This is a genomic window from Amycolatopsis sp. NPDC102522 (genome assembly GCF_055584485.1).
The window spans coordinates 1-56252 of record NZ_JBVJLY010000021.1 but is presented as its reverse complement, the minus strand read 5'-3'; the positions used below and the strand labels follow the sequence as shown (position 1 = coordinate 56252).

Genomic DNA, 56252 nt, shown 5'->3' with positions numbered 1-56252 from the left:
GGCTGGACCGCCCCGCCACCGTGGACGTCGCCGCGCTGCGGGTGCTGCAGGAACGCCACCTCGCGGTGGTCCCGTTCGAGAATCTGAGCATCCACCTCGGCGAGCCGATCGTCCTGGACACCGAAGCGCTGTTCGACAAGATCGTGCGGCGGCGTCGCGGCGGCTTCTGTTACGAGCTCAACGGGCTCTTCGCCGCCTTGCTGCGGGAGCTCGGTTTCGACGCCGAGCTGAAGTCGGCGAAAGTGTTCGGGCCGGAGGGCGCCCTCGGGCCGCCCTTCGACCACGCGGCCGTCCGCGTCGAACTGGACGAGCCCTGGCTGGCCGACGTCGGCTTCGGCCGGTTCAGCCGCTTCCCGCTGCGGCTGTCCGCCACCGAGCCGCAGGCCGACCCGGACGGCGAGTTCCTGTTCCTCGACGCGCCCTACGGCGACATCGACGTCCTCCTGGACGGCAAGCCCCAGTACCGGATCGAGCCGCGGACGCGGGCGCTGGACGAGTTCGTCCCGACGGCGTTCTGGCAGGCGACGTCACCGGACTCGCACTTCACGCGGACGCCGACCTGTTCACTGCCGGGCGGCCATGGCCGGGTCACGCTGTCGGGTGACAAGCTGATCGTCACGACCCACGGCGTCCGCGAAGAGACCAGGCTTTCGAGTGATCAGGAGATCCTGGACGCCTACCGGAAGGAGTTCGGGATCGAACTCACCCGGGTGCCGGAACGGCCTTGACCGGATCGACGCCGGTCATCGACCATGAACCCCCGGAATGAACGAAGCCCCGCCTCCGGGGGTGACCCGGTTGCGGGGCTTCGTCCGTTCCCGAACTGACTGCCGCTCCCACCACGAAGCGGACACGTATGAGGTTAGCCTAACCTCATCTACTCGGGCAAGGGGTTCGCCCGCGAGACGCCGATCTCACCCTTCCGGGTGACGGGCACACTGGTCCCATGGATCTTCTGAGTGGCAAGGCCGTGGTGATCACCGGCTCCGGCCAGGGTCTGGGCAGAGCTTTCGCGCACCACGCGGCCGCGGAGGGCGCGGCTGTCGTGGTGAACGACGTCGAAGCGGGGCTCGCGGACGAAGTCGCGGGAGAGATCCGCGCGCTGGGCGGGCGCGCCGTGTCCCACGGCGGCTCGGTCGCCGACGCCGGGCAGGCCGCCGGGCTGATCGACCAGTGCGTCAGCGAGTTCGGCACGCTCGACGGCCTGGTCAACAACGCCGGCGTCAACTACCGCGCCGATCCGTGGGCGGACGACCCGGCCCGGATGCGCGAGGTGGTCGAGGTCAACGTGCTGGGCCCGCTGTTCTGCGGGACCGCGGCGGCCGAGGTGATGTGCGAGCGGGGCGGCGGCGTGATCGTGAACGTGGGCTCCGGCTCGATGATCGGCCAGCGCCGCGCGGCCGCGTACTCGGCCTCGAAAGGCGCCATCGCCTCCATGACCGCCTCCTGGGCCGCCGATCTGACCGAACACGGCATCCGGGTCAACGCCGTCGCGCCGGTGGCCTGGACGCGGATGGCCCGCGCCGACCCGACCGTCGTCCAGACCCCGGAGCACACCCCGGAACGGGTGGCCCCGCTGGTGACGTACCTGCTCAGCGATCTTTCCGCGGGTGTCACCGGGCAGATCCTGCGGTTCCGGGGCGACATCCTGTGCGTCCTGGCGCAGACCGCGATCAAGGACCCCGTCCTCGAACGGGACACGTGGACCGTCGAAGACATCGCGAACGCCCTCGGCGGAGACCTGCGGGAGGCACTGGAGCCGCCTCCCTCGGCCAGGTGGAAGTAGCCGGTTCACGCCCCTGACCGGTGATGATCCGCTAGCGTGCGCGCGTGACCACATGGGGTGTCAAGACTTTGGTGGCGTGCGTGATCGCCGGACTCAGCGCGGGCTGCATGGCGAAGATCCCCACCTACGAAGAGGGGCTCGGGCCGAAGGAACCGCCCAAGGAGTGGCCGACGGCGAGCGGCCGTCCGCTGCGCCCGGTGCCGATGCCGTCCGGCGAAACCCTGCTGGCGCTGCCGAAGGAGACCGCGGCCCAGGTGCTGTGCCAGGCGCTCCCGGAGGACCGCTGGAAGCAGCTGATGAGCGGCGACGTCGCGCGCGAGGTCGAGCACGGTGAGTCCTGCCACGCCGTCGGCCTGGACAGCTGGGTGCGGATCTCCTTGAACCGCACCGGCTTGGCCGGATCGCCCGGGCTGGCCACGCCCAAGGAGGCGACCGTCGCCGGACATCCGGCGAAGGTCGTCGCGGGCGGCTCACCGTCCCTTGTGGAGGTCACGCTCGCGGACTCCGGTGAGCGAGTGCTCCGGATCGAGACCAGCTGGACACGCGTCCCTCCGCAGCACGACCAGAGCGAAGGCATGCTGCTCGGACTGGCCGAGGCGGTACTGAACGGCGCTTTCGCTCCTGGCCCGAAACTGCCCGCCGCCGACAAGCGGGACGTCATCGAACGGAAGACCGTCGAGCCGGGCGCGGGCATCCTCGACGCTCCGCTGCCCGAACTCTCGTGGAAGCTGTGCACGCAACTCGAACGCGCGATGGGGCTTCCCGCCGGCACCGCGGACCCTTACCTCGACGGGAAGTGCACGGCGACCGCGGCGGATGATTCCTCTGTCCGGGTCGAGCACACCGCTGTCCTGTCGGAACTTCGCGGTGAGCCGGTGGCCGGTCGCCCTGCCGCGGAGAGTCCCGGGCAGTTGAGCGTTCTGTTGACGGACAACGGTTCCGGGCAGGGGTTGAAGTTCTCGTGGAGTGGCGGTTCGAAGGCGGGACTGCGGGGTTTGGCGGAGAAGGTGGTGGCTCCGCTTTTGGGGTCGTGAGTGGGGATTCGGGTTATCGGGCCGAAAGCAAATTGTCCTGGCGGGAGGCAAGGCCTTCACCACCACCGGGCATGTCGCGAAAGCCACTTTCGCGACATCAGACGTCCCGAAAGTGGCTTTCGCGACATGCCACATTTGCCTTTCGGCCCGATATAACCCGAATAGCCACTCACGACGCCTGGCCGCGGATGAACTTCGGTCCGGTTCCTCCGGCGGTCCGTTGCCTTCACACACGAGAGAGTGGCCTCCTCACCCGCTTTCGAAGTGATCGTCCAAAGAGGTCACGATCGTCTTCCTGTCGGTCCTCTCCGCGACAATGGCCGGATGACCAGCCACGTGTTCGTCGACGAGAGCAAGGAAGGCGGCTACCTGGTGACGGCGGCCGCGCTGCTCTCAGGCGACCTCACGTCCGCCCGCCGAGCCATGCGCGGTCTGATCCTCCCCGGACAGCGCCGCCCACCATCGGCGTCGTCAGCGCCAAGCCTGCCTCGACGTGTTGGTCGAGGACCTCGCGAGCGCCAGGACACGAATGCTCGTGCTGGAAAGCGACGAGTCGATCGTGGAACTGGACCGGAAGACGCTCTACCGAGCCGTCCGACAGCATGGCTGCCACGATGTGCTCGAATACCGGCACCTACGCGCATTCGAGGAACCCTTGCTGGCCATCCCGGACGCCCTCGCCTGGTGTTGGCAGCGTGGAGGCCATTGGAAGGTCCGCGCGAGAGAAATGGTGCAGGAGATCCGGGACGTCTGAGGTCCGGATACGCGAAACCCGGCCCACCCACCGTCCGGAAGGCTGCCGGATCCACCCATCGGGTTGGCGTTTCGCCGGACAGCGGGCCTCCGACGGGCTAGCTTCACCCCGTGGCCACCCCGAACGACTATCGCGCCATCGCGCGCAAGACCGACCGTCCGATGTGGATCTGGGCGGGCTGCGCGCTGACCAGCGTCCTGCTTCTGTTCGGCGTGGGCATCTTCGTCGCGATCACCCTGCTGAACGGCAACGAAGAGCCCGAAGGCAAGCTCCCCGACGTCTGGCCGGCCAAAGCCGCGAACGCGCTCCGCCCGGTCCCGATGCCGACGGGTGAGATGGTGGCCGCGCTGACGGACGAAACCGGCGCGCAGGTGCTGTGCCAGGTGATCCCGGAGCAACGCTGGGAGGAGATCCTCGGCGGCCGCACGCTCCGGGAGGCGGGCAGGAGCTGTCACGCGGTCACCGCGCAGCTCGACGTCAGCGCGCAGATGATCCCCGCGCTGCCCGAGGACACGAGCCGGGGTGTGCCCGTCAGGACCACCATCGCGGGCAAGCTCGCGCTCATCGTCACCGACAAGGAAGGCACCAGCCTGAGCGTCGAACTCGTCGATGTCGCGCCGCACAACGGCGCCTCGCCGGTACTGCTCGTCTCCTTCCGCAGCAGGACCTCCAAGGCCCCCGACGCCGAGAGCAAGGCGAAGGCACTCGCCGAGGCGCTGATCGCGGGCGCGATGCCGCCCGGTCCGCAGTTGCCGAAAATCGGCGAAGACGGCGAGATCGCGCCGCAGCAGGTCGAAGCCGGGCCGCTCAAGGACAAACCGCTTCCGGTGATGTCCTGGCTGTTGTGCGGAGAACTCGGTCGCGCGCTCCGCGTCCCGGCGGACAAAGCGAAACCGACGTTCTTCGCCTCGTGCGAGCTGAACGGCGTGACCGCGGACTACAGCGAGTATTCCGCGGTCGTCGTCCCGACCACGACCGTCGCCGGGCGACCCGCCCAGGTCGACGGGCGGGGCGTCGTCGTGCAGCTCACCGACGATCCGGACAGGAAGACGCTGAAGTTCACGGGCACCGGCGATCTCCAGGCGCTCGCCGGGAAGATGGTGCCGCCGCTGCTCGGCCGCTAGGCCCGGTAGTTCGACAGGAGGTCGCGGAGCAGAGTCTCGTACGCCTTCCTGTCGAACCGGGCCACGGCGAAGTCGAACTCCTGAGCGGAGTCGAGGGGCTCGTAGTCGTACTGCCAGCCGTAATCCCGCCACTCGACCACTTCTTCGCCGAAGACGACCTCGACGCTGTAACCACCGCAGCCGAGATCGCCGCACAGCGGGCAGAACAGCAACGCGACCCGGCCGTCGTCGAAATCGCCCGGCAGGTCGCCCAGCAGCCGTGACAGCGTCGCGACGGCGGCCTCACGCCACCTGTCGTCGTCCAGGGACAACGGCGTCTGGTGCTGGGTGGGATCCAGGTCGCGCAGCGCGACGCCGTCGATCGTCCAGTCCAGGAACCGGGCCTCGCCGTCGTTCCACCGGGTCACCGACGGCTCGACGCCGAGTTTGTTCACACTCGCTCCCTCTTCAGCACGCGCAGCCCGTTGCCGAACCGCCGCACCGGCAAGCTCACCCCACCGCGCCGGATCAGCACGACGGCGCACACTATCGCGGCGAGCGCCGAAATCGCACCGCCGATGTAGAACGGCGAGCGGCCACCGAAGGCGTCGGCCATCCAGCCGGTCATCGGGCCGCCGATGGGGTTGCCGCCGATCAGCACCAGCACGTACAGGCCCATCACGCGGCCGCGCATCTCCGGGCTGACCGCGGTCTGCACCAGCGCGTTCGCCGTGTTGAGGAAGGTGATCGTGGCGTAGCCGAGCGGGATCAGCGCGAGGCCGAAGGTCAGGTACGTCGGCATGAAGGCGGTGATGACCTCGAACGCGCCGAGCAGGAACGCCGAGATCAGCAGCAGCCGCACGCGAGGACCGCCGCGAGTGTTGCGGCGGGCCGACATCAGCGCGCCGGTGAAGGTGCCGACGGCGACCAGCGTCGACAGCAGCCCGTAGCCGTCGGCGTTGGTGTGGAAGACGTTCGCGGCGACGATCGGCAGCGACGTGAAGTACGTGATGCCGAACGTGCTCACGAAGAACACCAGCACCATCACGGTCATCAAATCGCTGCGCCGCCGGACGTACCGCAGCCCCTCGACGAGCTGCCCCTTCTCGCGCGGGATGGCCGGGCCGCGGAAGAGCTTGTCCGGGTTCATCATCACCAGCGCGGTGATGACGGCGCCCGTGCTCACCGCGTTCGCCATGAACAGCCAGCCCGTGCCGACCCAGGTGATCGCGAAGCCCGCGATGGCCGGGCCGACGATGCGGGCCATGTTGAAGATCGAGGAGTTGAGCGCGACGGCGTTGGTGACCTTGTCCCTGCCGACCATCTCGGCGACGAACGACTGCCGCGCCGGCACTTCCAGTGACGCCGTACAGCCGAGTGTGAAGCAGAGGAGGTAGACGTGCCAGAGTTCCGCGACCCCGCTCAGGTCGAGCGCGCCGAGGACGATCGCCTGCGCCAGCACGACGATCTGGATGCCGATCAGCAGCCGCCGCTTGTCGACCCTGTCCGCCAGCACCCCGGCCCACAACGAGAGGAACAGTGTCGGCGTGAACTGCAGGGCGACCGCGATGCCGAGCGCGATCGGATCGTTGCCGCTGAGGGTGAACACCAGCCAGTCCTGCGCGATGCGCTGCATCCAGGTGCCGATGTTCGAGATGACCTGGCCGGTGAAGAAGAGCCGGTAGTTGCGGACCTTCAGCGAGGAGAACATGCTCCCGCGCGGCTTGTCACGCGTGGGTGGTGGAGGTGGAGCGGGTTCCCGGGTAACGGAGGTCTTGGAAGGACACTGTGTTTCGTTACCCGTGGTCGTCACCGCTGTTAGTTCCCCGCCATCCTGTCGATGATCTCGGCGGCGCGAGAGAGCGTTTCGCGTTCCTCCGCGCTCAACTCCGCCAATTGCTTGTCCAGCCAGATCTCCCGCGCGGTGATCTGCTCGATCACGTAGGCCCGGCCACGGCCGGACAACTCGACGATGGCCTGGCGGCCGTCCGTCGGATGCGGCCTGCGCTCGACGTAACCCATCTCCTCGAGCGCGGCGATCACCCTCGTCATCGAGGGCGGTTGGACGCCTTCCTTCGCGGCGAGCTGGCCAGGGGTCAGCGCACCGCATTTGTGCAGCGTGGACAGCGCCGAAACCTGGGTCAGCGAGATGCCGTCACTGGCACGCTGGGCCCGTAGCCGTCGGTTGAGCCGCACCACCGCGAGACGCAGGCGGCTCGCCAATGAGCGCTCGTGCGTGTCTCCGGACATATAGTTAGCATACCTCACGATCGGTACAGCGTCCCGTGAGATCACCCACGGCTGACATAACCGCAGGTCAGTTGAACGCGGCTTGGATCGGGCCAACAGCGAAATAGGCCACGAACATGACAGCGATGGCCCACATCAGCGGGTGAATGCCCTTCGCCCGGCCGGAGACCGCGCGGAGCACGACGTAGCTGACGAAACCGGCTCCGATGCCGTTCGCGATCGAGTAGGTGAAAGGCATGACCACGATGGTCAGGAACGCGGGCAGGGCGACCGTGAAGTCGGCGAAGTCGATCTCCTTGACCTGGCTCATCATCAGCGCGCCGACGACGACCAGCGCCGGAGCGGCGGCCTCGACCGGGACCACCTGGTAGAGCGGGGTCAGGAACATGGCCGCGATGAAGAGCACGCCGGTGACGACGTTCGCGAGCCCGGTCCTGGCGCCTTCGGCGATGCCGGACGCGGACTCCACGAAGACGGTGTTCGAACTCGACGACGCGAAGCCGCCCGCCACCGCGGCGGTGCCGTCGACGAACAGCGCCTTGCCGACGTTGGGGAGCTTGCCGTCCTCAGGGAGGAGCCCGCCCTCCTTGGCCAGTCCCGTCATCGAGCCCATGGTGTCGAAGAAGTCGGCCAGCACCAGGGTGAACACCAGCAGCACGACGGTGATGATCGGCAACCGCGTCCAGGCGCCGAAGGAGACTTCACCGACCAGCGACAGATCCGGCAGGCCGAGGACCTGATCCGGCAGCGCCGGGTAACCGAGGTTCCAGCCCTGCGGGTTGACGCCCTTCGACGGGCCGACCTTGGTGATCGCCTCGACGACGATCGCCAGCACGGTCGAGGCGAGGACACCGATCAGGATCGCGCCCTTGACCCGCTTCGCCACCAGGATGCCGGTCACCAGCAGGCCGACGACGAACACCAGCGTCGGCCAAGACGCGATCGAGCCGTTGATGCCGAGCCCGACCGGCACGGTCGTCTTCGCGTCGTCCGGGACGCGGCGGACGAAACCGGCGTCGACCAGGCCGATCAGGCAGATGAACAGGCCGATGCCGACGGCGATCGCCGACTTGAGCGGGGCGGGCACGGCGTTGAACACCGCCGTCCGGATGCCGGCGAAGACCAGCAGGACGATGACCAAGCCCTCGATCACCACCAGGCCCATCGCCTCGGGCCAGGTCATCTGGGAGGCGAAGGTGACCGCGATCAGGCTGTTGATGCCGAGACCGGTGGCGATCGCGAACGGGTAGTTCGCGACCAGCCCCATGATGATGGTCAGCACCCCGGCGACCAGCGCCGTCACCGCGGCGACCTGCGGCACGGGGAGGATGTTGCCGAGGACGTCCTTGTGCGCGCCCGCGTCGTCAGCGGCGAAACTGCCGATGATCAGCGGGTTGAGGACGACGATGTAGGCCATCGTGAAGAACGTGACGATGCCGCCGCGGACCTCACGCCCCGGTGTCGAGCCGCGCTCGCTGATCTTGAAATACCGGTCCAGTGTGGACCGGGTGCGCTGCTCCGCCATCGCGTACCACCCTTCGCCCCTTGCCGGGTACCCTTCCCCACGTGGGCGAATCGATCAATTCCGGGGAAGTAAACGGTTCATTGCGGCCAACGCCGGAGCTGCCGAAGCGGCTGACCGACCTGACGCCGGTCGTGATCGTAGGTACCGCGCTCTGCGCGGTCGCGACCGTGGTCCTGTTCTTTGTGACCGACGGCATCTGGGTGCAGACGGCGTTGTCCGGCCTCGTGCTCGGCTTCATCGGCCTCGCGATCATCGCCTGGCAGCGCGCCGCCGCCCGGCGCGGCTCGAAAAGCGCCCAACGGCTCTGATTACTCCGCGTTTCGTCAGTTCAGGAGGGCGGAGGGTGAGGGGTCTTCGAGCAGGGCCGTGAGGACGTGGCGATCGGCCCACCGGTCCGTGGCCCAGGCGAAGGCGCGCCCGAGGCCTTCGGGGGTGTCGGCGGCGTGCAGCCTGCCGTCGGACCACCAAGCGACCTCGTGCTCCGCGTCCTCGAAAGTCACCGTCAGCGCCTCGTGCAGCAGCACCCCGCCGTCGGGCAGTTCGACACCCAGCTGATCGGCGGCCAGCCGGAGCGCGGAAAGCTCCGTCCACGGCACGTACTCGCCGTCTTCGGTGACCTTGGCGTCGAGACCACTCGCCACCGGCAAGTCCAGCAGCTCCGCCAGCTCGACGGCGCCACCCGCCGAAACGACCATCCGCTCCGGCGCCAGCACGGCGGCGAGCCAAGGCACGTCGAGGAAGACGGCGTCGCGAGCGTCGACGGCCGAACCATCGGCGACCCGGACGCGATCCGGCGCCCTGACGTCCACTGTGTACTCCGCGAGCGCCGCGTGCGCGCGGGAAGCGAGCCCCGGACTCACCTTGCGCTCGGGATCCCCGAGCCGCTCCAGGAGGTCTTCGACGTCCTCGGCGTCCGTTCCCAGCTTTGTCCGGACTCCGGCGGCGAGCAGGATCTCCTTGCTCAGCCCCGAATCCGGGACGACGTCGTAGAGCCCGGTCAGCGTCGCCGCTTCCGGCATGCGCCAGTCGAGCGGCGCGTGCCCGTCCAGCAGCGCGTACCGCGCGAGCCACCAGCCGGTGTGCCCACCGGGTTCGGTGAGGGCACGCCAGGTTTCGGGGCGGGCCGCGAGCAGCCGCAGCGCTTCCGGCCAGGCGTCGTCGCCGACGAGGTCGAGGTCGCGCACCGCGAGCACCCGTGACGGCGGGCGCTCCCGCGAGTCCCACCAGTCGTGTTCCTCGGGCAGGCCGTGCTCGGGCTCCAGCGGTTCGTCGTCGGTGATGATCGCGAAGGAATCGAGCACACCGACAGCGACGAGCGTGGCGACCGGCCAGTCTTCGGCGAATTCCTCGTCCAGCACGGACAAGGCGCCGTCTTCTTCGAACACCTCGGGGTCGAAGATGTCGCCCAGCGGCGACGTGGGCAGGACGAGTTCGTCCGCACGCCGCCAGCCGTCCTCGCCCGGCAGAGCCAGCGCGCCGGCCCAATCGGGGGCTTCGTCGCCGACCTCGGCGATCAGGCGGAGCACCGCGCCCGCGAGCGCCATACCGTCCAAACCGGACCGGACGTCTTCGACACTGCGCTCGACAGCGGCGCTCAGCGCGTCGGCTTCGAGCAGGTCACCGGCCTCGGCGTGCTTGGCGCCCAAGCGTTCCAGCAACGGATGCGCCGCGACCGGATGCACGAGCCGAAGCCCGATGATGTCCACATCGGACAGAAGTTCGAGCAGTTCGGCCGAGCCGCCGACGAGCAACGCGTCGCGCACACCGGGCAAGGTGCGGCCGTCCGACATCGGGACGGGCAAGGCGCCGAGGTCGTCCTTGGTGAGGTCGTGCGCTTCGAGCGCCGGGAGCAGCACGTCGTAGAGCGAGCGCCACCATGACGGTTCGCGCTGGGCCCCGGTCAGCAGTTCGATGGCTTCGGCGGGCGAAAGCGCCTGCGCGCCGACAGCGCGAAGGTCCACACCGGACAGTGAAATCAGGCCGGGTACGAGATCGGCCAGCAGCGGTGCGAGGCCCGGCACGTCGACCGAAAGTACCCGCGCCCGGCGCCCCGGCAGGTCGTCGCCTTCCTGCGCCGGGAGCCAGGGCAGATCGGCGAGATTCTCCAGAATGGACTCCCGCAGCGTTCCGTCCACAGTGGAACGCGGGAAGGACGCACCGGGGATCAGCGCCAGACGTTCCTTGCCAGGCAAGGAACAAACGAGAGCGACATACTCCCGCGCGGCGTTCTTCAGTGCCGCTGTCAGCTCCGGCCCCGGCAGCGCGCGGCGGCGGGACGGCTCGATCGGCAGCGTCGCGATCAGCCTCGCGGGCAGGGAAAGCTCGTCGTCGGTGGGCGTCGGCGCGTGCAGGACGTCGTCCCCGAGCGGCCTCGGCGAACCGGCCGCGTCCAGCGGGACGGCCCAGACGACGTCGCCGCGATGGACCTGCCAGTGCTCGGCGGAACCGTCCGGCGACGAGAGTTCGACGACGCCGTCGCCGACGTCGATACGGCGCCAAGCACCGCCCTCGACCTCGATGCTCTCCAGCCAGGGCAGGGTGAGCAGGAGATCGCCGATGTCGTTCTTCAGATCCGCCAGCAGGGCGGGGACGTCGACGCCCTCGCGCACCGGGAGCCGGACCTCGGTGGTGAAGCCTTCGGGTACGGGAGGTTCGCCGTCCGCGACCGGCCACGGGAGCCGGAGCACGGGAACGTCGCCGGAGCGGACGGCCTCGGCTCGCGTGCGCTCCGCGGAGAACGCGACCCCGCCGGTCGCCGAAACGATCCGCGGTTCGGCCGAGACCGTGAGCACGGCGGCGAATCCGACGCCGAACCGGCCGACCGTCTCGTCGCCCTTACCGGAAGCACGAAGGGAGGCAAGGGATTCGACACCGCGGGCGTCCAGCGGCGCGCCCGTGTTGGCGAACCTCAGCTCACCGTCTACAACGGACACTCGGAGCCTACCGCGCTCACCGGCGGCCAACGCGGCGTCGGCGGCGTTCTGCGCCAGTTCGACGAACAGCCTGTCCCGGTACCCGCCGACCCGCAGGTCGTTCTCGGTGTTGGTGTCCTCGGTGAACCGCGTCGGCGAATCCGCCCACGCGCGCAGAACGGCGGCACGCAACCGCTCCGTTCCGAACGGGTCAGTGCTCACTGGCGCTTTCGGCTTCGGGCCGCGCTTCGACGGCGGTTTCCGGCTCGGCGGACGCGACGACGGCTTCGGGCTCGACCTCCGGCTGGACCTCGGCGGTCTCCGGCACCTCGGCCACCGGGGCCTCGGACTCGTCGACGACCGTGGCTTCGGCAGGCTCGGCGGTCTCGGCCTCGACAGCCTCGACGGCTTCGGCCTTGGGCTCAGCCTCGGGCTCGGCAGCCGCGGCAGGCTCGACGGCCGCCTCCGGCGCGGACTCGAAGTCCATCAGCGAGTCGTCGTAGACCAGTTCCGCGACCGGCACCGACGAGGTCACCTCGACCTCGATCTCGGAGTGCGCGCCACAGCCGTACTCGACGTCGACGACGTGGCCGTCCGCCGGGGAGATGTCGTTGGTGCACGCACCGAAGACCGCGCTGAGCGACCCCGCGAGCGACACGAAGAACCCGCAGCTCCCGCAGACGTCCGGCGCGCTGCGCGCCATGTCCGAACGCGGGCCGAACTCGCCGTCGTGCCAGCGGGCGGCGGCGTCGAGCCTGCCGTGCCGCGACAGCACGTGGACCCGGCCGAGACCGGTCTCCTTGGCGACCTCTTCGACCGAGGGGTCGTCGGACTCCAGGTACGCCGGGGCGAGCCGCGGGTCGTCCTTCTCCACCGGGAAGATGTCGCCGACACCGAGGTCACCCGCCTGGACACGGCGGTCCCACGGCACCCACGCCGGAGCGACCCGCGCGTCCGGACCCGGGATGAGCACGACCTCGCTGACCGTGATCGGCTCGTCATCGCCGGCGAGCGCGACGGTCACCGACCAGCGCCAGCCGCGATACCCCGTCACAGTCGCCTCGAACAGGTGGCTCGCGGAAACCGCGTCCTCCCGGTCCACGCCGACGTGCGCGCCGACCTGTTCGGTACCGGCGTCGTCCAGCACCGCCGCGCGGGCCAGATCGACCGCCTCGGCGAGTTTGCGCTGGATAGAGCCGTCGTCCAGGGTCAACAACAGGGTCATGCCCCCATTCTGCCGCACGCGATATCGCGGTCCGTGTCAGGCTGTCCGCGTGCGCACGCTGATGACCACCTCGCTCCTGCTGGCCGCCCTTCTCGGTGGCTGCGCCGCCGCGCCGGTGAGCGACGCCGCCCCTCCCGCGCCCGCGAAACTCAAGGTGCGGGTGCTCTCGACGCTGCCGCACGACCCGGGCGCTTTCACCCAGGGCCTCGAGTTCTCCGGCGAGACGCTGTACGAGGGGACAGGCCTGGTCGGGAAGTCGTCGATGCGGGCCGGACCCGCGGGCGCGGCGCCGTCGGTCCGGCAGGAACTGCCGGGACTGTTCGGCGAGGGCATCACCGTGCTCGGGCCGACGGCCTGGCAGATCACCTGGCAGGACGGCGTCGCGATCGAACGCGACGCCAAGACCCTCGCCGAGCGCAGGCGCGTGAACTACACGGGCGAAGGCTGGGGCCTGTGCCACCGGGAGAGCACCGGGCAGCTGGTGATGAGCGACGGCTCGTCGAAGCTCACCTTCCGCGACCCCGTGTCCTTCGCGCCGACAGGCAGCGTCGACGTCGGACGTGACCAGCTGAACGAACTGGAATGCGCCGGGGACTCGGTGTACGCGAACGTCTGGCAGACCGACCGAATCCTGCGGATCGACGCCTCGACCGGGCGGGTCACCGGCGAGATCGACGCGTCGGGGCTCCTCACCTCCGAGGAACGGGGTTCCGCGGACGTCCTCAACGGCATCGCGGCGGTGCCCGGGACCGACGAATTCCTGATCACCGGCAAGCTCTGGCCCAAGATGTTCCGGGTGAAGTTCGTCCCCGTGACCTAGAAAGTCCGCGAAAGCAGTGGTGAACGCGCGAAGCGGGTCCCGCGTAAGGCAGGATTGAGGGGTGGGAATCTTCGGCTCGAACTCTGGACCCGACGGCACGCGTTCCGGCCGGTCGGGCAAGGAGCGCGGCCGCAAGAGCAAGCGGAAGTGGACGCCGGAGCCCGGCGCCGCCCAGGCGCGCGGCTGGTCCGCGCCGCCGCCGACCAGGGTCGACCAGCAGCCGGTGCCGCCGCGCGCGGCCCGCCCCCAGCCGCAACCCCAGTCTCAGTCCCAGCCGCAACCGCAGCCCCGGTACCAGCAGTATCCGGACGGGCCGACCGCCGACGAGGCGCGCACCAGCGCGATCCCGATGGGGCACCACCAGCCACCGCCACCGCCGCGACCACCGCAAACGCCTCCTCGCGGCGCGCGGCCGTATCCGGACCAGTCGCAGCGGCAGACCGAGCCTGTCCGGCGTCGTCCGGGCGGGTTCTACGACGATCACCCGCCGGGCAGCGGCGAGTACGAGCACTACGACACCGGCGGCTACGCGGGCGAGCCGCGCGAAACGCCGGAGTACGCGCAGGAGAACCCGACGACCGCGGTCCCGCCGCGAGCGGGCGCCCTGCCGAAGATGCCGAAGAAGATCACGGTCACCCGGGTCGCGGCGATGCGCAGCCGTCAGCTCACCGGGCAGGCCGTCGGCGCGTTCCAGCGCGCGACGAAGGCGGACGGTGCCGACAAATCGGGCCTGACTTCGCTCACGTACGCGGTGATGCTGAACTACGCCAGCGACGCCGCGATGGCGATCGCGCTGGCCAACACCCTGTTCTTCGCCGCCACGAGCGGGGAGAGCAAGGGCAAGGTCGCGCTCTACCTGCTCATCACGATCGCCCCGTTCGCGCTGGTCGCGCCGGTGATCGGCCCGGCGCTCGACAAGATCCAGCGCGGCCGGAGGCTCGCCATGTGCGTGTCCTCGGCGGGGCAGGCGCTGATGGCCGTCGTGATGGCGCTGCACTTCGACGACTGGCTCCTGTACCCGGCGGCGCTGGGCATGATGGTGCTCTCCAAGTCGTTCACCGTGCTCAAATCGGCGGTGACCCCCCGGGTGCTGCCGCCCGAGATCACCCTTTCGAAGACGAACGCCCGGCTCACCGTGTTCGGCCTGGTCGCCGCCGGTGCATTCGGCGCGCTGGCGAGCGGGTTCAACGCGCTGTGGGGTTCGCCGGGCGCGCTGTGGTTCACCATGGCGATCTGCGTCGCCGCCGCGGTGCAGTCGATGCGGATCCCGTCGTGGGTCGAGAAGACCGAGGGCGAGGTCCCGGCGTCGCTGTCCGCACATCCGGACAGGCGGATCAAGAAGCAACGTCAGCCGATGGGACGGCATATCGTCGTCTCGTTGTGGGGCAACGGTTCCATCCGGGTGCTGACCGGGTTCCTGATGATGTTCTCCGCGTTCGCGGTGAAGGCGCAGACCGAGGGCAGCGGGCAGAGCCCGTTCAACCAGTTGCTGCTGCTCGGCATCATCGGCGCCGCGGCCGGGGCGGGCGGGTTCCTCGGGAACGCGCTGGGTTCGCGGCTGCACTTCGGCAAACCGGATCAGGTGATCCTGGCCTGTGTCGGGGCCTGCCTGGGCATGGCTGTCATCGCCACCGTGGCGGCCGGGCTGGCGACGGCGGCGATCGTCGCGCTCGTCGGCGCGACAGCGAGCGCGCTGGCGAAGATCAGCCTCGACGCCGTCATCCAGGAAGACCTCCCGGAGGAGTCGCGCGCGTCGGCCTTCGGCCGGTCCGAGACCGTGCTGCAGATGTGCTGGTGCTTCGGCGGCGCCGTCGGCCTGCTGCTGCCGCCGACGTACTGGATCGGGTTCCTGGTGCTGTCGATCCTGCTGGCCGTCGGGTTCACGCAGACGTTCATGGTGCGGCGCGGCACCTCGCTGGTCCCGGGACTCGGCGGCGACCGGCCGCTGCGTCCCGAGCCGACCAGCGAATCGCCCATCCCCTCGGAGGCCGGTGGCTCCCGGTGGCGGCCGGGCTCGTAATCTGCACCGTATGCGGCGACTTCGTATTTTGGCCCTGCTCGCGGCGGGTGGTTTCGTGGTGGCCGGTTGCTCGGCCCCCGGCCCCGAAGAGGTGACCTTCTTCGCCGACGGGAAGACGGTGAACGTCTTCCCGCTCGCGTCCTGCGACGTCAAGAGCGCCCAGTGCACCACCAGGCCCGACTCCGCGGGCAAGCTGCGCGTCCGGCCGGGGAAGCCGGTGCAGATCTCGGTGCCGAGCGCGATCGCGGAAACGCCGTGGAAGGTCACGGTGCAGTACGTGAACGCGCAAGGCGAGCCGCAGGAACTGAAGCAGGACATCATCACGTCGCTGGACCGGTTCGCCTACACCGTGACGACACCCCGGCCCGACGACCAGATCCTCGTCGTCGAGGTCGCGCAGGCTTCGGTGATCAGCCAGACCGGACGTCCGGAGGACGCCGAGGCTGTCACGACTGCGATCTGGTCGCTGCAGGTCGAGTCGCCGGCCGTCTGAGCCCCTCGCGCGTGCTATGAAAGGCCCGTTACTTGCAAAATTTGCAAGTAACGGGCCTTTCATAGCGTTTACGGAAGGGCTGCCGATCAGGGATCGAGGTCCCGAGCGACGGCGCGCATGATCTCGGCGATCTGCTTGGTGTTCTTCCGGTCCGGATAGCGGTTGCGCCGCAGATCCGGCTGCGCCTTGAGTTCGAGCAGCTTGATCATGTCCTCGATGAGCCCGTGCAGCTCCTCGGCGGGACGGCGGCGCGCCTCGGCGACCGAGGGCGGCGGGTCCAGGAGCCGGACGGAGAGCGCTTGCGGGCCGCGGCGGCCGTCGGCGACACCGAACTCGAGGCGCTGGCCCGCCTTGAGTCCTTCGACGCCCTGCGGCAGCGCGGCTTTACGGATGTAGACGTCGGCGCCCCCATCCTGGGTGACGAAACCGAAACCCTTCTCCGCGTCGTACCACTTGACCTTGCCGGTCGGCACTTTCCTCACCAATCCTTCGCTGTCCTGCTCACGACGAACGCGCCCGGGGGCGTACCCAGGGCGCGCGTCCCATAAGCGTATCTCGACACATGCCCTGTGGAGAAGCGGATACCGGCGGATACCCTCTGCTTCATGGAGACCGCAGTTAAGGAGGCCGCTGTGGCCGTCCCGGAAAAGCCGCGTAAACCGATCCTCATGCGCGTGGGCATCGGCCTTTTCGCGCTGGGCATGATCGCCGTCACAGCGGTTTTCGTCCTGTTCGCCGCCGGGCTGGAGAACCTGCCGGTGTGGCTGTCCGCCGCGGCGGGCGTGGTCACGCCGCTGGGGCTGGCCCTCGGCCTGATCGCGCTGGTCAGGGAAGCTCGGCGAAAGAGCTGAACCACCCGGGGAACTCGGTCAGCGAATCGAACACCACGTCGGCCCCTTCCGCGAGCAGTTCGGCCTTGGTGCACGGGCCCGTCGTGACCCCGACGGGTACCGCGCCGGCCGCCAGCGCGCCGCGGACGTCGCCGAGGTGGTCCCCGACGTAGACACGGGCACCGTGCTCGGTGAGCGCGGCGGCCTTCTCCGTCGACCACAACTCTCCGACCAGGACGTCGACCTCGAGACCGAGGGCGTCCAGGTGGAGTTTCGCGTTGGGCGCGTATTTGCCGGTGACGACGACGGTGCGCCCGCCCGCCTCGCGGACGGCGTGCAGCGCTTCGGCGGCCCCGGGCAGCGCGACCGTCACCGGCACGACCGTCTCCGGGTACATCGCGCGGAACCGCGTGACCAGTTCCGGGATGCGCTCCTCCGGCGCCCCGAAACCGCGCAGGCTGGCGTCGAGGGGCGGGCCGAGGTTGGCCGCGAAGAACTCGCCGTCCAGCGGCAGACCGGATTCCACGCCGAGCGCGTTCATCACCGCGACCATGCCCGGCCGCGGATCGATCAGTGTCATGTCGAGGTCGAACCCCACGGTGATGCCCACACGGCCACGGTAGCCGCCACCACCGACTGATTTACATCGGCCAGGCACTCGTCAACTCCTTTGACATGGACGTGATCTGTGTCAAGCTGGAAGTGTGGGCGAGATCACGAACTTCTCCGATCGGACCAAGGCCTCTTTACGGGAGGCGCTGCTCGACGCCGCCACGGAACTGCTCGCCGAGCGCGGTTTCACGGCACTGCGGATGGCGGACGTCGCCGCGCGCACCGGGGTGAGCAGGCAGACCGTCTACAACGAGTTCGGCAACAAGGCCGCGCTCGCCGAGGCCGTGGTCCTGCGGACGACGTCGGAGTTCCTGGAAGGCATCCGGCTGCGCGTCGAGGACGCGCGGGACCTGCTCGACGGCATCCGCGAGGCTGTCGTCTACACGATCGAGCACGCCCGTGAGAACCGGCTCGTCGCCACCACACTCGGCACCGAAGCCGGCGAGGACCTTCTTCCCCTGCTCACCACCAAGGGCGAGCCGATCCTGACCGCGGCCACCGAGGTCGCGGCCGAGCAGTACCGCGAGTTCGAACCGTCGCTCTCACCGGAGTCCGCCGTGCTGCTGGCAGAGACCGTCGTGCGGCTTTCCCTGTCCCATCTCGTCATGCCGACGCATTCGGCGGGCGAGGCGGCGACCTCTGTCGTAGCCGTGCTGGCGCCCGCCATCCGGGCGCTGACCACCGATTCGAAGGAGACCTTGTGACCGACACGCTTCCCGAGCTGCGGACCGGTTTTTCCTCGTTGCGCGAGGGCGGGCTGAACTGGGACTCGTTCCCGCTGCGGCTGTTCGCCAAGGGCAACAAGAAGTTCTGGAACCCCGCCGACATCGACTTCTCCCGCGAACGCGAGGGCTGGGAGACCCTGAACCCGGAACAGCAGCGGTCGACGACGTACCTGGTGGCGCAGTTCATCGCGGGCGAAGAGGCGGTCACCGAAGACATCCAGCCGTTCATGCGGGCGATGTCCGCGACAGGCCGCTTCGGCGACGAGATGTACCTGACGCAGTTCTGTTTCGAAGAGGCCAAGCACACCGAGGTGTTCCGCCGCTGGATGGACGCCGTCGGGCTGACCGAGGACCTGCATCCGTACGTCGCGGAGAATCCGCACTACCGCAAGCTTTTCTACGAAGAGCTGCCGCGGTCCCTGCGCGCGCTGGAGGACGATCCCAGTCCGCTCAACCAGATCCGCGCGAGCGTCACCTACAACCACGTCATCGAAGGCAGCCTCGCGCTGACCGGGTACTACACGTGGCAACTGATCTGCACGCAGCACGACATCCTGCCGGGCATGCAGGAACTGATCCGCCGTATCGGCGACGACGAACGCCGACACATGGCCTGGGGCACCTTCACCTGCCGACGTCACGTCGCCGCGGACGACTCGCTGTGGGACGCGGTGCAGCAGCGGATGGGCGAACTGCTTCCGCATGCGCTCAACATGATCCAGTGGGTGCAGGACCAGTTCGAGGAGATCCCGTTCGACAACGATCCGCAGGAGATCATCCAGTACGCGGCGGACCGGGCACAGCGGCGTCTCGGCGCGATCAAGTCCGCGCGCGGGATGCCGGTGGAGCAGATCGACCTCGACTACTCGCCGGAGAAGCTCGAAGAGACCTTCGGCGAAGAAGACGCGAAGGCGATCGCCGAGGTGGCCGCCAACTCCGCGGCCTGACGTGCCTGCCGTGAAGGCCTCCTTCCCTACTTTCAAGGTAGGGAAGGAGACCTTCATGGGCTTACCTGGCGGGCCAGTAGACGGCGTGCCAGTTCCCGTCCGCGGCGACCGCGCCGCCCGTGATCGTCCCGTTCCGGCCGATCAGCTCCGCCCGGCTGTACCCGCCTCCCGGCAGCGTGCCGAGGTCCGTCCGCACGCCGTTCGCGTCCCAGAGCGCGGCATTGCCCGCGATACCCACGACGCGGCCCTGCTCGTCGATGTCCGCGGCGTTGCCGCCAGTGCCGGCTGTGGAGAGCTGGGTCATCGTGCCGTCGGCGGCCCAGCGCACGGGCGAGTAGAGGGATCCGTTCGGCGAGTCGACGTAACCCATCCCGACCGAGACCCCGGAATCGTTGATCTTGTAGACCTCCGTGGCGTTCGAGTTGATCCAGCCGAGTTCGATCATGCGGCCGTCGGTGGTCCACTTCACCGCCGCGTACCGATTGTTGATCGTGGTACGGCCGACGATCTCCCCGGCGGCGTTCAGGTCGCCGAACCAGCTGTACTCGGTCGCCGAGCCGAGCATGCTGACCGCGCCGGAAGCGTCCCAGCGCAGGACCCGGATGCTGCGGTCGGTCCCGTAGAGCAGCCCGCCGATGAACTTCCCGTCACCGCTGATCGCGGACGCGGAGTAGCTGCCCGCGATCGGCGGGGCGGCGAGCATCGTGACGTTTCCGGAGGAATCCCAGCGCAGTCCGCGCTCCTCGCCCGTGGCGTCCGTCCCCGATCCGACGATGACGCCGAGGGTGCTGATCCCGCGCGCTTCCCAGGTCCGGCCGCCCGGCAGCGCGGGGAGTTCCGTGACCGCGCCGTCCGGGGCCCAGCGCACGGCCCGGTTGCTCAGCCCGTGGTCGAGCGAGTTGCCGACGGCCACCCCGCTCCCGTTGATCGCCTTGGGCGACCCTAGGCCGCTGCCGCCCAGCGACGGCAGCACGGAGATCTTGCCGTTCCGGTCCCATCTCACCGCCGAGCACCAGTGCGTATGCGGTTCGGTGCTGCACGACTCCCCGACGAGCTGCCCCCGGTCACCGACCGCGGTCACGGACGTCATCTCGTCCCCCGGCAGGAGCCCGAGGTCGATCGGACCGGTCGCCGCTGTCGCCACCGCGGGCAGCGACAGCGGCAGAGCCGCCGCCACCGCGACCGTGGCGAGCAGGCGTTTTCCCCGTTCCACGAACATGTTTCCCCTACGCGGCTCCCCATCGCCCCGCGCCCTGCGGGAGCTTTCTGCCGCACCTGGGACACGCGCGGGAGATGTGACAGGTTGCCTCGAAGTGTCAACTTGGGCTCTTTACGGTCTGAGCCCGATCGCGCCGAGGGTGCCGCTCAGGACGCCCTGGTCGTGGCCGCCGTCAGTGCTGCCGAAGCTGTACGCGGAAGCGACGGTCAGGCGTGCTTCGCGCCGGCCGCCGATTCCAGGCCGAGGATGCTGATCGACTCCGCCCGCATCTCGACCTTGCGCACCTTGCCGGTCACCGTCATCGGGAACTCCTCGACGACATGGACGTAGCGCGGGATCTTGTAGCGCGCCAGCTTCCCCTCGCAGAACTCCCGCACCGCTTCGGCCGTCAGCGGCGCCGCGCCCTCGCGCATGCGGACCCACGCCATCAGTTCCTCGCCGTACTTGTCGTCCGGCACGCCGATGACCTGCGCGTCGAGGATGTCCGGATGGGTGTAGAGGAACTCCTCGATCTCGCGCGGGTACAGGTTCTCCCCGCCGCGGATGACCATGTCCTTGATCCGGCCGGTGATGTTGACGTACCCGTCGGCGTCCATGATCGCGAGGTCGCCGGTGTGCATCCAGCGCGCCGCGTCGATCGCGTCGGCCGTCTTGTCGGCCTGCTCCCAATAGCCGAGCATCACCGAGTAGCCGCGGGTGCAGAATTCGCCCGGCTCGCCGCGCGGCACGGTCAGCCCGGTCTCCGGATCGACGACCTTGACCTCCAGATGCGGCCCGACCCGCCCGACCGTCGACACCCGCCGCTCGACCGAATCGTCCGCGCGGGTCTGCGTGGACACCGGCGACGTCTCGGTCATGCCGTAGCAGATCGACACCTCCGTCATGCCCATCCGGTCGATGACCTGCTTCATCACCTCGACCGGGCAGGGCGAGCCCGCCATGATCCCGGTGCGCAGCGACGACAGGTCGTGGGAGGCGAAGTCCGGGTCGGCGAGTTCGGCGATGAACATCGTCGGAACCCCGTACAACGACGTGCATTTCTCGGCCGCGACGGCTTCGAGGGTGGCCTTCGGCTCGAACGCGGGCGCCGGGATGACCATGCACGCGCCGTGGGTCGTCGCCGCGAGATTGCCCATCACCATGCCGAAGCAGTGGTAGAAGGGCACGGGGATGCACACCTTGTCGGCTTCGGTGTAGTTGCAGAGTTCGCCGACGAAGAAGCCGTTGTTGAGGATGTTGTGGTGGCTGAGCGTGGCGCCCTTGGGGAAACCCGTGGTGCCCGAGGTGTACTGGATGTTGATCGGGTCGTCCGCGGACAGCTCGCCCTGGCGCTTCGCGAGCCGCGCCGGGTCCACGCCGCGGCCGTTCTCCAGCAGCGACGTCCACTCGGCGCTTTCAAGCAGCACGACGTGCTCCAGCGCCGGGCATTTCGGCCCCGCCTCGGCGATCATGCCCGCGTAGTCGGAGGTCTTGAACGAGTTCGCGGCCACGATGAGCTTGATCCCGGCCTGGTTCAGCACGTACTCGAGTTCGTGTGAGCGGTACGCCGGGTTGATGTTGACCAGGATCGCGCCGATCTTCGCGGTCGCATACTGGGTGAGCGTCCACTCCGCGCGGTTCGGCGACCAGATTCCGACACGGTCGCCCTTCGCGATCCCGAAGTCCAGCAGGCCCAGCGCGAGCGCGTCGACGTCGGCGGCGAGTTCGGCGTAGGTCCAGCGTTTCCCGGCCGCGCGGTCGACCAGCGCGTCTCGATCACCGAAGGCGGCGACGGTGCGATCGAAGTTGTCGCCGATGGTGTCCCCCAGCATCGGGGTGTCCGAGATTCCCGATGCGTAGCTCGGTACTGCGGGGGCGTCGGACATGGAGACTCCTGCGTTCGGCGGCATCGACGCGTCGAGTCTAAGAACCCGGCGTGACGGCGGCCACCTGCAAGTGGAGACCCGCACCACCTCAGGGGAAACCCGGAGGCCGGGTCTGGCTGCGCTCAGCCCTGCCGGCCGCCGGTAGCGCATCCCGAAGATTGAGCGCGAACAGCGCCCTGCATTCTTTGCGTCGCACCTCCTCGCGGACCTCGAGACGTGGTGTGCCCGCCGCGGCCACCTGTCGTGCGGGAATTTCGATCTGCCGCCAGGTGAAGACGTTGTCAGGGTGTTCGGTCGCCCATTGAATCGCATCCATTTGCGTGGCGCCGAACACAACACCCGCCATCTTCGCCCAGATGGCGACCGACATGCACATGGGGCAAGGCTCCAGCGTGCTCACCAGGTAGGCGCGCTCGAGGTAACGAGATTTCACCCGTCTGGCCGCGTGACGCACGACGATCATTTCGGGATGCGCACTGGGATCATTGTTGTCGCCGATCAAGCTGCTTCCCGATTCTGCCAGGATTTCTCCATCCAGTACGACAAGTGCACCCAGCGCGTAATTTCCCGCACGAGACGCCTTTTCGGCCAACTCGATACACTTGCCGACTTCATTTTCGAAACCAAAACTTTTCACAATACTTCTCACTTTCCAGAAAAGAAGTGACAGCGTATACCTATCGAAGTCAAGGAGCCAGGAGCTCCACTAATCCACAGACTCGTTCGTCAAGCCTTTCACTGGACCTCTCGATCCACAGCGTTCCGTCATTCTCGATAACCCAGTATTCACGACTCCAGAAATCGACACATCTGACCTCTAGCCGCCCTTTGAAATCATTCGCCAGTAGGGCCACATCGGCACGGACGACCCGCAAACCGTCTTCGTCGATCGAGTTTTCCTCCCCTTTCGCCGCCCTACCGCGTGGCACAACGGGCAAAAAGCTGATCTTTCGAGCGCCGCAGGCGAGCGCGAACGCGGCCATAGGGCCCATCAGATCGACGGTACTCTTCGTGACAACAGTGTGAATAGAGAACCTGACCCGACTTTTGATGCAAGCTTCCATGTTCTCGAGAATCTTCCCGAAAGACTCCACCCGATAGACGTCATCGTTCGATGAATCAGGACGATGGACACTGAACTTGAACTCGGCGTCAACAGACCGAGCTGCGGCGACGACCTCTGAACTCAGACTGATTCCATTTGTCACGACTACCACCTTCGGCAGAACCGCTCCGGTCATATCGATTATCCGCGCCAGGTCACCTCGCATCGTCGGCTCACCGCCAGACAGTTTCAGAGATCGAACCCTTCTCGTTTTCAGCGCGATAGCGATTTCTTCGAGAACCTCCGGAGACAGCTCGGCATGACTGGTGTTCGGAGCTTGACAGAAGGAGCAGACCGCATTGCACCGTCGAGTTATGCGAACACATATAGAACCGGGAAACCGGCGCTCAATTCGGGTCATGGCCAACTACCATCTCTTCAGTCAAGGTGAGCATGTTCATGATCTGCGACATCTGATCCGCAAATTGCTGCGCGCACTCGAGGCAGAATTCGATTCTGGTATCTTTTTCCAGCTCAGGAACATCGTTGACCCCATAGAATACTATAACCCCATGAGGTGGATCCTCCTCATTGTGCCTGTTGGTCTCCGGATCGAGCTTGAGGACCGGACAGGCCAAAACCCAGCGTTGACGCGGCTCGATCATTTGAGCCACGCGCGCATCGTAAAGCTTGTGATGATCTTCAGGGAGATCCTCGTACAGTGGACGCCGTTCACGATAGGACTTTCCGCTGACAATATGCGGCGTGTCCACGGAAACCCGCGTGAAGCCGAACTCCCGCGGCATCGAGATATTCAAGACAGCCAGGTCGCGATCCTGCTGAATATAGGTGACCTGATCTTTCTCCACCGCCTCAAAGTAGCGGGCATTGCAGGGAATAGTCAGAGCCTTCGACACCAGCTCGCAAACAATCTGCAGAGTACTTTTAAGAAGCCGCTGCTGCCGTTGCCGCAGAACTTCCAGCCGCCGTTCGAATCGCTCAACCTCCACTGCCCGCCTCCTTCTTGTAAGATACTCACTTCCAACAAGAGCGATGGAACCTCCGGCAAGCAGCAAGTTGCCCGCTTTGAGTTCTTGAACCGATCCCCATAAGCCATGATCGTCGAGTTTGTCTGAGAGAATATTCACCCAGATGCCCAGCATTACAGCAGAGATGAGCGTGGCGAAGAATCTGAAGGCGTTCCAGGGCGATATTCGCACGGCAGCTCCCTTGCGGAACCCTAGGCCGGATACGCGACTGGTACCCGAATAAGATCGCCACCGATGCGCTCAGCAGACTCGAAGTGCCGGATGCGGTCCGAATCGGCTTGCCTGGCATTGTCTGCGACAAGGCAAGGATGACCATCGCGTTCATCTGCACGTGCACGGCCCCGAGAAGCGCTTGACCCAGCGGCGACGCTTCTCGGTCGACGGCGCTCAACAGGCCGCCCATGGGAGAAGCTCCAAAATTCTTCACATGTCTTCGCGCCGCACGGTTGCCTCATCCCAGTCAATCAGGCACCTTCTCTCAAACTGATCTCTTCCGGATCTCGTGGCGGGCACTGGACAAAGAGCGTAGCGCGCCGAGATTGACAACTGCGAGTCACTCGCGAATTTCCGCCATATTGGCTAACTCTTTGCGGGCGCCGCAACTCACAGCGATGATGGCCTGCCACGACAGATACTGCCGCACGACGGCCCTGCGGCCGCGGATTGCTCGGCGATGCGGAGGCAGCACGGTTCGATTTACCGATCTATTCCGCGACAACCGATCTACGATCCCGCGGCGCCGACGATGCCACGGGCAATACTTGATCAGCGGTTCCGGCATCACCGATGCAAGATCCTCTCTTAGCCGGACATGTGCCGTTCCGGCAGAGTCTCACCACCGCGAGCCCAAGAAATGAGATTTCGAGCCACAAGTCAGTTCACACCAAGAACCATGATCTTGAGGCGAGAATCCCACGAGTTCCTGATTCGCCACTACTCCAACACGGCACCACGGGTGTCCGCAAGGTGACGAGAAGCAGGGCGAGCGCGGTGTTTTCGCTGGTTGAGCCAAGGTCACCCGTGACCCCTGCCCGGACAACGAAGGGACACTTTCGCACCAACAGGATCCCTTGACCATCAGTGACGAGCCATCCCTGTCGACGCGATGCCAGCACTCAAGGATTGAACACCGAATCACCCGCAGCCAGGGCCGGACGACTGATTCAGAAAAGCTAGTCAACGAACCAAATATACCGTTCCTCCCTGAAACAATATTCAGATCCGACCACCGCGGACAGCGCTGCCGGCGGGCCTCGACCCGGACGGACGGGAAGTGCGACCACTCCGATGCCTCGAAGTATTCATACCGCTCAACTGACACTTATAATTCGATCACCCATTGCCCGGAACGAGCTCTCGAGAGTGAGACCGACTTTGAAATAACCGGTCGATACCGTAGGGCAGGTTCACCCAAACAGGTCATGCAAGGTCCGCGATAGTCAGCGACTGCCACACCAATGGCTACTTGTCGATTTATCCTCGGCTCACCTCTGAACCCGGCGTGACGGCTGCCACCTGCAAGTGGAGACCCGCGCCACCTCAGGGGAAACCCGGAGGCCGGGTTCCGCCGTGCCCGATATCGTCGAAGACATGCGCCTCTACATCGTCGATGCCTTCACCTCCGAGGCCTTCGCCGGTAATTCCGCCGGAGTCGTGCTGCTGGACTCGCCGGGCGACGCGGGCTGGATGCAGTCCGTCGCAGCCGAGTTGAAGCACGCCGAGACGGCCTTCGTCGAGGTCGGTGGCGAAGGCCCGAAGTCGCTTCGCTGGTTCACGCCGGAGACCGAGGTCGATCTGTGCGGCCACGCGACGCTGGCGACCACGCACGTCCTGGGCGGCGAGCAGACCTTCACGACGAGAAGCGGCGAGTTGCGCTGCCGCGCCGAAGACGGCTGGGTCTCGATGGACTTCCCGTCGGATCCGCCCCGCGAGTCGGACGACGACCTGTCGCCGATCCTTCCGGACCTTGAGTTCGAGTACGTCGGGCGGAGTCACCAGAACCTGTTCGCGGTGGTGGACGACGCTTCCGTGGTCAGATCGCTGGAGCCGGATCTGGCCGCGCTGCGCGCGCACTGGACCGGACGGCTGATGGTCACGGCCCCCGGCGACGTCGACGGGATCGACTTCGTCACCCGGTTCTTCGCGCCGGGCGTCGGTATCGACGAAGACCCCGTCACCGGCTCCGCGCACTGCGCCCTCGCGCCGTACTGGGCCGCGCGCCTCGGCCGGGAGAAGCTCGTCGGCGAGCAGGCCTCGGCGCGCGGGGGCATCGTGCGGATGAGTCTCGAAGGCGACCGCGTCCTGCTTTCGGGGCAGGCGGTCACCGTGGCCAGTGGGGAGTTGCACGTCTGATGCGCCTGATCCTGAACGTCATCTGGCTCGTGCTGTGCGGCCTGTGGATGGCACTCGGCTACATCGTCGCGGGCATCATCTGCTGCATTCTGATCGTCACCATCCCGTTCGGGCTGGCGTCGTTCCGGATCGCGGCCTACGCGCTCTGGCCGTTCGGCCGCACCGTGGTGGACCGGCGCGACGCCGGTGCCGCGTCGACGATCGGCAACGTCATCTGGTTCCTCTTCGCCGGGCTGTGGCTCTCGATCGGGCACGTGCTGACCGGGGTCGCACTGTGCATCACGATCATCGGGATCCCGCTGGGCGTGGCGAACTTCAAGATGATCCCGGTCTCGCTGATGCCGCTGGGCAAGGAGATCGTCGAAATCCCGTAAGCGCTCAGTCCTCGGGCTCCCAGGGCAGCGGGATGATCAGGCAAGGGCCGCCGACGAACAACCCGCCGTCGATCCCCAGCGCCTTCCCTCCCGCGTAGAGATACGGCCCCTCGATCTGCGCGGGGTGGATCCCGAGCTGATCGGCGATGACGCTGTGCCCGTGCACGATCCGCTCGCCGCCGAGCCGGTCCATGAGCTGCTGCGCGACGTCGGCGCCTTCCGGGCCGCGGAAGGCGTAGCGCGTGGTCATCCGCCGCCACACGTCCCACCAGGCCTGGATGTCGCTGCCTTCGAGGATCTCGCGGCCGCGGGCGTTGATCCCGTCGATGTCCTCGCCCCAGTCGAGGTACTCGAGCGTGTCCGAATGCATCAGCAGGTGGTCCGCGGCCAGCGTCAGCATCGGGCGCGAGGACAGCCACTCGATATGCTGCGGGGTGAGCCTGTCCTGGTCGGAGAGCAGTCCGCCGTTGATCTCCCAGCTGCGGGCGAAGCTGCGCGGACCGAAGTCGGACGGCACCTCCGTGTCGCCGAAGTGGTACATCCCGAGCAGCAGGATCTCGTGGTTGCCCAGCAGCGTCCCGCAGTGCCCGCCCGCCGTGGCGGCCTGCCGTTCCAGCCGCATCACCAGGTCGATGACGCCGACGCCGTCGGGGCCCCGGTCGACGAAGTCGCCGAGGAACCAGAGGGTCGCTTCACCGCCGGCCCAGTCGTCGTCGGAGTCGAGCAGCCCCTTCTCCCGGAGCGCCTCGGCCAGCTCGTCCCGGTGTCCGTGCACGTCACCGACCACATAGGTCGGGGACGGAGGCTGATCGTCGTGCATCTCTGTGACGATAATCCCTCCGCCCGCCATCGCCTCGTTCAGCCTTCTCCGAACGGGTCACCGGTGCGCCCGACCAGATCCGCGATCGAGTCGATGATCATGGTCGGCCGGTACGGATAGTGCTCGGCGCTCTCCCGGCTGGAGATGCCTGTCAGCACCAGGATCGTCTGCAGCCCAGCCTCGATTCCCGAGTGGACGTCGGTGTCCATCCGGTCGCCGATCATCAGCGTCGACTCCGAATGCGCGCCGAGCCGCCGCAGCGCCGAGCGCATCATCAGCGGGTTCGGCTTGCCGACGTAGTACGGCGAGCGGCCGGTCGCCTTTTCGATCAGCGCGGCGACCGAGCCGGTGGCGGGCATCGAGCCCTCCACGCTGGGGCCGGTGGCGTCGGGGTTCGTGGCGATGAACTTCGCGCCGCCCTCGATCAGCCTGATCGCGCGAGTGATCGCGCTGAAGCTGTACGTGCGCGTCTCGCCGAGGACGACGTAGTCCGGGTCACGTTCGGTCAGCACGTAGCCGACCTCGTGCAGCGCCGTGGTGAGCCCGGCCTCGCCGATCACGAACGCCGAGCCGTTCGGCCGCTGCGACGCGAGGAACTTCGCGGTCGCCAGCGCGGAGGTCCAGATGGCCTCCTCGGGGATGTCGAGACCGGTCCGCTCGAGCCTCGCCCGCAGGTCACGCGGGGTGTAGATCGAGTTGTTGGTCAGCACCAGGAAGCCGATGTCGTTGGCGCGCAGTTCCTTGAGGAACTCGTCCGCGCCGGGCACGAGATGCTCCTCCTGCACCAGCACGCCATCCATGTCGCTGAGGTAGGTCCAACGGCGCTCGTTCATGGGTCCCACCCTAATGATCCGCGACGGCGTGAACAGCCACGGACGCCGCCTTGACCGAAAGATTGACCGGTGTCCCTGGTTCGAGCGCCAATTCGGCGACCGCGGCAGGGGTCAGGTCAGCGGCGAGGCCCGCCGCCCAGCCGTCACCGCGGGTACGGACGCGGATCACCGGGCCGTGTGGTTCGAGCGCGTCGACGATTCCCTCGACGGTGTTACGCGGACTCCCCCGGTGCTCGCCGTCCTTCAGGTACACGGCCACGGCGCTGGGCGGGAAGACCGCTACGGCCGCTTCGCCCTCGATGACGTCCTCCGCCGGGATTCCGGCCAACTGTCCGCCTGACGTGCGCAAACCGCCTTCGACGGCGACACCCGGCACGAGATTCAGCCCGGCGATCCGCGCGGTGAACGCCGTGCGAGGCGCGGCCAGGACCTTCCGGGTCTCGCCGCGTTCGACGATCCGGCCGCCGTCGAGGACGGCGACGTGATCGGCCAGCGCCAGCGCGTCGAGCGGGTCGTGGGTGACCAGCACTGTCGGCGGCCCGGAGCGCAGCACCCGTCGAAGCAGGCCTCGGATGGCAGGCGCCGCGTCGACGTCGAGAGCCGCGAAGGGCTCGTCGAGCAGCAGAAGCCCGGGCTCGGCTGCCAGTGCCCGCGCGATCGCGACCCGCTGCGCCTGCCCGCCGGAGAGCTGCGCGGGCCGCCGTCCGGCCAGTTCGAGCGCGTCCACTTCGGTCAGCCACTCCCGCGCACGGCTCTTCGCCTCGCCGCGCCCGGCGCCGGTCGAGCGCGGCGCGAAGGCGACGTTGTCCAAAGCGGACAGATGCGGGAAGAGCAGGGCGTCCTGGGAGAGCAGGCCGATACGGCGCGCGTGCGACGGCAGGCCCGCCAGGCCCCGGCCGTCCAGGGTGATCCGCGCGCGGTCGGGCCGGAGCAGGCCAGCCAGGCAACCGAGCACGGTGGACTTCCCCGAGCCGTTCGGCCCGAGCAGGGCGAGCACACCGCCGTCGGGGACCTCGAACTCGACGTCCAAGGTGAACTCGCCGCGCCGGAGGGCGATCTCGGCCGAAAGGGTCACGACCGGACTCCTTCCAGCGCACGCGGCCGGGCGAGCGCGATCACCGCGACGGCGACCAGGATGAGCAGCAGCGCGAGCGCCACGGCGCTGTCGACGTCGACCTCGGCCTGGGTGTAGACCTCCAGCGGCAGGGTCCGGGTGACGCCTTCGAGGCTGCCGGCGAAGGTGATCGTGGCGCCGAACTCGCCCAGCGCCCGCGCGAAGCTCAGCACGATGCCCGAACCGAGGGCGGGCAGCAGCAGCGGCAGTGTGACGCGGCGGAACACCGTCCACGGCTTGGCGCCCAGCGTCGAAGCGACCCGTTCGTACCGGTCACCGGCACCGCGCAGCGCGCCTTCGAGGCTGACCACCAGGAACGGCATCGCGACGAACGTCTGCGCGATGACCACCGCCGCCGTGGTGAACGGCACCTGCTCACCGGTCAGGGCGCTCACCAGGACACCCAGGAAACCCTTGCGGCCCAGCAGGTACAGCAGTGCCAGACCACCGACCACCGGCGGCAGGACCAGCGGCAGCAGCACCACCGCGCGCAGGACGCGGATGCCCCGCGTCCTCGATCGCGCGAGCACCACGGCGAGCGGGACGCCGAGCAGCACGCAGGCCACAGTGGACAGTCCGGCGGTGATCAGGGAGAGCTTGAGCGCGTTCAGCGAGGACGTCGAGGTGATGAGGTCCGGGAAGCGGGTCAGGTCCGAGCGCACCAGCAGGCCGACGACCGGCAGCACCACCAGCGCCAGCGCGCACACGGCGGGCGGCCAGAGCACCCAGGGCACCCCGGCCCCCGCGTTTCGTCCTCTGGATGCGGTGAGTGCGGGATCAGGGCGCGCCAAAACCGACCTTCGCCAGTTCCTTCTTGCCTTCGTCGCTGAGGACGAAGTCCCTGAACAGCCCGGCGAGCTGAGCATCCGGAGCGTCTTTCACCACCGCGATCGGGTAGTTGTTGATCGCGCCTGCTGACTCGGGGAAGTCCACTTTGTCCACCTTCGCGGCCGCGGAGGTGGCGTCGGTGACGTAGACGAGTCCGGCGTCGGCGTCGCCCGACTGCACCTTCGCGAGCACCGACTTGACGTCCTGCTCCTCGCTCGCGGGCTTGAGCGTGACCCCGGACGACTGCTGGACCTTCTTCGTCGCCGATCCGCACGGCACCTGCGGCGCGCAGACGACCACGGTCAGCCCGTCCTTCGCGAGATCGGCCAGCCCCTTGATGCCCTTGGGGTTGCCCTTGCCGACGGCGATCGCGAGCCGGTTGGTGGCGAACACCGACGGCTGCCCGTCGATCACCCCGCCCTTGGTGGCCTTGTCCATATTGGCCTGATCGGCGGAGGCGAAGACGTCCGCTTTCGCGCCCTGGGTCAGCTTCTGGACCAGCGCCGAGGAGCCTTCGAAGCTGAACTTCACGGTCACCCCGGAGTTCTGCGCCTCGAACTGCTTGCCCAGCGCCCCGAAGGACTCGGTCAGCGACGCCGCCGCGAACACGGTCAGCGTCTGCGCCTCTGTCTGCACGGTGACGGGTTGCTTCGAGCCGCAGGCCGTCGCGGCCAAAGCCAGGGTGAGCAGGGCGGGGACGAGTCTCCTCATCGGCTTCCTTCCGGGGTTTCGACCACGACGGTGGTCGCCTTGACGACGGCGACCGCGAGTACCCCGGGCCGCAGCCCGAGTTCGCGGACTGCCTCGGCACTCATCAGGGAGACCACCCGGTGCGGGCCGCATTGCAGCTCGACCTGCGCCATCACCTTGTCCGTGATGACCTCGGTGACCAGGCCGACGAACCGGTTGCGCGCGGAGCGGCCGACGTTCGAGGGATCTTCGGGCTGTTCGGCCTGCGCCTTGGCGAACGCGGCGAGCTCGGCGCCGTCGACGACCTTGCGGCCCGCCGAGTCGTCGAACGCGGTCAACTGGCCCGCGCGCACCCAGCGGCGGACGGTGTCGTCGCTGACGCCGAGCAGACGAGCGGCCTCAGACAACCGAAATTGCGGCATGCCTGGACACTACTTGCCGCAGATGCGGAAAAGCTACGGTCGTGAGGAATTGCCGGGCAGTTCGTCGCGGAGGCCATCGAGCACCGCGCTCTGGAAACGTTCCAGCACTTTCCGTTCCTCGGGAGAGAACTCCTCAAGGACCGTCTTCATGTTCGTGTACGCGGATTCGAAGAGCGGCGCATGACGTTCCATGGCGCCGGGGACGACCTCTATCAGGACCTTCCGGCGATCGACGGTGTCGCGGACGCGGCGGGCGAGACCCGCCTTCTCGAGCCTGTCCATGACGCCGGTCACAGCCCCCGTCGACAACCCGGTCAGTTCGGCGATCCTGCCCGCTGTCAACGGTCCCGGTGCCTGTCCGGCGAGTTCGAGCACCTTGTGATCGGTGGCCGACAGCCCCATCCGCTCGGCGATCCTGGCGTGCCGGAGGACGGTCAGCGTGCTGCCTTCGCGGCCGAGGTGGGCGAACCGGGCCAATTCCGCCGCCGAAAGCGGATATTTCGCCATCCGGAAAACCCTTCGGGAAGAAAACCAGGCTTCACGCCGGTGCGGTACGAAATGCATTCTAGACAGTCGGCTTTTCGCCCGCTTCGGGGTTAGTCTGGTGACAATGACAGCGATCGATCTCGGGTTTCCCCGTGTCCCCGGCACACGAGGCCGCGCAAGCGAGCCCAGGCCGGACAACCCCGCTCTGATCGACACCTTCGGCCGGGTGGCGACCGACCTGCGGGTGTCGCTCACCGACAAGTGCAATCTGCGCTGCACCTATTGCATGCCCGCCGAAGGGCTGGAATGGATGCCGCGCGCGGACGTGCTGACCGACGACGAACTCGTGCTCCTGATGCGGATCGCCGTCGAACGGCTCGGGGTCACCGACATCCGGCTCACCGGCGGCGAACCGCTGCTGCGCCAAGGGCTGGAGAAGATCGTCGAGCGGATCGCGGCTCTCGAACCGCGGCCGCGGCTTTCCATGACCACCAACGGGATCGGGCTCGCGAAGCGCGCGAAACCGCTCGCCGACGCCGGGCTGGACCGGATCAACGTCTCGCTCGACACCGTCGACCGCGCGCTGTTCGAGACGATCACGCGCCGCGACAGGCTTTCGCACGTACTCGACGGCATGGCCGCCGCGCGCGAGGCCGGGCTGGCCCCGGTGAAGGTCAACGCGGTGCTGATGCGCGGGCTGAACGAGGACCAGGCCGTGCCACTGCTGCGGTTCTGCCTCGCCGAGGGCTACCACCTGCGGTTCATCGAGCAGATGCCGCTGGACGCGCAGCACGGCTGGAACCGGCGCGACATGATCACCGCCGAGGAGATCCTCGGCATGCTCGGCGAAGAGTTCTCGCTTTCGCCGTTCCCCGCCGCGCGCGGCGGGGCGCCCGCCGAACGCTGGCTGGTCGACGGCGGCCCCGGCGATGTCGGCGTGATCGCTTCGGTGACGAGGCCGTTCTGCGGCGCCTGCGAGCGGACCCGGCTGACCGCGGACGGCGCGGTGCGCTCGTGCCTGTTCAGCAACGACGAGACCGACCTCCGCGCCCTCGTGCGCGCGGGCGCGCGCGAAGAAGAGGTGGCGGACGCGTGGCGGGCGACGATGTGGGGCAAGCTCGCCGGGCACGAGATCAACGAGGCCGGCTTCGCGCAGCCGATCCGGCCGATGAGCGCGATCGGCGGCTGACATGGTGACCATCGTGGTGCGGTACTTCGCGTCGGCCCGCGCGGCCGCGGGCCTCGACGAGGAGAAGGTGACCCTGCCGGACGGCGCCCACGTCGCCGACGCCGTCGCCCGCCTGCGCGAACTCCACCCGGAAAAGCTGGCGAAGCTGCTCGACGCGGTCTCCTTTCTCTTGGACGGCGTCGCGGTGCGGGATCTCACGCGGCCGCTGACCGACGCGGCCGAACTGGACGTCCTGCCCCCGTTCGCCGGTGGCTGACCTGCGCTGACCTGCGCTGACCTGCACGAACGGCGAAAGTGATAGCAAAGGTCCCTTGCTCGCCGTTTCGAATTCACCATCCGGACGCCGAAGTCGCCGAGGATGCGCCAGTGATCACTCCCCGCCGTATCCTCGCCGCGCTGCTCGCCGCGGTCGCCGCCACGAGCCTGGCGACCGCGCCGGCCTCGGCCCACGAACGCGGCGTCCGGCCGTTGCCGCAGGCGCACAGCCACAACGACTACGAGCACACGCGCCCGCTGCGGGACGCGCTCGATCAGGGCTTCACCAGCGTCGAGGCCGACATCTACCTGGTGGACGGGCAACTGCTGGTCGCGCACGATCTCGCGGACACCCGCCCGGACCGCACCCTGGAGTCGCTCTACCTGGAGCCGCTGCGCAAGCGTGTCCTGGCCAACCACGGCGTGGGCGTCTACCGGCAGCGTGCGGAGTTCCAGCTGCTGATCGACGTCAAGGGGGACGCGAACAGCACCTACGCGGCGCTGGAGAAGCGGCTGTACAACCCGCGCTATTCCTTCCTCTTCTCTCTGTACGCGTTCGGGCACGTCCAGAAGCGGGCCGTCACCGCGGTGATCTCCGGCGGGAGCCCCAAGGACGTGATGCTCGGGCAGAAGTTCCGGCTCGCGTTCTACGACGGGCGGATCAAGGACGAGAACGATCTCGGCATCGGCTCGGACCCCCGCGTGACCCCGCTGGTGTCCGACTCGTGGACCGAGCTGTTCACCTGGACCGGTGTCGGTGAATTCCCGGCCGCGGAACGCGCGAAGCTGCGCGAAATCGTCGAGCGGGCGCACGGAGCCGGTCAGCGGGTCCGTTTTTGGGCCACTCCGGATGCCCCTGGACCTGCACGGGAAGCTCTCTGGAAGGTACTGGCCGCCGCCGGTGTCGACCACCTGAATACGGATGACCTGTCAGGGCTGGCGGACTTCTTGAGGGCTCGCTAAAGTGCGCGGCCCATTAGCGCGCGAAAGCGCACGAATGGGCCAGTCATCCCTTAATCCACGTGATGCAAGCCTCACGATCCGTGAATTATCTCGGCCAGGAAACGGTCCGGTAACGGCCCGCTGACCTGCAAAAACAGCCGAATCGTTAGAGGTTGCGTGCTGTTACTGTGATGTAGGTCACAGCTCGAATAATTTCCGCTGGGCCCGTTCGTTACGTACCGTCGCTTTTCGGTTGGCCCCGACCGACCACGCAACACCGGGAACCCGTAGCGCCGAGCCCTGTCCAACGGATTCCCGGACCCAACCCCGAGCGAAAGCATTTCCGGACAGGGACGAGGGGACCGAGCCGACGCGGCGTGCGTCAGGCGAAGTCAGCCGGCCTGAGACGGCCGGCCAGACCCCTGGGTCTTCCCTCAGCACAGACTCGTAGGCGCAGGGAGCGAGATTTACTCACATGTCGTACCGAGGCAAGCACCGCAAGATGTCCGCCGCCACCCGTCACATCGCTCGCGTTGCCATTGCGGGCGTCGCGGTCGGCGCTCCCCTCGCAATCGCCGCGACCCCCGCGTCGGCGACCAACTGGGACGCCATCGCGCAGTGCGAGAGCAGCGGCAACTGGAACACCAACACCGGTAACGGCTACTACGGTGGACTGCAGTTCTCGCAGAGCACCTGGCGCGCCTACGGTGGCACCGGCAGTGCGCACGGCGCTTCCCGCGAGCAGCAGATCGCCGTCGCCGAGCGGGTTCTCCAGGGCCAGGGCATCGGCGCGTGGCCGCACTGTGGCAAGAAGGGCGGCTCCTCCGCCAGCCCCGCCAAGGCCAAGTCGACCGCCCCGAAGGCCACCAAGAAGGTGACCCCGAAGAAGTCGACCGCTCCGGTCGCCAAGCAGCAGGCTCCGGTCCAGGCACCGGCCGCCAATGTCGCGAACTCGAACCCGGCGGGTGACTACACCGTCGTGGCCGGCGACACGCTGTCCAAGATCGCTTCCAAGTTCAACGTCCAGGGCGGCTTCCAGAAGCTGCAGACCCTGAACAAGGACTTCGTGCCGAACGCCGACTTCATCGTCGTCGGCCAGAAGCTCGCCACCAAGTGAGCTCTTGAGCACCAGTAAGTCGTGATGCCCGCGGGACTCCCCGCGTGGCCATGTCGCGACTGACAAGGCCCCACCGCGCTTATTCCCCCGGCGGTGGGGCTTTGTCGCGTCCGGGGCCGGTTGAGGGTCAGGCTGCGGTAGGCGGCCGGTCCAGGTGGTTCTGGGCCCCTTCCCTCGCTTGAAGTCCGTGAAGGCCCCCTTCCCTCGGCTCAGCCGAGGAAACTCGACCTTCGCGACCGGCCCAAGTACATGAAGGCCCCCTTCCTTGCGCCTAGCGCAAGGAAGGGGGCCTTCATGTACTTGGGGCGACCAAAGCGGCGGTGAGGCGTCGGTACAGATGGTCGTGAGTGGCAAGTGTCGTTAGAACGACACAAAACACTCACGACCACCCCGACCGATGTGCGATACGGCCGCCTACGGCGAATTGACCCACTCGTCGCTGCCGTCGCTGAAGTGCTGGTGCTTCCACACCGGCAGCCGCGCCTTGACCTCGTCGACCAGCTCCGAGCAGGCCGCGAAGGCCTGGCCCCGATGCTCGGCCGCCACGGCGCACGCCAGCGCGACGTCCCCGATGGCCAGCGCGCCCAGCCGGTGACTGACAGCGACGGCACGGACGCCGGTCCACTTCCCCGAGAGGTCCGCGACGACCTCCGCGAGCACCTCCGAAGCGCTGGGGTGTCCTTCGTAGGCGAGCCGTTCCACCGACCGCCCGCCGTCGTGGTCCCGCACGACCCCGCCGAAGGTGACGACGGCGCCCGCGGCCGCGTCGTCCACCAGCCGGGCGTGTTCCTCGACCGAAAGCGGCTCGTCGACCACCGCGATCCGTGCGACCCGAACGCTCACTGCTGTGCCTCCCGTGGGTGGTCGCCGCCCACCAGCTGGTCGACGGCGTGGTCGAGGATCCCGTCCAGGACGCCCAAGCCGTCCTTCACCCCGCCGCGCGAGCCTGGCAGGTTCACCACCAGGGTCCGTCCGGCGACGCCGGCGACCCCGCGCGAGAGCACGGCCGTGGGTACCTTGGGCAGTCCGGCGGCCCGGATCGCGTCCGCGACGCCGGGGAGTTCGTAGTCGAGGACGGCACGGGTGACGTCCGGGGTGCGGTCCGTCGGCGAGATGCCGGTGCCGCCGGTGGTCACGATCACCTGGACCCCTGCCGCGACGGCGTCCCGCAGGGCTTCGCCGACCGGTTCCCCGTCCTCGACGACCACGGGCTCCGGCACGTCCCAGCCCCGTGCGGCGAGCCAGCCGGTGATGACCGGGCCGGTCGTGTCCTCGTAGACGCCCTTCGCGGCCCGGTTCGACGCCACGATCACCCTCGCGACCCGGTTCACGGCCGCTCCCAGGTCCCGGTCTTGCCGCCGTCCTTGCGGATCAGGCGGACGTCGTCGAGGGTCGCCGCCGGATCGACGGCCTTGATCATGTCGTGCAGGGTCAGCCCGGCGACGGCGACGGCGGTCAGCGCCTCCATCTCGACGCCGGTCCGGTCGTTCGTCTTCGCGGTCGCGGTAATGTGCACGGCGGTCTCGCCGAGGACGAACTCGACCTTCACCCCGGACAGCGCGATCTGGTGGCAGAGCGGAATCAGCTCGGGCACTTTCTTCGCGCCCATGATGCCCGCGATCCGGGCGGTCGCGAGGGCGTCGCCCTTGGGCAACCCGTCCGTCGCGAGCAGGCCGAGCACCTCGGCCGTGGTGTGCACGGTGCCGCCGGCCAGCGCGGTGCGGGCGGAGGGCGTCTTGCCGGAAACGTCGACCATACGGGCGGCACCCGTATGGTCGACGTGGCTGAGTTCACTCACGCCCAGCAGGCTAGTCCTCAGAAAACCTGCTGCTTCGAGCGAACCTCGTCGAGCGCCTTCTCCCGGTCCTGCCGCTGCTGCGGGGTCATCGAATCGAAGAGCCCGCCCTTGTCCGCGCCGCAGGCCGTGTCGTGCGCGGGACGCTTGCCTTCCACGAGGAACCGGTTGACGGCGTTGTTGCCGCAAGCGTTCTCCGAGCCCAGCCAGACCCCGTGCCCGCCGTCGTCGACCGACACCATCCGCGCCCGGTCGCCCAGCGCGCGCCGCATTTCCTTGGCCCCACTGAGCGGCGTGGCCGGGTCACGCAGGTTCTGCACCAGCAGGATCGTCGACGGTCCCCGGTCGCCGATCTTCACCGGCGGCTCGATCGGCTCCGAAGGCCAGAACGCGCACGCCCAGATGTTCGCACCGGCGGCTCCGAACATCGGGTACTTCACCCGGTCCTTCTCGACGTTGCGCTGGTAGAACCCGACGTTCTCGGGCCAGTTCGCGTCGTTGCAGACCACGTGCAGCTGACCGGACAGCACGTTGCCGATGTCGGTCTGCGCCGCCTGCGCGGACTGCTTCAGGACGCCTTCGCCGTCGAGCGACTGCCACTGCTGCGCCAGCACCGGGAAGGCACTGGTCGAGTACAGCGCGCCGAACGTGCCCATCCGGAACGCCGCACCGTCCACGCCGGGAACGGCGCCGCTGTCGAGCTTGTCGGCGAGTTCGTAGAACTTCGCCGTCACCTGCTGCGGGGTACGGCCCAGCCCGTAGCTGGCGTGTCGTGCCGCCGCCCACTTCGCGAAGTCCGGGAAGCGGTCCTGGAAACCCTCCGCGAGCCGACGCGAGGTCGCCGGGTCGAGCCCGCCCGGACTGGTCACGCTGTCGAGCACGACGCGATCCGTCTGCTGCGGGAACAGCGTCGAGTACACGGCGCCGAGATAGCTGCCGTACGAGACGCCGTAGTACGAGAGTTTCTTCTCGCCGAGGGCTTCGCGGATACGGTCCATGTCGCGAGCCGTGTTGGCCGTGGTGATGTACGGCAGGTTCGCCGCGGTCTTCGAGTCGCCACACTGCTTCGCGATGCCCGCCACGGACTTCGCCCGCTCCGCCACCGCCGCGGAGTCACGCGCGTACGGCGGCACGTTGCTCACCAGCTGCTCGGGCTTGAGATCGCAGGTGACCGGTGTGCTGTTCCCGATCCCCCGCGGGTCGAACCCGATCAGGTCGTACGCGTCGAGCACGCTCGACGGCGCACCCGACGCGCGCAAAGCCTCCGGCATGGTCAGCCCCGGGCCACCGGGTCCGCCCGGGTTCATCAGCATGATCCCGCGCCGCTTCGCCGGTTTGGTGCTGGCGAGCTTCGACACGGCGATGTCGATGGTCTTCCCGCCCGGGTTCCGGTAGTCGAGCGGGACCTTCAAAGTGGCGCACTGCAGCGTGGCCGCCTCCGGGCACGGCCCCCAGTCCAGCGACGCAGACGCGGCGGTCGCCGTGGCCGGTACGAGTACCGCCACAGTGACCGCCGCGGCCGTGAGTGTCCCTATCCTGCTCAGGACAGAGCGATTCATCCCCAACCCCCGTCATGATCGACTTCGTGGTCGAAATCGAGCCTATGAGCGGGCTTGGCGCGGAGTCGTCACCCTGAAGTCGGCCTCCAGGTCGGCCTCAGTGATGACGCTGCCGCCGAATGGAGCAAGGGACCTTTGCTATCGCTGGACAGCCTTCGCGGCCTTCTTCACCGCGTCGGCGACGGCGGGGGCGACGGCGCTGTCGAAGACGCTCGGCACGATGTAGGACGCGTTGAGCTTGCCGTTGTCCACCACGTCCGCGATGGCGTCGGCGGCCGCGAGCAGCATCGAGTCGTCGATGTGGTGCGCCTGCGCGTCGAGCAGGCCGCGGAAGACGCCGGGGAACGCGAGCACGTTGTTGATCTGGTTCGGGAAGTCGCTGCGGCCGGTGGCGACCACGGCGGCGTGCTTCCCCGCTTCCAGCGGGTCGATCTCCGGGTCCGGGTTGGCCAGCGCGAACACGACGGCGTCGGACTTCATGGTCTCGACCTGCTCGGCCCCGAACAGGTTCGGCGCGGACACCCCGATGAACACGTCGGCGCCGACGAGCGCCTCGTGCAGCGTGCCCGCCTGCTGCTCCTTATTGGTGTGCTCCGCGATCCAGGTCAGGTTGTCGTCGAGGTTGCCGCGAGCGGAGTGCACGATGCCATCGATGTCGGCGGCCACGATGTCGCCCGGTCCCTTGCGCAGCAGCAGGCGGATGATCGCCGAGCCCGCCGCGCCGACGCCGCTGACCACGATCTTGCAGTCTTCGATGTTCTTCCCGACCACGCGCAGGGCGTTGCGCAGCGCGGCGACCACGACGATCGCGGTGCCGTGCTGGTCGTCGTGGAACACCGGGATGTCGAGCTGCTCACGCAGGCGCTTCTCGATCTCGAAGCAGCGCGGCGCGGCGATGTCCTCGAGGTTGATGCCCGCGTAGACCGGCGCGAGCGCCTTCGCGATCATGATGATCTCTTCGGTGTCCTGAGTGTCCAGGCAGACCGGCCACGCGTCGACGTCGGCGAACTTCTTGAACAGCGCCGCCTTGCCCTCCATCACCGGTAGCGCGGCGGCCGGGCCGATGTTGCCCAGCCCCAGCACGGCGGAACCATCGGTGAGGACGGCGACCGTGTTGCGCTTGATGGTCAGGCGGCGCGCGTCCTCGGGGTTCGCGGCGATCGCCTGGCAGACGCGGGCGACACCCGGCGTGTACGCGCGGGAGAGATCGTCACGGTTGCGGAGCGCGACCTTGGGGCTGACCTCGATCTTGCCGCCGAGGTGGATCAGGAAGGTCCGGTCGGAGACCTTGCGGACGCGGACGCCCGGCATCGAGTCCAGGGTCTGCGTGATGTCCTGCGCGTGGTTCTCCGACAGGGCGTTGGCGCTGATGTCGACGACGATCGAGTCGGGGTGCGACTCGACGACGTCGAAGGCTGTCAGCACACCGCCGACCCTGCCGACGGCCGTGGTCAGGTCGCCCGCCGCGGTGGACGACGCGGGGGCCTCCACCCGGACGGTGATCGAATATCCGGGACCGGGAACCGGCATGGCACTACCCCCGCTGAGGAACGCTCGAATAGGTCGATCGAAAACCTACTCCCGTGACGACCGCCACGGACCCTCGCAGGGGGTGACTGACGAGTAACTCGCGCGAGGCGGCCTGCTCGGGCGCTGAGCGCCCTCGACAGGCCAGGCCAGTGACTTCTTACCGGTTGATCTCGGTCTCGGGGTGCACGTAGGGCACCGCTTCGAGCGGGAAGGTCACGTCGCCGAACGGGGACAGCGCGCCCTGCCGATCGGATGCGAGCTCGGTGACGGGGTGCTCCCCGTCTTCACCGGGCCACGTCGGGTCGATCCCCGCGCGCTTCTTGTTCTCGCCCTTCGCCACAACGTCCTCCAGAGCATGGTCAAGCCGTTCTCAGGTGACAGTCTGCCCGAACGCGGCTGCCGGGCCTCCACCCGCCCGGTATCCTGGTCGTCTATGCCCGCGCCCTCCCTGGCGGACTGGCTGCGCCAGGAGTCCGACGAAGCCCTCGCCGCACTGCTGCGCACACGTCGCGACCTGTCCACGCCACCCCCGTCCGACACCATCGTGCTCGCCACCCGAGCGGGCACGCCGGGCTCCGTCGCGCGCGCTTGCGAAGACCTCGACACCTTCACCCTCGCCGTGCTCGACGCCCTCCTGCTGGCCGGCGCCGACACCGATCCGGTCACCGCGGCCGAGGTCACGCGGCTCACCGGCACCGAGATCGGCGAGCCGCTGGCGCTGCTGCGCGCGCGGGCACTGGTCTGGGGTGACGACGACGCCCTGCGCGTCCCGCCGTCGGCCCGCGACGCGCTCGGCCCCTTCCCCGCCGGGCTGGGATCGTCGTCACCCGCGCTCATCGGCACGGACATCGACGCCGCGCTCGCGGAGGTCGGCGAGGACGAGCGTGCGCTGCTGACGACACTTGCCGCCGGGCCGCCGATCGGCCGCACCCGCGACGCCTCGGCCGACGTCCCGCTGGAGCGGGCGCAGAACCCGGTCCAGCGCCTCCTCGCCAGGGGGCTGCTGCTGCGCCGCGACGACCAGACCGTCGAACTGCCGCGTGAACTCGGGATCGCCCTGCGCGGCGGGTCGGTGTTCGAACCGGCGTCGCTGCGCGAACCGGAACTCCCCGTGCATCCGCACCAGCGATCCACAGTGGACACGACGGCGGCGGGCGAGGCGATGGAGTTCCTGCGCCAGACCGAAAACATGCTCCGCGCGTGGTCGGAGACGCCGCCGCCGGTGCTGAAGTCCGGCGGGCTCGGGGTCCGCGAACTGAAGAAGCTCGCCAAGGACCTCGACGCCGACGAGACGCGGGTGACCCTGCTCGCGGAGATCGCTGTCGGCGCCGGGCTGGTGGCCGACAGCGAAGCGACTTCACCTGAATGGGTGCCGACGACGCTCACCGATTCGTGGCTCGCGTCGCCGACAGCGCAGCGCTGGATGACTGTCGCGCAGGCCTGGCTCGAACTGCCCCGGCTGCCCGGTCTCGCCGGCGGGCGGGACGCGAAGGACAAGCCGATCGCGCCGCTTTCGGAGGACCTTCGCCGTCCACTGGCACCCACGTCGCGGCGGCGGATCCTCCTCACTTTGGCCGCGTTGCCCGAGGGCGCCGGGGTGAAGAGCACCGACGAACTGGTCGCCGCGCTCGCCTGGCGCTCGCCGAGGCGGGGCGGGCGGCTGCGGGACGAAACCGTGCGCTGGACGATGGCCGAGGGGGCCGCGCTCGGCCTGCTCGGGCTCGGCGGGCTCACCACGGCGACGCGCGCGCTGCTGGCCGAGGACAGGCCCGGCGCGGTCGAAGCGATGCTCGACGCGCTGCCGCGTCCGGTGGACCACGTCCTGGTCCAGGCCGACCTGACCGTGGTCGCGCCAGGGCCGCTGGAAGCCGAACTCGCGGGCGAGATGACCGCCGTCGCCGACATCGAATCGGCCGGGCACGCGACCGTCTACCGGATCACCGAGACCTCCATCCGCCGGGCGCTCGACACCGGGCGGACAGCGGGCGAACTGCACCAGCTGTTCACGTCGCGGTCGGCGACGCCGGTGCCCCAGTCGCTGAGCTACCTGATCGACGACGTCGCCCGGCGGCACGGGCGGCTGCGCGGCGGGGCCGCCGAGTCGTTCCTGCGCTGCGACGACGCGTCGCTGCTCGCGGAGGTCCTGGGCAGCCCTGTCGCGATCGAGTACGGCTTGCGCATGATCGCGCCGACAGTGCTCATCAGCGCGTACCCGCTCGCCGAAGTCCTCGACGCCCTTCGCTCCGCCGGATTCGCCCCAGCCGCCGAAGGGCCCGACGGACGCGTCATGGACATCAGGCCGTCTGGACGTCGTCTGCCTGCGAAGGCGCGAGCCGCTCGTCGGGCTCCTGGGGAACCTGCCGGGCTGTCGGATGACCAGGTCGGCAAGATCGTCGCGCACGTCCGGGCCGGCGACGCCGCTTCGGCGCGTCGTCGCGGCGAGGCCGTCCGCGCGCCGCAGGGAGGCGGCGCCGGGGACACGTCCGCGACTCTGGCGTTGCTGTCACGGGCGACCATGGAACGCCGCGAGGTGTGGATCGGGTTCGTCGACTCACGCGGGACGGCGAGCCAGCGGGTGGTGCGGCCGCTGCGGGTCGGCGGCGGGGTCCTCGAAGGGACCGACAACGAGCGGTACCCGCTGCACCGGATCACTTCGGCGGCCCTCGTCGAGGACTGACCTACGCGAGCTGCTCGGTGTGGAGGTCTTTCAGCACCATCGACATGGCCTCGCCGTGCGTCGGCCAGTCCGGCGTCCCGATCCCGACCGAATGCAACGCGGACCGGACGGCGGCATGAGCTTTCGCGATGGCGTGTGAGAGATCGTCGCCGGAAACGTCGGCCTCGATCTCCATGACCGCTCGCCCGGCGTCCGCGGAGACCGCGCTGCCCGATGGAAGTGCTCCAGAACAGCTTCCAGATCCTTCCTAGGATGCTTTCTCCAGACCCCAGAGGACTGACCTGGCGATGGCGTGCTTTGCGGGGATGACTGGTCTCGACTGTGTTCGGAGCGTGACGTCGCGGACGTCAGGCGAGTCGCAAGGCCAGGTGCACCCGGGGCAGACCGGGACCCTGGCCTTACGCATGTCCGCTAGCAGTCCGTCTCGACGGCGATCTCGTACAGGAGATCCTCGATCAACCGGCGGTAACCGAGGCGCCCGTCCTTACCTGCCTTGATCGCACCGGCGACGATGTCGGCGGCCCAAAGCAAGGGTTCGTCCTTACCCGGCTCGTGGGCCACCCGGAACGCGGTGCCCTTGGGAAGGTCGAACCTGGCGCCCTTGACCGTTTCGACGTCGCGAGCATTCAAGGTGACCGTCCGCGACTCGAGCACGAGCGTTTCGACGTCGAACGCGGAGAGTTCGAGAACCAGCCGCCGGAGGCAACGGGCCCGAGCGCGTTCCTGCCGTCGCCGGGGTACCGGAGAGCCGACAGTGACCAGGTGGAAGCCGTCGAGACCGGCGAGAGTCTTGACAGCGGCCTCCTGCTCCGCCGGATCCATCTCGTTCCAGTGGAGTTTCGGGATACGCCGCCTGCCTCGAAGCTCCGACATGACGATACGGACCTCATCGTGGACCGCTCGGTCGAAGACCGCGGCTGCCAGCACAGAGAACCTGTCGACGTCGGATTCCTTGAAGGACTCGTCACCGAACGCGCGGAACGGCAGCGTCAGAGGGCGCGAAGACCTTGAAGCACGCGCTCCATGAAGGCGCGCGAAGAGGAATCGCCGAGGATCAGCTCGGTCTGGTGGATCAGCACCAGCCCCGCGTCCGCCATGTCGCCGACGAGCACCTTCACGACGCCCAGCGGCAGCCGCAGGTGCGCGGCGATCTCCGCGATCGACCGGGTGTCCAGGCAGAGGTCGCAGATCTGCCGGTGCTCGGGAGTCCGCACGCCGCGATACCGGCGGCCGTCCTCACTGGTCGACACCAGTGCTTCCAGCGCCAGGTCGTGCGCGGTGCGGGTGCGCCCGCCGGTGCGCGTGTAGGGCCGGACCCGGGAGCCCGAAGACGGCAGGTAGACCGAAGCGGGTGCGGCGGCACTCTCGGCCCTGGAGCGAGGCGGCGTCTGGCGGATCGGCGAAGGCATCGAAGCGGGCAAAGGGGGCGGCTCAGGCGGCGCGGCCGGGCGGCGCGGCATGACCGTGCTGATCGAGCTCAGCTCGAAGCGGCTCGGGGAGTCGAAGGACTCACGGTCGGTGCCCTGGTAGAGGGAGTCCCACCCGGAGGGTTCCGGTTCGGTGAATCCCGTGATCTTCATCGGCTGTCACCCACGTACGCCGCCCTGCAGCTGCGCCCGCAGCTCGGGGGTGATCTGCTGCCCGACCCGCTCGACGAGCAGGGTCATCTCGTAGGCCACGGTGCCGATGTCGCAGGTCGGCGCCGCCAGTACGGCGAGCGACGAACCGTCGGCGACCGACATGAGGAAGAGGTACCCGCGTTCCATCTCGACGACGGTCTGGTTGACCCCGCCCGCGTCGAAGCAGCGCGCCGCGCCGGCGGTGAGGCTGATCAGCCCGGAGGCGACCGCGGACAGCTGTTCGGCCCGTTCCTGCGGCAGCCCTTCCGACGGCGCGAGGAGAAGCCCGTCCGCGGAGACCAGCACGGCGTGTGCGGCACCGGGAACCCGGCGCGCGAAATCCGTGATGAGCCAGCCGAACGAGCTCTGCTGCTGCCCGGATGCCGTCACAAGTCCCTCCTCGCTGCGTCAAGACCACCTGGGCGGCGTGGTCCGGGCGTCTCTCGCCGACCAGCACCGATCCGGTACCGGCGAAGGCCGAAGACGCCTCCACCCAGCGTATTCGTCCCGCCGATCGTGTCGAGCCCGCCACCCGGCCGAGGGCGTTAACCGAACGTAAACGTCCAGCCGCTCACCGCGTCGACACATGGCGAACCACGCATTCGTGGGTCACCCCTTGGTGGCCTGGTGCGACCAGGTGTGAATCGGCGTCCACGCAGGTCACCGCCGTTCCGGCCACTCGATCGGGCCATGCCGGCACCGGATCGCGTGAAAGGGATCGCCCCGCGTTCAATCCGGCAGGTGGCGCCACTCCCCGAAGCGGGTGAAGCCTGCCGAGTTCACTCCAACGGCCGCATCCGCTCCGGGCATTCGTCTGTTTTCTACCCCGCGCGCACCCTCTTGTGTCGTGTTTACCCGGCGCGCAACGCCGAATCGTGTGCGATGGCGTGCTGCACGACCGAGATCAACACCTGCTTGGCGGACTCACGTTCCCGGGCGTCACAGGCCATGATCGGCACGGACGGCGAGATCGTCAGCGCGTGCCGGACGTCCTCGATCTGATGGTGCAGCAGCCGGTCGAAGCAGTTGATCGCCACGACGTACGGCAGCTTCCGGTTCTCGAAGAAGTCGATCGACGGGAACGCGTCGGCGAGCCGCCGCGTGTCGACCAGCACGACGGCACCGATGGCGCCGACGGCGAGGTCGTCCCACATGAACCAGAACCGGTGCTGCCCCGGCGTACCGAACACGTACAGCACCAGGTCCGAGTCCAGCGAAATCCGGCCGAAGTCCATGGCAACGGTCGTCGTCGACTTGTTCGGGGTGGCCGAATTGTCGTCGACGCCGGTACTGGCCTCGGTCATCATGGCCTCGGTGGTCAGCGGATCGATCTCCGAAACCGCTCCGACCAGCGTGGTCTTCCCCGAGCCGAATCCGCCAGCGACCACGATCTTGGCCGACGAAGTCGGTCCGGTCACCTGCGGCGCATTCGCGTCGGAGTCAAATTCTCCGAAGCCCACTGAGCACCCTCTCCATGAACTCGATACTGGGCCGGTCACCCACGTTCTGGCTGGCAGTGTGCACCAGGACCAGACCGAGGCCGGCCACGTCTCCGATCAGCACCCGGACCACGCCGAGCGGCAGGCGCAACAGCGCCGCGACTTCGGCGACGGACCGGGTGTCCAGGCAAAGGTCGCAGATCGACCGGTGTTCGGGGACGCGTACCCGGTCGAGTACCCGTCCCTGTTCACTGGTCGAGATCAACGCCTCGATGGCAAGGTCGTACGTCGGCTTGGTCCGTCCCCGCGTGCGGAAGTACGGCCGGACCAAACCGGAGGATTCGACGTCGGTGGTGTACTGCTCGTCGACGAACTCGTTCTGTGCCTGCTGCGGCAGTGCCGCGGCGAGCGGATCCGCGGCCGCCGCCCGGCGCTCCTCCTCCTTGTCGAAGGAGAACTTGGCGAACTCACCGGAGTCGTAGAGCGGACCACTGCCACCACCGAACAGTTCCGCCCCCGGGCCGCCGAGCAGGCGTTCCCGGTAGTCCGAGACGCTGAAATCGGCGGGTCCCTGTCCCGCGTTCGAATCGGTCAACCAGCGGGAGGCTTCGTCGGAGGACACCGGGTCGTTGTCCGACCCCTGTGCCCGGCGCGAGCGCCATTCGCGGTCGACCCGGTCCCGGAAGGACGTCCAGTCCTCCCGGCCGTCGTCACGTTCCGACCACCCGCCGTTGAAGTCGTCACCGAGCCGGCCATCGCCCCTCAAGCGCCCGTCGTCCACGGCAATCTCCTCGGTTCCCGGTCGCTCAGCGGCGGACCGACGCGCCCTGCAGCTGCGCGCGCATCTCCGGTGTCAGCTGTTGCCCCACCCGTTCCACCAGCAGGGTCATCTCGTAGACGACCAGGCCGATGTCACTCTCCGGCGACCCGAGGACCGCCAGGCAGGAACCGTCGGACACCGACATCAGGAAGAGGAAGCCATTGGCCATCTCGACCACCGTCTGCGCGACCGTGCCGCCTTCGAACACCTTGGCCGCACCGCGCGCGAGGCTGGTGAGCCCCGACGCGACCGCGGCCAGCTGATCGGCCCTGTCCTTGGGAAGCCCCTTCGAGGAGGCCAGCAGCAAACCGTCCGCCGACACGACCACGGCATGCGCCGCGCCCGGGACCCGGTGCACGAAATCCGTGATCAGCCAGGCAAAGCTGCTCGTGTGTCCTTTACCCTGCGCCTGGCCGCCAGGCTGCGCCGGACCACCCGGCTGCATCGCACCCGCCCGTGTCACTGTCACTCCTTACTGCTGTCATCGGCAAGGGAATCCGCACCCCTGCCAGTCACCGGAACGCCATTGTCATCCAGCGCATCGAGCGGGCGGTCCTGCAACGCGTGCCGTCCCGACTTGTAGCCCTGCTGGAAGCTTGCCATCCGGCTGCGAGCCGCCGTCGCCGAGCGGGCGATCGCACCCGTTCCCGGCATTCCGGAAGTCTTGTCGGCGAACGAGTCTTCCTTCTTCGGCTCGTTCCCGCCGATCGAACCGGGGACGAGGTTCTGGTTCGGCACCCGTTTGGGCAGGCCCGCCGGGGTGATCTCGTCGTTCCGATCTTCGTACAGGACCTGCGCCGCCTGCCAGCCGTCGTCCGACGCGCTGCGCCAGCCATTGTCCTGGAGCACCGTCTCCGGCGGAACACTCTGCGGGGTCCGAGTGGGCAATACCTCTTCGGGGACGTCCTCGACGACGGGTTCCACCGCTTCGGCGCCACTGGTGCGGGCCTGCGCGGGTACGTCGGACTCGACCGGCTCGGTGTAGGTGGTCGGGGTGTCGCTCCCGGCCTCGTCACCTTCGCTGAACCAGCGCGAGAGCACCGACTGGTAGATCGGCAGGCGCCGGGTGGGCACGTCGTCCTCGAGCGCCGACTTGCCGACGTCCGAGGGCTCCTCGGGCTGCCGCGGCGGCTCGGGCGGGGTGTACCGGGGCTCCCGCTTCGGCAGCACCAGCGACGCGAACTGCGTCTCCGTGCCGCTCGAAGCGCCGTCGCCGTTCGTCGGCGAGATGTCGTCGGCCGTCGGCCAGGCCGGGGACTCCTCGGGAGGAGCAACGGGGCTGAGGAACGGCCCCGCCGCGTTCTTGCCCGCGACCAGGTCGTCGAGGCTGATCGGCTGGTCGAGCGGGACGAGCCCGCCCTGCTGCGCGACCGGCTGCGGCGCCGGGGGCTTCGACGGCGGCGGCGGGGTCATCTCCAGGCCGCGGTCGGAGGCGGGAACATTCGGCAGCGAAGTCGACATCTCGGACATCGGCGGAATCGACGGCATCGACGTTTCCGAGCGGTTCGCCGGCGGCGGGGTGTTCCGCACGCCGGGCCGCAGGTGCGTGAGCAGCTCGGCGGGCACGACGACCCGCGCGATCACACCGCCCTCGATGTCCTCGTTCTCCCGGAGCCGGACCTCGATGCCGTGGCGGCGTGCCAGGCGCGCGACCACGTACAGGCCCATCCGCCGGGTCACCGAGACGTCCAGGTCCGGGGGGTCGGCCAGACGCTGGTTGACCTCGGCGAGGCGTTCGTCGGTCATCCCGACACCGTGGTCGGTGACCTGGATGGCGAGCGCCTTCTTGCGGGTGATCACCGCGCGGACGGTCACCTTCGTCTCCGGCTCGGAGAAGTAGGTGGCGTTGTCCAGCAGCTCCGCGAGCACGTGCACGAGGTCGTGGATCGTCAGGCCCTGGACGGCGACCTCGGGGACGATCCCGATCTCGATCCGGGCGTACTGCTCGATCTCCGAGACCGCGGCGCCGATGACGTCGGCGGCGGGGACCGGCTTGGGCACCGACTTCGCGAGACCGGCGCCCGAGAGCACCAGGAGGCTTTCACCGTTGCGGCGCAGCCGCGTGGCGAGGTGGTCGAGCTCGAACAGGCTGGCCAAGTGGTCCGGGTCCTGCTCGTCGGCCTCGAGCCGGTCGATCACGCCAAGCTGGCGTTCCACCAGCCGCTGCGACCGGCGGGACAGGTTCACGAAGATGCCGTTGACGTTCTCGCGCAGGAGGGCCTGTTCGGCGGCCATCTTGACGGCCTGCGCGTGGACGACGTCGAACGAACGCGCCACTTCACCGATCTCGTCACGCGACGTGACGGGCACCGGCTCGACCGACCGCTTCGAGGCGTTGACCGGGTCCGGGTCGTCCAGGATCGCTTGCACGGTTTCCGGCAGCCGGGTGTAGGCGACGTCGAGCGCCGTCTTCCGCAGCACCCGCAGCGGGCGCAGCATCAGGCGGGCGATGACGAGCATCAGGAACAGCGCCGCGAGCAGGGCCAGCAGCACGATCGCGCCGCCGATCCAGGCCGAGTTGATCGCGTCGGTGGCCAGGCCGTCGGCCTGGGCCCGCAGCTGGCCGAGCAGGTTGGTCTCGACAGCGCGCAGCTTGTCCAGCGCGACCCGGCTGTCGTTGCCGAGGGCGGCGTTGTCGATCGACGGCGTCTGGTTCTGCTGGTAGAGCGAGAACGCCATCGTGGTGATCCGGCGGCGGTCGTCGACCTCGGGTCCCGAGAAGGTGTCCGAGTAGAGCTGCCGCTGTTCGGGGCTGGCGTTGGCGATGAAAGCCGCGGTCGAGGCGTCGCCGCTGGCCACCGCCGAACGGGCCTGGTCGAACAGGTCGCCGGGGAACGACGAGCGGAAGGAGGCGATCAGCAGCGCCGCGTCACCGCGGGCTATGAATTCCTTGCTCTCACTGATGGCCTGCACGGTGACGCCGAGCCGGAGCACGTCGCGGTTCGCCACCGCGGTGGTCACCTCGCGGCCGAGCTGGACCAGCGAGTCGAGGATGCCGGAGTAGGCGATGAGGATCGGGGTGTCGCCCAGGAACGAGGTGTTCATCGCGCCGCGCAGCGGGCGCAGGGCGTCGAGCCGCTGCAGACCACGCGAGTAGCGGTCCCTCGTGTCCTGATCGTCCGGGTTGATCTGGTTCGCCGAAGCCCGCAGGTCGTCGATGGCACGGTCGACCTTGGCGATCTGCGCGTCGAGACCGGTCTGCCGCGAGGGCTCGTTCGAGGCCCTCAAGGCGACGGCGAGCGCCCGCTCGCTCTGCAGCTCGTGGACCACGAGGGTGATCTTGTCGGCGAACGCGACCTGATCGGCGGTGTCCTGGAACCGGGCCGCCTCGCCGCTGTCGTCGATCACGCGCAGCGTGCCGAGCGCGAGCGCGGTCAGCGTCGGGATGATCAGGATGGCCGCGAGCTTGGATCGCAGACGCCAGTTACGCAGGCCCAGGAATGACCCTGCCTTCCCCTCAGGACCGTCTCCGGTTTCCCGCGCAGGGGTCCCTCCCACCCCCGCGGTGTCTTCGTTCGGCACCGCCGCACCACCATCATCTTCATCCGGGCCGGGAAAGCCCATTTTGGACATGCCGTTCTCGAGCTGGCCGTACTGCTGCTGTCTGGGTCGCTTGTCGGAGACCACTACCCGCACGCTCCTGCCACCCGGCAGGGACGTTCAGGGCGTGAGTACTCGGTCCTCCGAATGAGGAAGTCGTCTTCGACGCAGTCTCTCAAGTGCACTTGACCGAAACCCTGCCTGGCGTCATTGGTCCGTTCGGCCTAACCCGCCAGTGCGCGGGTACGCACCAGTGAAGCACGGTCGTGTTCGACATGTTCGACACAGAGTGCCTTGCACCTCGGGAAAGGTCCAGAGCGTTCGGCCATCCAAGGCACTCTCTTTCACTACATCAGTGGTCCACACCTCACTACCGGTGCATGAGGGTAGCGAACGGTAGCCCCAGATGTAACCCTTCGGACAAGACGCACAAGAAGACACCGGACGGCTCTTGACCTGTCCGCGCTCAGTTGTCAACAAACCCACGGCGCGAACACGCCGAGTTGTGTTCACTTCTGACAAACAACCTGTTCGGGTGATCGTTACCACTGGGGATCATAGGATGACCACCCATTGTGAGCACGTTGTCCGTTCTCTACAGTGAGGCCGTGACTCCGACAAAGAGTCACTTCCGAATTCCACATCAGGGCACGTCGTCACGTGTCCTCCCCCTCGATCAGGAGCACCACTTGCTTTCGAAGAACGCCTTGAGCGCCCGCCTCGGGCGGCCGTCTCGTGGAAAAGCGAAGGCGCTCGCGCTCGCTATGGCGGTCGTCGTCACGACGTCGGTCGGTGGCTGCGGCCTGCTCGGCGGGGACGAGTCGTCCTCCTCCGGCGGCTCCGGAAACCTCGAGAAGTCGAAGATCAAGGTCGCCGTGATGTCGACCATCGACCTCGCGCCCCTGCGTCTCGCGCAGGACGGCGGCTACTTCAAGAACGAGGGCCTCGAGGTCGAGGCGATCGAGGCGGGCACCGGGCAGATCTCGCTGACCAAGCTGATCGGCGGTGAGGTCGATGTGGCGTACGCGAGCTACACGCCGTTCTTCATCGCGATGAGCAAGGGCACCGCCGACATCAAGCTGGTCGCGGACGCTTCCTCCGCCGGTCCGAAGAGCACGATGCTGGTCACGCTGCCGACGTCGTCGGTGAAGAGCGTCAGTGACCTGGCCGGCAAGAAGATCGGCATCACCGCGCCGAACACCGTGTCCGACACGCTGTCCAAATCGGTCATGAAGGACCACGGCGTCGACGCCACCAAGGTGCAGTGGGTGCCGATCCAGCTGCCGAACATCGGGGCCGCGCTCAAGAACGGCGACATCGACGCCGGCTTCCTGACCGAGCCCTTCATCACGCAGACCGCGAAGCAGGCGGGCACCGTCCCGGTCGTGGACACCGCCACCGGCGCCACCCAGGACTTCCCCACCGCGGGCTACGGCTCGCTCGGCAAGTTCGTGAGCGAGAACCCGAAGACCGTGGCCGCCTTCCAGCGCGCCATGCAGAAGGCCACTCGCGACGCGGCGGACCGCTCCAAGATCGAGCCGCTGCTGGTCAAGTACGCCAAGATCGACCAGGACACCGCCGCGCTGACCACGCTGCTGACCTTCCAGTCCACCCTGGACCCCCGCCGCATCCAGCGGGTCCCGGACCTGCTCCTGCAGATGGGCGCCATCCAGACCAAGATCGATGTCGCTCCCATGATCGCGGCCCAGGCCACGAGTTGATGACGCGCGGTTACTCCGAATAGCCGCTTTGCTCGCAATTTGCTTACTTAAAGTAATGCTGTCCAAGCGGGTGATCATGGGATCGGGCGAATGGCCTAAAATGATCACCCGCTCACGACACCCATTGTGAGCAGGTGGGCAAATCTCTAAGGTGACCGCGTGCCTGGCGAAACGAAGCCACGACACGGATGAAAAAACCCAACGGTGATTCATTGTTTCCGAGGAGCTGGCTTTGTTTCGAAACGCCATGAGCAGGAGTCGGTCACGTAGAGGACAGGGTGCCATCGGCGTCGCCCTGAGCGCGCTCATGCTCGCCACGTTGGGCGCCTGTGGCGCCCTCGGCGGGGAAGACACGTCCAAGGCATCCAGTGGTGGTGACGGTGCTCTTGAGAAGCCGAAGATCAAGGTGTCCCTGCTGCCCGTCGTCGACCTCGCGCCGCTGCGGCTGGCGCAGGAAGGCGGCTACTTCAAGGCCGAGGGTCTCGAGGTGGAAGCGGTCGACGCCCCCAGTGGTCAGGCGTCGATGACCAAGATGATCGGTGGCGAGGTCGACATCGCCTTCTCCACCTACATGCCGTTCTTCGTCGCGAAGAGCAAGGGCGCGGCCGACGTCCGGCTCGTCGCCGACTCCGTTTCGGCCAGCCCCAAGAGCAACGCGGTCGTCACGGTGCCGACCTCGCCGGTCAAGACGATCAACGACCTCGCGGGCAAGAAGATCGCGATCACCGACAAGAACACCGCCTCCCACCTGCTCACCGTCTCGGTGATGAAGGACCACGGCGTCGACACCAGCAAGGTCCAGTGGGTGCCGATGGCACTGCCGAACATCGCCGCCGCGCTCGCTTCGGGCCAGGTCGACGCGGGATACCTGCCCGAGCCGTTCCTGACCCAGGCCTCCAAGGTCGTCGGCGCCACCCCGGTCGTCGACATCGCGACCGGCGCCACGCAGGACTTCCCCCTGGCGGGCTTCGGCGCGCTCGGGTCCTTCGTGGACAAGAACCCCAAGACGCTGGCCGCGTTCCAGCGCGCACTCGGCAAGGCCGTGCGCGATTCGGCCGACCGCTCCAAGATCGAGCCCCTGATCGTCAAGTACGCCAAGGTCGACGCGGAAACCGCGTCCCTGCTCACGCTGCCGACGTTCGGGTCCACCCTGGACCCGCGCCGTCTGCAGCGCGTGCCGGACCTGCTGCTGCAGACCGGTGTGCTGACGGCCAAGCTCGACGCCGCTCCGATGCTCGCCCCTCAAGCTGGATAAAGGTCAAGGTGCCACGACTTCTCCGTGCCCTGGCCGGTCTGGCCGGTTTCTTCCTCGTCTGGGAAGTGATCGTCCAGGCCGGCCTGGTCCGTAAAGAGTTCCTCCCTCCGCCGTCCGTCGTCCTCGTGACGATCTTCGAACAGTTCGGGGAGACGCAGTTCATCCGGGATCTGATCGCCACGTTCCTCGCGTGGGCGATCGCCCTGCTCATCGCGGTCGCCATCGCCGTGCCCGCCGGGCTGCTGCTGGGCAGCATCCCCGGCCTGCGCACCGCGACCGCGGTGGTCGTCGAGTTCCTGCGGCCGATCCCCGCCGTCGCGCTGATCCCGCTGGTGCTGCTGCTGATCGGCGGCGGTCCCGAAGCGAAGATCACGCTAGCCGTGTACGCGTCGTTGTGGCCCATCATGTTCAACACGATCTACGCGCTCGGCGAGATCGACCCCGTGCTGATGGAGACCGCGAAGGCCTGCGGCACGGGCAAGTTCCGGACGCTGACGTCGGTGGCGCTGCCGCATACCGCGCCGTTCGTGTTCACCGGGGTCCGGCTGTCCGCCAACATCGCGCTGATCGCGGTGGTCAGTACCGAGTTCCTGGCGGGCGCCAAACTCGGCATCGGCAACTTCATCATGCAGGCCAGCACCGGTTCGACCAGGTTCGACCTCGTGCTCGCCGGCACCGTGGTGGTCGGCGCGCTCGGCTTCCTCATCAACGGCGGACTCGAAATGATCGGCAGGCGGGCGTTCCGCTGGAGCACGGTCGACCGGGAGGCGATCTCGTGACGACCCTCACGCTGACCAGCCGCGTCGGCAGGCGCGTGGGCAGGGGCCTCGGCATCCTGGTCCGCAACTGGCTGCTGTTCTTCGCCCTGCTCGGGATCTGGGAGCTCTCGACCCGGCTCGGTAAGAGCCCGTTCTTCCCGCCGCCGACCGAAATCGCGGCCACTTCGGTGAAGCTGTGGTTCACCGGCCCGGCCTCGCAGCTGTTCCTGACCGACACCGTGTTCGACAACGTCCTGCCGAGCCTCGGCCGGACGCTCGGCGGCTGGCTGCTGGCCGGCGCCCTCGGCGTCGCGCTGGGTGTCGCACTGGGACGGTCCCGGCACGGGATGGACTACGTCGGGCCGCTGTTCGCGTTCTTCCGCTCGGTGCCGCCGCCCGCGCTGATCCCGGTGTTCATCGTCCTCTTCGGACTCGGGCCGGGGATGCAGACCGGCTCGATCATCTTCGGCGCGATCTGGCCGGTGCTGCTCAACACCGTGGACGGTGTCCGGTCGGTGGACCAGGTGAAGGTCGACACCGCGAAGTCGTTCCGGACCCCTCGGTCGTACTGGGTGCGCTCGATCGTGCTGCCCGCCGCCGGGCCGAAGATCTTCGCGGGCCTGCGGCTGAGCCTGTCCATCTCCCTGCTGCTGATGGTGATCTCGGAGCTGGTCGGCTCCTACAACGGCATCGGCCGCTCCCTGATGGACGCCCAGCAGGCGTTCGACTTCCCGCTCATGTGGTCGTGGCTGGTCCTGCTCGGACTCCTCGGTTTCGGGTTCAACGCGGCGTTCCTCGCGGTGGAGCAGAGAGTGCTTCGCTGGCAGCCCACCCGCAACGGCCGTATCTAGTTCTTTCTCGAAGGGTCAGCAAGATGTCAACCATGCTCGAAGTCTCCGGGCTGAACCACCGGTACGGCGCGGGAGAAAAGGCGCATGTCGCGGTCAACGACCTGTCGTTCACCGTGGAAACGGGGCAGCTCGCGAGCATCGTGGGCCCGTCGGGCTGCGGCAAGTCGACGCTGCTGCGCTGCATCGCCGGACTGATCAAGCCGACGTCCGGCCGGGTCAGCCTGCACGGCGACGACGTCTCCTCCGGGGTGCCGGAGGACCTGGCCGTGGTGTTCCAGGACTACAGCCGCTCGCTGTTCCCGTGGCTCTCGGTCGCGAAGAACGTCGAGTTCCCCTTGCGGTGGCGCAATTTGAGCCGCTCAGAGCGTCGTACGCGGGCGCAGGACGCGCTGGAGTCGGTCGGTCTGGCCGGGGTCGGTTCGAAGTTCCCGTGGCAGCTCTCGGGCGGTATGCAGCAGCGTGTGTCGATCGCGCGGGCGCTGGCCAGCCAGCCGTCCCTCCTGCTGATGGACGAGCCTTTCGCGTCCGTCGACGCGCAGACGCGGTTCGAACTCGAGGATCTGACCCGGCGCGTGCAGCGCGAGAACGGGAGCACGATCCTCGTGGTCACGCACGACATCGACGAGAGCGTCTACCTGTCGGACCGGGTTCTGGTGCTGTCGAAGTCGCCGGCCACGATCGTCGCGGACCTGCCTGTCGGGCTGCCCGCGGACCGGAACCAGATCACCACGCGCGAGTCCGCCGAGTTCGTGACGCTGCGCGGTGAGGTGGCACGGCTGCTGCACGGTGGCGCTCCCGAGAACGCCGCTGCCGTCACTGCTGCTTCGGACGCTGCCGAGTACGAGCTGGCGCAGCAGGACGCCGCCACCGACTCCGCCACCGAGGCTCGCGCCAAGAGCTCCTGACGGCCAAAGTCCGTGAAGGCCTCCTTCGCTACCTTCAGGGTAGGGAAGGAGGGGCGGATTCATGCGGTCGTCGCAACATGCTCTATTTAGGACAGTAGCATGTTGAGTTTCTCTTGGGGTGTAAGCCATTCCAGTGTTTTGCGGGGG

56 protein-coding genes and 1 pseudogene (1 of these 57 running past the window's edge) are annotated in these 56252 nt (G+C 68.1%); 24 read left to right on the top strand and 33 right to left on the bottom strand.

What is annotated here, in order from left to right:
* The 5 genes from ACZ6YV_RS34330 to ACZ6YV_RS34310 form a co-directional block, all read left to right on the top strand.
* Positions 1 to 728: the 3' portion of an arylamine N-acetyltransferase family protein gene (locus ACZ6YV_RS34330; protein ID WP_465513564.1), read on the top strand. 31 nt of this gene lie to the left of the window's left edge; the window shows 728 of its 759 coding nt (coding positions 32-759); the start codon falls outside the window, past its left edge; it ends in the stop codon at positions 726 to 728.
* Positions 729 to 946: 218 nt separating this feature from the next.
* Positions 947 to 1786 (top strand): SDR family NAD(P)-dependent oxidoreductase, encoded by an 840-nt coding sequence (locus ACZ6YV_RS34325; RefSeq protein ID WP_465513563.1) that lies wholly within the window; start codon positions 947 to 949, stop codon positions 1784 to 1786.
* A 44-nt stretch (positions 1787 to 1830) separates the two neighbouring features.
* The gene (locus tag ACZ6YV_RS34320) at positions 1831 to 2820 is read left to right on the top strand and encodes a hypothetical protein (RefSeq protein ID WP_465513562.1); all 990 of its coding nucleotides are present in this window, start codon (positions 1831 to 1833) and stop codon (positions 2818 to 2820) included.
* A 493-nt stretch (positions 2821 to 3313) separates the two neighbouring features.
* The gene (locus ACZ6YV_RS34315) at positions 3314 to 3574 is read left to right on the top strand and encodes a hypothetical protein (protein ID WP_465513561.1); all 261 of its coding nucleotides are present in this window, start codon (positions 3314 to 3316) and stop codon (positions 3572 to 3574) included.
* A 110-nt stretch (positions 3575 to 3684) separates the two neighbouring features.
* Positions 3685 to 4698, top strand: a complete 1014-nt coding sequence (locus ACZ6YV_RS34310) for a hypothetical protein (protein WP_465513560.1) — start codon at positions 3685 to 3687, stop codon at positions 4696 to 4698.
* On the opposite strand, the gene ACZ6YV_RS34305 is transcribed toward ACZ6YV_RS34310, so the two are convergent.
* The 4 genes from ACZ6YV_RS34305 to ACZ6YV_RS34290 form a co-directional block, all read right to left on the bottom strand.
* Complete coding sequence (locus ACZ6YV_RS34305; RefSeq protein ID WP_465513559.1) at positions 4695 to 5132, bottom strand: hypothetical protein; 438 nt, start codon at positions 5130 to 5132, stop codon at positions 4695 to 4697. The two genes, ACZ6YV_RS34310 and ACZ6YV_RS34305, sit on opposite strands and share 4 nt — an antisense overlap.
* Positions 5129 to 6388, bottom strand: coding sequence for an MFS transporter (locus ACZ6YV_RS34300; RefSeq protein WP_465513558.1), 1260 nt, complete (start codon positions 6386 to 6388; stop codon positions 5129 to 5131). The genes ACZ6YV_RS34305 and ACZ6YV_RS34300 overlap by 4 nt, the downstream gene beginning before the upstream one ends.
* Before the next feature lie 107 nt (positions 6389 to 6495).
* Positions 6496 to 6927, bottom strand: a complete 432-nt coding sequence (locus ACZ6YV_RS34295) for a MarR family winged helix-turn-helix transcriptional regulator (protein ID WP_378244420.1) — start codon at positions 6925 to 6927, stop codon at positions 6496 to 6498.
* A 67-nt stretch (positions 6928 to 6994) separates the two neighbouring features.
* Positions 6995 to 8452, bottom strand: a complete 1458-nt coding sequence (locus ACZ6YV_RS34290) for an NCS2 family permease (RefSeq protein ID WP_465513557.1) — start codon at positions 8450 to 8452, stop codon at positions 6995 to 6997.
* An 80-nt stretch (positions 8453 to 8532) separates the two neighbouring features.
* On the opposite strand from ACZ6YV_RS34290, the gene ACZ6YV_RS34285 reads away from it, so the two are divergent.
* Complete coding sequence (locus ACZ6YV_RS34285) at positions 8533 to 8760, top strand: DUF2530 domain-containing protein (protein ID WP_465513654.1); 228 nt, start codon at positions 8533 to 8535, stop codon at positions 8758 to 8760.
* A 15-nt stretch (positions 8761 to 8775) separates the two neighbouring features.
* On the opposite strand, the gene ACZ6YV_RS34280 is transcribed toward ACZ6YV_RS34285, so the two are convergent.
* Together ACZ6YV_RS34280 and ACZ6YV_RS34275 are read right to left on the bottom strand one after the other, a co-directional pair.
* Positions 8776 to 11586, bottom strand: a complete 2811-nt coding sequence (locus tag ACZ6YV_RS34280; RefSeq protein ID WP_465513556.1) for a sacsin N-terminal ATP-binding-like domain-containing protein — start codon at positions 11584 to 11586, stop codon at positions 8776 to 8778.
* Positions 11576 to 12589 (bottom strand): DUF3027 domain-containing protein, encoded by a 1014-nt coding sequence (locus ACZ6YV_RS34275; RefSeq protein ID WP_465513555.1) that lies wholly within the window; start codon positions 12587 to 12589, stop codon positions 11576 to 11578. The genes ACZ6YV_RS34280 and ACZ6YV_RS34275 overlap by 11 nt, the downstream gene beginning before the upstream one ends.
* A 49-nt stretch (positions 12590 to 12638) precedes the next feature.
* Here ACZ6YV_RS34275 and ACZ6YV_RS34270 point away from each other — a divergent pair, with 49 nt between their 5' ends.
* The 3 genes from ACZ6YV_RS34270 to ACZ6YV_RS34260 all read left to right on the top strand — a co-directional run bounded on the left by ACZ6YV_RS34270 (position 12639) and on the right by ACZ6YV_RS34260 (position 15922).
* Positions 12639 to 13409 carry a glutaminyl-peptide cyclotransferase gene (locus ACZ6YV_RS34270; RefSeq protein WP_465513554.1) on the top strand — a complete coding sequence of 257 codons (771 nt, stop codon included), beginning with the start codon at positions 12639 to 12641 and terminating at the stop codon, positions 13407 to 13409.
* A gap of 61 nt (positions 13410 to 13470) precedes the next feature.
* The gene (locus tag ACZ6YV_RS34265) at positions 13471 to 15429 is read left to right on the top strand and encodes an MFS transporter (RefSeq protein ID WP_465513553.1); all 1959 of its coding nucleotides are present in this window, start codon (positions 13471 to 13473) and stop codon (positions 15427 to 15429) included.
* A gap of 28 nt (positions 15430 to 15457) precedes the next feature.
* Positions 15458 to 15922, top strand: coding sequence for a DUF2771 family protein (locus ACZ6YV_RS34260; protein WP_449224205.1), 465 nt, complete (start codon positions 15458 to 15460; stop codon positions 15920 to 15922).
* Positions 15923 to 16008: 86 nt separating this feature from the next.
* Here the strand turns inward: ACZ6YV_RS34260 and ACZ6YV_RS34255 are convergent, their stop codons facing one another.
* Positions 16009 to 16395: a cold-shock protein gene (locus tag ACZ6YV_RS34255; RefSeq protein WP_101610878.1), complete on the bottom strand. Its 387-nt coding sequence runs from the start codon at positions 16393 to 16395 to the stop codon at positions 16009 to 16011.
* 132 nt (positions 16396 to 16527) lie between these two features.
* On the opposite strand from ACZ6YV_RS34255, the gene ACZ6YV_RS34250 reads away from it, so the two are divergent.
* A complete protein-coding gene (locus tag ACZ6YV_RS34250; protein WP_378244407.1) occupies positions 16528 to 16773 on the top strand; it encodes a hypothetical protein in 246 nt (81 codons plus the stop codon).
* On the opposite strand, the gene ACZ6YV_RS34245 is transcribed toward ACZ6YV_RS34250, so the two are convergent.
* Complete coding sequence (locus ACZ6YV_RS34245) at positions 16748 to 17362, bottom strand: HAD family hydrolase (RefSeq protein WP_378244405.1); 615 nt, start codon at positions 17360 to 17362, stop codon at positions 16748 to 16750. The two genes, ACZ6YV_RS34250 and ACZ6YV_RS34245, sit on opposite strands and share 26 nt — an antisense overlap.
* 94 nt (positions 17363 to 17456) lie before the next feature.
* Here ACZ6YV_RS34245 and ACZ6YV_RS34240 point away from each other — a divergent pair, with 94 nt between their 5' ends.
* Together ACZ6YV_RS34240 and ACZ6YV_RS34235 are read left to right on the top strand one after the other, a co-directional pair.
* Complete coding sequence (locus ACZ6YV_RS34240; RefSeq protein WP_465513552.1) at positions 17457 to 18068, top strand: TetR/AcrR family transcriptional regulator; 612 nt, start codon at positions 17457 to 17459, stop codon at positions 18066 to 18068.
* Positions 18065 to 19036, top strand: a complete 972-nt coding sequence (locus ACZ6YV_RS34235; protein WP_465513551.1) for a R2-like ligand-binding oxidase — start codon at positions 18065 to 18067, stop codon at positions 19034 to 19036. The genes ACZ6YV_RS34240 and ACZ6YV_RS34235 overlap by 4 nt, the downstream gene beginning before the upstream one ends.
* Before the next feature lie 61 nt (positions 19037 to 19097).
* Here the strand turns inward: ACZ6YV_RS34235 and ACZ6YV_RS34230 are convergent, their stop codons facing one another.
* The 5 genes from ACZ6YV_RS34230 to ACZ6YV_RS34210 all read right to left on the bottom strand — a co-directional run bounded on the left by ACZ6YV_RS34230 (position 19098) and on the right by ACZ6YV_RS34210 (position 24385).
* Positions 19098 to 20255, bottom strand: coding sequence for a hypothetical protein (locus ACZ6YV_RS34230; protein WP_465513550.1), 1158 nt, complete (start codon positions 20253 to 20255; stop codon positions 19098 to 19100).
* A gap of 206 nt (positions 20256 to 20461) precedes the next feature.
* Positions 20462 to 22120 (bottom strand): AMP-binding protein, encoded by a 1659-nt coding sequence (locus ACZ6YV_RS34225; protein WP_465513549.1) that lies wholly within the window; start codon positions 22118 to 22120, stop codon positions 20462 to 20464.
* Between the two features lie 88 nt (positions 22121 to 22208).
* Positions 22209 to 22769: a nucleoside deaminase gene (locus tag ACZ6YV_RS34220; RefSeq protein ID WP_465513548.1), complete on the bottom strand. Its 561-nt coding sequence runs from the start codon at positions 22767 to 22769 to the stop codon at positions 22209 to 22211.
* Positions 22770 to 22806: 37 nt separating this feature from the next.
* Entirely contained in the window at positions 22807 to 23586 is a 780-nt protein-coding gene (locus ACZ6YV_RS34215) for a radical SAM protein (RefSeq protein ID WP_465513547.1), read from the bottom strand.
* Positions 23573 to 24385 carry a hypothetical protein gene (locus tag ACZ6YV_RS34210; protein ID WP_465513546.1) on the bottom strand — a complete coding sequence of 271 codons (813 nt, stop codon included), beginning with the start codon at positions 24383 to 24385 and terminating at the stop codon, positions 23573 to 23575. Before ACZ6YV_RS34210 ends, ACZ6YV_RS34215 begins: the two co-directional genes overlap by 14 nt.
* 1419 nt (positions 24386 to 25804) lie before the next feature.
* On the opposite strand from ACZ6YV_RS34210, the gene ACZ6YV_RS34205 reads away from it, so the two are divergent.
* Together ACZ6YV_RS34205 and ACZ6YV_RS34200 are read left to right on the top strand one after the other, a co-directional pair.
* Positions 25805 to 26566 (top strand): PhzF family phenazine biosynthesis protein, encoded by a 762-nt coding sequence (locus ACZ6YV_RS34205; protein ID WP_465513545.1) that lies wholly within the window; start codon positions 25805 to 25807, stop codon positions 26564 to 26566.
* On the top strand, positions 26566 to 26940 hold the full coding sequence (locus ACZ6YV_RS34200; RefSeq protein ID WP_378244393.1) for a YccF domain-containing protein: 375 nt from the start codon (positions 26566 to 26568) through the stop codon (positions 26938 to 26940). The genes ACZ6YV_RS34205 and ACZ6YV_RS34200 overlap by 1 nt, the downstream gene beginning before the upstream one ends.
* A gap of 4 nt (positions 26941 to 26944) precedes the next feature.
* On the opposite strand, the gene ACZ6YV_RS34195 is transcribed toward ACZ6YV_RS34200, so the two are convergent.
* The 7 genes from ACZ6YV_RS34195 to ACZ6YV_RS34165 are packed head-to-tail and all read right to left on the bottom strand — an operon-like array spanning position 26945 to position 32154.
* Positions 26945 to 27760 (bottom strand): metallophosphoesterase family protein, encoded by an 816-nt coding sequence (locus ACZ6YV_RS34195; RefSeq protein WP_465513544.1) that lies wholly within the window; start codon positions 27758 to 27760, stop codon positions 26945 to 26947.
* A 38-nt stretch (positions 27761 to 27798) separates the two neighbouring features.
* Positions 27799 to 28593, bottom strand: coding sequence for an HAD-IIA family hydrolase (locus tag ACZ6YV_RS34190; RefSeq protein ID WP_465513543.1), 795 nt, complete (start codon positions 28591 to 28593; stop codon positions 27799 to 27801).
* 10 nt (positions 28594 to 28603) lie between these two features.
* Positions 28604 to 29668: a sulfate/molybdate ABC transporter ATP-binding protein gene (locus ACZ6YV_RS34185; protein WP_465513542.1), complete on the bottom strand. Its 1065-nt coding sequence runs from the start codon at positions 29666 to 29668 to the stop codon at positions 28604 to 28606.
* Positions 29665 to 30441 carry an ABC transporter permease gene (locus ACZ6YV_RS34180; RefSeq protein WP_465513541.1) on the bottom strand — a complete coding sequence of 259 codons (777 nt, stop codon included), beginning with the start codon at positions 30439 to 30441 and terminating at the stop codon, positions 29665 to 29667. Before ACZ6YV_RS34180 ends, ACZ6YV_RS34185 begins: the two co-directional genes overlap by 4 nt.
* A 43-nt stretch (positions 30442 to 30484) precedes the next feature.
* Entirely contained in the window at positions 30485 to 31246 is a 762-nt protein-coding gene (modA, locus tag ACZ6YV_RS34175) for a molybdate ABC transporter substrate-binding protein (protein WP_465513540.1), read from the bottom strand.
* Positions 31243 to 31647: a TOBE domain-containing protein gene (locus ACZ6YV_RS34170; protein ID WP_101610889.1), complete on the bottom strand. Its 405-nt coding sequence runs from the start codon at positions 31645 to 31647 to the stop codon at positions 31243 to 31245. The genes modA and ACZ6YV_RS34170 overlap by 4 nt, the downstream gene beginning before the upstream one ends.
* Positions 31648 to 31680: 33 nt before the next feature.
* A complete protein-coding gene (locus ACZ6YV_RS34165) occupies positions 31681 to 32154 on the bottom strand; it encodes a MarR family transcriptional regulator (RefSeq protein WP_465513539.1) in 474 nt (157 codons plus the stop codon).
* Between the two features lie 103 nt (positions 32155 to 32257).
* Here ACZ6YV_RS34165 and moaA point away from each other — a divergent pair, with 103 nt between their 5' ends.
* The 4 genes from moaA (at position 32258) to ACZ6YV_RS34145 (ending at position 35636) form a co-directional block, all read left to right on the top strand.
* Positions 32258 to 33322, top strand: a complete 1065-nt coding sequence (moaA, locus tag ACZ6YV_RS34160) for a GTP 3',8-cyclase MoaA (protein ID WP_465513538.1) — start codon at positions 32258 to 32260, stop codon at positions 33320 to 33322.
* A 1-nt stretch (position 33323) separates the two neighbouring features.
* Positions 33324 to 33578 carry a MoaD/ThiS family protein gene (locus ACZ6YV_RS34155; protein ID WP_465513537.1) on the top strand — a complete coding sequence of 85 codons (255 nt, stop codon included), beginning with the start codon at positions 33324 to 33326 and terminating at the stop codon, positions 33576 to 33578.
* Between the two features lie 110 nt (positions 33579 to 33688).
* Positions 33689 to 34540 carry a phosphatidylinositol-specific phospholipase C/glycerophosphodiester phosphodiesterase family protein gene (locus ACZ6YV_RS34150; RefSeq protein WP_465513536.1) on the top strand — a complete coding sequence of 284 codons (852 nt, stop codon included), beginning with the start codon at positions 33689 to 33691 and terminating at the stop codon, positions 34538 to 34540.
* Positions 34541 to 34994: 454 nt separating this feature from the next.
* A complete protein-coding gene (locus ACZ6YV_RS34145; RefSeq protein ID WP_465513535.1) occupies positions 34995 to 35636 on the top strand; it encodes a transglycosylase family protein in 642 nt (213 codons plus the stop codon).
* A gap of 414 nt (positions 35637 to 36050) precedes the next feature.
* Here the strand turns inward: ACZ6YV_RS34145 and ACZ6YV_RS34140 are convergent.
* The 5 genes and pseudogenes from ACZ6YV_RS34140 to ACZ6YV_RS34120 all read right to left on the bottom strand — a co-directional run bounded on the left by ACZ6YV_RS34140 (position 36051) and on the right by ACZ6YV_RS34120 (position 40860).
* Positions 36051 to 36967, bottom strand: a pseudogene (locus ACZ6YV_RS34140) (molybdenum cofactor biosynthesis protein MoaE).
* Positions 36964 to 37434, bottom strand: coding sequence for a cyclic pyranopterin monophosphate synthase MoaC (moaC, locus tag ACZ6YV_RS34135; RefSeq protein ID WP_465513534.1), 471 nt, complete (start codon positions 37432 to 37434; stop codon positions 36964 to 36966). Before moaC ends, ACZ6YV_RS34140 begins: the two are co-directional and overlap by 4 nt.
* 17 nt (positions 37435 to 37451) lie before the next feature.
* Entirely contained in the window at positions 37452 to 38990 is a 1539-nt protein-coding gene (locus tag ACZ6YV_RS34130; protein ID WP_465513533.1) for an alpha/beta hydrolase, read from the bottom strand.
* A 138-nt stretch (positions 38991 to 39128) separates the two neighbouring features.
* Positions 39129 to 40520, bottom strand: a complete 1392-nt coding sequence (locus ACZ6YV_RS34125; protein WP_465513532.1) for an NAD-dependent malic enzyme — start codon at positions 40518 to 40520, stop codon at positions 39129 to 39131.
* A gap of 157 nt (positions 40521 to 40677) precedes the next feature.
* Positions 40678 to 40860: a hypothetical protein gene (locus tag ACZ6YV_RS34120; RefSeq protein ID WP_005156172.1), complete on the bottom strand. Its 183-nt coding sequence runs from the start codon at positions 40858 to 40860 to the stop codon at positions 40678 to 40680.
* Between the two features lie 93 nt (positions 40861 to 40953).
* On the opposite strand from ACZ6YV_RS34120, the gene ACZ6YV_RS34115 reads away from it, so the two are divergent.
* A complete protein-coding gene (locus tag ACZ6YV_RS34115; RefSeq protein ID WP_465513531.1) occupies positions 40954 to 43197 on the top strand; it encodes a helicase-associated domain-containing protein in 2244 nt (747 codons plus the stop codon).
* Position 43198: 1 nt separating this feature from the next.
* Here ACZ6YV_RS34115 and ACZ6YV_RS34110 read toward each other — a convergent pair whose 3' ends face one another.
* The 8 genes from ACZ6YV_RS34110 to ACZ6YV_RS34075 all read right to left on the bottom strand — a co-directional run bounded on the left by ACZ6YV_RS34110 (position 43199) and on the right by ACZ6YV_RS34075 (position 50648).
* Positions 43199 to 43372, bottom strand: coding sequence for a hypothetical protein (locus tag ACZ6YV_RS34110; protein ID WP_465513530.1), 174 nt, complete (start codon positions 43370 to 43372; stop codon positions 43199 to 43201).
* A 236-nt stretch (positions 43373 to 43608) separates the two neighbouring features.
* Positions 43609 to 44070, bottom strand: a complete 462-nt coding sequence (locus ACZ6YV_RS34105) for a hypothetical protein (protein WP_465513529.1) — start codon at positions 44068 to 44070, stop codon at positions 43609 to 43611.
* 116 nt (positions 44071 to 44186) lie between these two features.
* Complete coding sequence (locus tag ACZ6YV_RS34100) at positions 44187 to 44777, bottom strand: DUF742 domain-containing protein (protein ID WP_378244360.1); 591 nt, start codon at positions 44775 to 44777, stop codon at positions 44187 to 44189.
* Between the two features lie 6 nt (positions 44778 to 44783).
* Positions 44784 to 45206, bottom strand: coding sequence for a roadblock/LC7 domain-containing protein (locus ACZ6YV_RS34095; protein WP_020631857.1), 423 nt, complete (start codon positions 45204 to 45206; stop codon positions 44784 to 44786).
* A 461-nt stretch (positions 45207 to 45667) separates the two neighbouring features.
* Positions 45668 to 46276, bottom strand: a complete 609-nt coding sequence (locus ACZ6YV_RS34090) for a GTP-binding protein (RefSeq protein WP_007033392.1) — start codon at positions 46274 to 46276, stop codon at positions 45668 to 45670.
* Positions 46257 to 47036, bottom strand: coding sequence for a DUF742 domain-containing protein (locus ACZ6YV_RS34085; protein ID WP_378244355.1), 780 nt, complete (start codon positions 47034 to 47036; stop codon positions 46257 to 46259). Before ACZ6YV_RS34085 ends, ACZ6YV_RS34090 begins: the two co-directional genes overlap by 20 nt.
* 25 nt (positions 47037 to 47061) lie before the next feature.
* Positions 47062 to 47520, bottom strand: a complete 459-nt coding sequence (locus tag ACZ6YV_RS34080) for a roadblock/LC7 domain-containing protein (protein WP_085939650.1) — start codon at positions 47518 to 47520, stop codon at positions 47062 to 47064.
* Between the two features lie 20 nt (positions 47521 to 47540).
* Entirely contained in the window at positions 47541 to 50648 is a 3108-nt protein-coding gene (locus ACZ6YV_RS34075) for a sensor histidine kinase (protein WP_465513653.1), read from the bottom strand.
* Positions 50649 to 51304: 656 nt separating this feature from the next.
* On the opposite strand from ACZ6YV_RS34075, the gene ACZ6YV_RS34070 reads away from it, so the two are divergent.
* The 5 genes from ACZ6YV_RS34070 (at position 51305) to ACZ6YV_RS34050 (ending at position 56105) form a co-directional block, all read left to right on the top strand.
* A complete protein-coding gene (locus ACZ6YV_RS34070; RefSeq protein ID WP_465513528.1) occupies positions 51305 to 52336 on the top strand; it encodes an ABC transporter substrate-binding protein in 1032 nt (343 codons plus the stop codon).
* A 247-nt stretch (positions 52337 to 52583) separates the two neighbouring features.
* Positions 52584 to 53591, top strand: coding sequence for an ABC transporter substrate-binding protein (locus tag ACZ6YV_RS34065; protein WP_465513527.1), 1008 nt, complete (start codon positions 52584 to 52586; stop codon positions 53589 to 53591).
* Between the two features lie 8 nt (positions 53592 to 53599).
* Positions 53600 to 54370 carry an ABC transporter permease gene (locus ACZ6YV_RS34060; protein WP_465513526.1) on the top strand — a complete coding sequence of 257 codons (771 nt, stop codon included), beginning with the start codon at positions 53600 to 53602 and terminating at the stop codon, positions 54368 to 54370.
* The gene (locus ACZ6YV_RS34055; RefSeq protein WP_465513525.1) at positions 54367 to 55200 is read left to right on the top strand and encodes an ABC transporter permease; all 834 of its coding nucleotides are present in this window, start codon (positions 54367 to 54369) and stop codon (positions 55198 to 55200) included. The genes ACZ6YV_RS34060 and ACZ6YV_RS34055 overlap by 4 nt, the downstream gene beginning before the upstream one ends.
* 23 nt (positions 55201 to 55223) lie before the next feature.
* On the top strand, positions 55224 to 56105 hold the full coding sequence (locus ACZ6YV_RS34050; protein WP_465513524.1) for an ABC transporter ATP-binding protein: 882 nt from the start codon (positions 55224 to 55226) through the stop codon (positions 56103 to 56105).
* The last annotated feature ends 147 nt before the right edge of the window (positions 56106 to 56252 follow it).

Coding starts and splice junctions, on each gene's coding strand:
- ACZ6YV_RS34325 (WP_465513563.1), top strand. CDS start 947: ATGGATCTTCTGAGTGGCAAGGCCGTGGTGATCACCGGCTCCGGCCAG.
- ACZ6YV_RS34300 (WP_465513558.1), bottom strand. CDS start 6,388: ATGTTCTCCTCGCTGAAGGTCCGCAACTACCGGCTCTTCTTCACCGGC.
- ACZ6YV_RS34295 (WP_378244420.1), bottom strand. CDS start 6,927: ATGTCCGGAGACACGCACGAGCGCTCATTGGCGAGCCGCCTGCGTCTC.
- ACZ6YV_RS34290 (WP_465513557.1), bottom strand. CDS start 8,452: ATGGCGGAGCAGCGCACCCGGTCCACACTGGACCGGTATTTCAAGATC.
- ACZ6YV_RS34275 (WP_465513555.1), bottom strand. CDS start 12,589: ATGACCCTGTTGTTGACCCTGGACGACGGCTCTATCCAGCGCAAACTC.
- ACZ6YV_RS34250 (WP_378244407.1), top strand. CDS start 16,528: ATGGAGACCGCAGTTAAGGAGGCCGCTGTGGCCGTCCCGGAAAAGCCG.
- ACZ6YV_RS34230 (WP_465513550.1), bottom strand. CDS start 20,255: ATGTTCGTGGAACGGGGAAAACGCCTGCTCGCCACGGTCGCGGTGGCG.
- ACZ6YV_RS34225 (WP_465513549.1), bottom strand. CDS start 22,120: ATGTCCGACGCCCCCGCAGTACCGAGCTACGCATCGGGAATCTCGGAC.
- ACZ6YV_RS34215 (WP_465513547.1), bottom strand. CDS start 23,586: ATGACCCGAATTGAGCGCCGGTTTCCCGGTTCTATATGTGTTCGCATA.
- ACZ6YV_RS34205 (WP_465513545.1), top strand. CDS start 25,805: ATGCGCCTCTACATCGTCGATGCCTTCACCTCCGAGGCCTTCGCCGGT.
- ACZ6YV_RS34200 (WP_378244393.1), top strand. CDS start 26,566: ATGCGCCTGATCCTGAACGTCATCTGGCTCGTGCTGTGCGGCCTGTGG.
- ACZ6YV_RS34195 (WP_465513544.1), bottom strand. CDS start 27,760: ATGCACGACGATCAGCCTCCGTCCCCGACCTATGTGGTCGGTGACGTG.
- ACZ6YV_RS34190 (WP_465513543.1), bottom strand. CDS start 28,593: ATGAACGAGCGCCGTTGGACCTACCTCAGCGACATGGATGGCGTGCTG.
- modA (WP_465513540.1), bottom strand. CDS start 31,246: ATGAGGAGACTCGTCCCCGCCCTGCTCACCCTGGCTTTGGCCGCGACG.
- ACZ6YV_RS34170 (WP_101610889.1), bottom strand. CDS start 31,647: ATGCCGCAATTTCGGTTGTCTGAGGCCGCTCGTCTGCTCGGCGTCAGC.
- ACZ6YV_RS34165 (WP_465513539.1), bottom strand. CDS start 32,154: ATGGCGAAATATCCGCTTTCGGCGGCGGAATTGGCCCGGTTCGCCCAC.
- moaA (WP_465513538.1), top strand. CDS start 32,258: ATGACAGCGATCGATCTCGGGTTTCCCCGTGTCCCCGGCACACGAGGC.
- ACZ6YV_RS34155 (WP_465513537.1), top strand. CDS start 33,324: ATGGTGACCATCGTGGTGCGGTACTTCGCGTCGGCCCGCGCGGCCGCG.
- ACZ6YV_RS34145 (WP_465513535.1), top strand. CDS start 34,995: ATGTCGTACCGAGGCAAGCACCGCAAGATGTCCGCCGCCACCCGTCAC.
- ACZ6YV_RS34130 (WP_465513533.1), bottom strand. CDS start 38,990: ATGAATCGCTCTGTCCTGAGCAGGATAGGGACACTCACGGCCGCGGCG.
- ACZ6YV_RS34125 (WP_465513532.1), bottom strand. CDS start 40,520: ATGCCGGTTCCCGGTCCCGGATATTCGATCACCGTCCGGGTGGAGGCC.
- ACZ6YV_RS34115 (WP_465513531.1), top strand. CDS start 40,954: ATGCCCGCGCCCTCCCTGGCGGACTGGCTGCGCCAGGAGTCCGACGAA.
- ACZ6YV_RS34110 (WP_465513530.1), bottom strand. CDS start 43,372: ATGGAGATCGAGGCCGACGTTTCCGGCGACGATCTCTCACACGCCATC.
- ACZ6YV_RS34105 (WP_465513529.1), bottom strand. CDS start 44,070: ATGTCGGAGCTTCGAGGCAGGCGGCGTATCCCGAAACTCCACTGGAAC.
- ACZ6YV_RS34100 (WP_378244360.1), bottom strand. CDS start 44,777: ATGAAGATCACGGGATTCACCGAACCGGAACCCTCCGGGTGGGACTCC.
- ACZ6YV_RS34080 (WP_085939650.1), bottom strand. CDS start 47,520: ATGCAGCCGGGTGGTCCGGCGCAGCCTGGCGGCCAGGCGCAGGGTAAA.
- ACZ6YV_RS34075 (WP_465513653.1), bottom strand. CDS start 50,648: ATGTCCAAAATGGGCTTTCCCGGCCCGGATGAAGATGATGGTGGTGCG.
- ACZ6YV_RS34065 (WP_465513527.1), top strand. CDS start 52,584: ATGAGCAGGAGTCGGTCACGTAGAGGACAGGGTGCCATCGGCGTCGCC.
- ACZ6YV_RS34050 (WP_465513524.1), top strand. CDS start 55,224: ATGTCAACCATGCTCGAAGTCTCCGGGCTGAACCACCGGTACGGCGCG.